At 56.2% G+C, this 57,671-nt stretch carries 16 protein-coding genes and 1 pseudogene (2 of these 17 running past the window's edge); 3 read left to right on the plus strand and 14 right to left on the minus strand.

Annotation, left to right across the window (positions count from 1 at the left end; translation table 11 throughout):
- The 14 genes and pseudogenes from AC53GJ_RS21050 to AC53GJ_RS21115 all read right to left on the minus strand — a co-directional run.
- A protein-coding gene (locus AC53GJ_RS21050) for an amino acid adenylation domain-containing protein (protein WP_496730367.1) crosses the window boundary here: on the minus strand, positions 1-200 show its start. It extends 6,370 nt beyond the left edge of the window; only the first 200 of its 6,570 coding nucleotides appear in the window; it begins with the start codon at positions 198-200; its stop codon lies off the left edge, out of view.
- A complete protein-coding gene (locus AC53GJ_RS21055) occupies positions 197-6,850 on the minus strand; it encodes an amino acid adenylation domain-containing protein (protein ID WP_496730368.1) in 6,654 nt (2,217 codons plus the stop codon). The genes AC53GJ_RS21050 and AC53GJ_RS21055 overlap by 4 nt, the downstream gene beginning before the upstream one ends.
- 12 nt (positions 6,851-6,862) lie before the next feature.
- A complete protein-coding gene (locus AC53GJ_RS21060; RefSeq protein WP_496730369.1) occupies positions 6,863-12,856 on the minus strand; it encodes an amino acid adenylation domain-containing protein in 5,994 nt (1,997 codons plus the stop codon).
- Between the two features lie 19 nt (positions 12,857-12,875).
- Positions 12,876-21,653, minus strand: a complete 8,778-nt coding sequence (locus AC53GJ_RS21065) for an SDR family NAD(P)-dependent oxidoreductase (protein ID WP_496730370.1) — start codon at positions 21,651-21,653, stop codon at positions 12,876-12,878.
- A 37-nt stretch (positions 21,654-21,690) separates the two neighbouring features.
- A complete protein-coding gene (locus AC53GJ_RS21070) occupies positions 21,691-24,738 on the minus strand; it encodes a type I polyketide synthase (RefSeq protein WP_496730371.1) in 3,048 nt (1,015 codons plus the stop codon).
- Positions 24,739-24,749: 11 nt separating this feature from the next.
- Positions 24,750-25,121, minus strand: a complete 372-nt coding sequence (locus AC53GJ_RS21075) for a phosphopantetheine-binding protein (RefSeq protein WP_496732832.1) — start codon at positions 25,119-25,121, stop codon at positions 24,750-24,752.
- 267 nt (positions 25,122-25,388) lie between these two features.
- Positions 25,389-31,709 (minus strand): annotated as a pseudogene (locus tag AC53GJ_RS21080) (amino acid adenylation domain-containing protein); the annotation flags it as partial.
- 34 nt (positions 31,710-31,743) lie between these two features.
- Entirely contained in the window at positions 31,744-36,207 is a 4,464-nt protein-coding gene (locus AC53GJ_RS21085; protein ID WP_496730372.1) for a MupA/Atu3671 family FMN-dependent luciferase-like monooxygenase, read from the minus strand.
- On the minus strand, positions 36,204-48,032 hold the full coding sequence (locus AC53GJ_RS21090; RefSeq protein ID WP_496730373.1) for an amino acid adenylation domain-containing protein: 11,829 nt from the start codon (positions 48,030-48,032) through the stop codon (positions 36,204-36,206). Before AC53GJ_RS21090 ends, AC53GJ_RS21085 begins: the two co-directional genes overlap by 4 nt.
- 434 nt (positions 48,033-48,466) lie before the next feature.
- A complete protein-coding gene (locus AC53GJ_RS21095) occupies positions 48,467-51,955 on the minus strand; it encodes an SbcC/MukB-like Walker B domain-containing protein (RefSeq protein ID WP_496730374.1) in 3,489 nt (1,162 codons plus the stop codon).
- Positions 51,952-53,232 carry an exonuclease subunit SbcD gene (gene sbcD, locus AC53GJ_RS21100; RefSeq protein WP_496730375.1) on the minus strand — a complete coding sequence of 427 codons (1,281 nt, stop codon included), beginning with the start codon at positions 53,230-53,232 and terminating at the stop codon, positions 51,952-51,954. The genes AC53GJ_RS21095 and sbcD overlap by 4 nt, the downstream gene beginning before the upstream one ends.
- Positions 53,233-53,332: 100 nt before the next feature.
- Positions 53,333-53,947 (minus strand): glutathione S-transferase family protein, encoded by a 615-nt coding sequence (locus AC53GJ_RS21105; protein ID WP_496730376.1) that lies wholly within the window; start codon positions 53,945-53,947, stop codon positions 53,333-53,335.
- Between the two features lie 105 nt (positions 53,948-54,052).
- On the minus strand, positions 54,053-54,427 hold the full coding sequence (locus tag AC53GJ_RS21110) for an MmcQ/YjbR family DNA-binding protein (RefSeq protein ID WP_496730377.1): 375 nt from the start codon (positions 54,425-54,427) through the stop codon (positions 54,053-54,055).
- A gap of 121 nt (positions 54,428-54,548) precedes the next feature.
- Positions 54,549-55,202, minus strand: a complete 654-nt coding sequence (locus AC53GJ_RS21115) for an NAD(P)-dependent oxidoreductase (RefSeq protein WP_496730378.1) — start codon at positions 55,200-55,202, stop codon at positions 54,549-54,551.
- A gap of 136 nt (positions 55,203-55,338) precedes the next feature.
- Here AC53GJ_RS21115 and AC53GJ_RS21120 point away from each other — a divergent pair, with 136 nt between their 5' ends.
- The 3 genes in view from AC53GJ_RS21120 to AC53GJ_RS21130 are tightly spaced (at most 57 nt apart) and all read left to right on the plus strand, a layout consistent with a single transcriptional unit that may run on beyond the window.
- Positions 55,339-56,295, plus strand: coding sequence for a LysR family transcriptional regulator (locus AC53GJ_RS21120; protein ID WP_496730379.1), 957 nt, complete (start codon positions 55,339-55,341; stop codon positions 56,293-56,295).
- A 57-nt stretch (positions 56,296-56,352) separates the two neighbouring features.
- Positions 56,353-57,033: a glutathione S-transferase family protein gene (locus AC53GJ_RS21125; protein WP_496730380.1), complete on the plus strand. Its 681-nt coding sequence runs from the start codon at positions 56,353-56,355 to the stop codon at positions 57,031-57,033.
- A gap of 16 nt (positions 57,034-57,049) precedes the next feature.
- Positions 57,050-57,671 carry the 5' portion of a GNAT family N-acetyltransferase gene (locus AC53GJ_RS21130; protein ID WP_496730381.1) on the plus strand. Its footprint extends 5 nt past the window's final position, so 622 of the gene's 627 nt are visible here — the first part of the coding sequence; the start codon lies at positions 57,050-57,052; its stop codon lies beyond the right edge, outside the window.

Genomic DNA, 57,671 nt, shown 5'->3' on the forward strand with positions numbered 1-57,671 from the left:
CTGAGTGGTGCAATCTGCTGGTTCGAACTGACAGACCAGTTGAGATAACTTTGGCAGATCTGCGTTTTTTCAGTTTTTAACCAGTCCAGCTCGTCCGCCGTTAACACCCCAGGCGCGGCATGCACTGTTAACTTGTCTGCCACCAGACTCACTGCAACGCCTTTCGCGGCGAGCTCATTTAACTTGCTCAGTAAACTCATAACTCAATGCCTTCTGCTGCCATCTCACTGAACCGCTGCCGCAGTGCCGGTTGCGAGTCCTGCCCGCTGCCAGCATCAATCACCCTGGCCAGCGCGCTGATGGTCTGATATTCAAATAAGTCGCGGATATTCAGGCTGACCCCAAGCTGCTGCTGGATCTGCGCCACCAGCCGGGTTGCCAAAATGGAATGGCCGCCTAAATCAAAGAAATTGCTGTGGATACTGATAGCATCGAGGCCAAACAAGGATTGCCAGAGCTGCGCCAGTTGCTGTTCAGTGGCGGTCACCGCCGGCTGAAAATCAGCTGTGACCGGCAGCAGTTCCGGCACTGGTAAGGCTTTGCGATCAATTTTGCCATTGGCATTCAGCGCTAGACGGGTCTGCACCAGATATTGCGAAGGTTGCATATAACCAGGTAACAGAGCGCCAAGCGTCGCTTTTGCCCTGCTGCACAACGCCTCCGCCGGTAACTGACTACCCAGCCAGGCCACCAGCCGGCGGTGCGGCTCTTCGCCACTGAGGGCAACCACCACCTGATCAACGCCATCCACCTGCAGCAAACACTGTTCAATTTCTGCCAGTTCAATCCGGAAGCCGCGCCACTTCACCTGATGATCGCGCCGGCCCAGATAACAAATATCCCCCTGACTGTTCAGCCGTACTAAATCGCCGGTTTTATATAACATCTGGTCCGGCGCAAACGGATGCGCAATAAAGGCTGCGGTCGTCAGTGCCGGCTGGTTCAGGTACCCCAGCGCCAGGCCGGCACCACCGACATACAATTCACCAATAGCGCCAGCGGGCACCAGTTGCAGATGCCGATCCAGCACATAGTGGGTACTGCCACTGATACTTTTCCCAATTGGATAGGGTTCGGCTTGGGCTGTGCTGATCGGGAAAAAGGTGCTGAAGGTGGTATTTTCGGTCGGTCCGTACATATGCAGCAACTGGGCTGGTTTGCCCTGTGTCAGCAAGACATCAACCGCCCTGTTATCCACCGCCTCGCCGCCAAACAACAAATAACTGAGCGGGGCAAATAGATCCGGGCTGGCATAAACCAGTTGATTAAATAAGGCCGTGGTGACAAACAACACACTGATGCGCTGCTGCCGGATACAGTCTCTAAGCTGATTCGGATCCAGCAGGCACTCTTTTGTCACAATCACCAGCGAAGCGCCGGCCAACAGCGGTGCCCAGATTTCAAATGTGGCCGCATCAAAACTGTGATTCGAACTCTGTGCCACCACATCGCTGGCCGTCAGCTGCACATAATTACAACCAGTGCAAAGCCGCCTGATGCCCTGATGACTGACCATCACACCTTTGGGCTGACCGGTCGAGCCTGAGGTATAAATCACATAGGCCAGCGCTGTTGCTGCAGACAATGGTGCTACCGGAGCCGTTACCGGCTGATTGCTGAGACTGGCACTCTGGTCCAGACAAATAGCCTGATAAGGCCCCAGTTCAGCCAGACTGCCTGCCAGTGCCTGCTCGGTCAGCACCAAACTGGCCGCGGTGTCCTGTAACATATAACTCAGACGGTGCGCCGGATAGCTGGTATCCAGCGGCACATAAGCGGCACCGGCTTTCAGGATCGCCAGCATCCCAACCACCATATCGGCAGAGCGCTGCACATACAGCGGCACCAGACTACCGGCCACAACGCCCGCCTGTCTGAGCAAATGCGCCAGTTGATTGGCCCGCTGCTCCAGTTGCAGATAACTGAGTTGCTCAGCGCCGGACACCACCGCCACGGCATCCGGTGTCAGCCGAGCCTGCGCACTGAATGCCTGATGGACCAGCTCAGGCTGCGGTGCCTGATACGCCGGGCCATGGCCCAGCGCCTGTGGCGTCAACTGGCTGCTGTCAGTCAGGGCCAGTGCTTTTAAGCTAGCAGTCGGAGTACGCAACAAACTCTGTAATAACTGCTGGAAACTGCTGGCCATACTGTGGATGGTTTGCGGCCGGAACAGGCTGCTGGCGTATTGCCAGATGCAATGCAGACCAGCAGCGCCCTGATCGATCACGGTCAGGTTCAAATCAAACTTACTGGTCTGTTCTGCCAGCGCCACTCCCTGGATCGTTAAGCCAGGTAACGTCAGTTCCGGCCGGCCTGCTGCCTGCACGGCAAACGACACCTGAAACAGCGGGCTGTAGCTTAAACTACGGGCTGGCTTCAGGATGTCGACCAATAAGTCAAACGGCAGATCCTGCTGACTCAGTGCCAGCAGTAACTGTTGTTTTTGCCGCTGCAGATAAGCGTCCGCCGTCCAATCCAGATCGACCTGCTGACGCAACACCAGCGTATTGACAAAAAAGCCAACCAGTCCCTGCACTTCCGGATAAGGCCGGGCCGCCACCGGTGTGCCAATCACGATATCGGTGTCGTCACTCCAGCGGGCCAGCAATAACGCAAACATGCTTTCAAGCAGCATAAACAACGTCATATCCTGACGGCTGGCAAATTGCCGCAACGCTGCACTCAATTCAGCCGGGAGTGTCAGCTCGACATTTTGCCCGGCGAAACTGCGCTGCGCCGGTCTGGCAAAATCCAGCGGCAGATGATGCACTGCGGGCAAGTCGGCTAACTGCTGTTGCCAGAAGCTGATTTGCTCTGCCAGCGCTGCCGATTCGGCGCTAGCAGCAACGGCTAATGCCGCCGCAAAGGTTTGCTGCTGCCAGTGGGCATAATCGGCATAACTGATGGCTAAATCGGCTGGCAATGCCGTCTGGTCTGCCTGCAGATACGCGGCATAATACTGCATAAATTCCTGGGTCAGGATGTCCAGCGACCAGCCGTCACAAGCAATATGATGCAGGTTGAACAACAGCACATGTTCATCCTGTTGCCATTGCCAGACCCAAACTTTCAGCATTAAATCTTTTTGCAGATCAAAAGGCTGACTGATTTTCTCTAACAATTGCTGCTGCAATTCTGCCGGTGCTGGCGCTGCGGACAGCCGGTACCACTGCACCGGCACAGGCCGCGCTGGCTGGCACTGTTGCACCGCCTGTTCACCCACCAGTTGATAACAGGTTCTGAGCATATTGTGACGGCTGACCAGTTGATCCACTGCATATTGCAAGGCATCGGCCTGTAATAGACCGGTCAGTCGCATGGCCACGGGCATATGATATTCGGTACTGACCCCCTGCAACTGGTCAATAAACCACAACCGTTGTTGCGGATAAGACAACGGCGCTGGCTCTGACTCAGGATACCGGCGGATAAACTGCCGCTGTTGCTGAGGCGCGGTCAGCTGCTGCGCCAGTTGCCGGATGGTCGGATAGTCAAAAAATGAGCGGATATTCAACCGGATATTCAGTTCACGGCTGATCCTGCTTTGCAGACGGGTCGCCAGTAAGGAATGGCCGCCCGCAGTGAAAAAGTTCCGATCAATCCCGAGTTCAGTCGCCGGCAACTGCAGTAATTCGCTCCACAGTTGTTGCAGCCACTGTTCAGTGGCGGTTTCAGGCGCCTGATAACTGTCGCTGGCAAAACTGGGTTCAGGCAAAGCCCGCAGATCCACTTTGCCATTCACATTGAGCGGTAATGCCGCCAGACACTGATAACTCAGCGGTTGCATATAGTCCGGTAACTGCTGACTGGCGGTGGCCTGACACAATGCAATCAATTGGGCATGGCTGCCCTGATACTGTCTGGCCGGACAAATATAAGCCGCCAGCCGTTTATGCACGCCCTGACCTGCCACCACAACCAGGGCTTCACTGACCTCTGGCAGTTGCTGCAGAGTGCTGACAATTTCCGCCAGCTCAACGCGGAAACCCCGGATTTTAACCTGCTTATCGACCCGTCCGACATAACACAACTGGCCATCAGCCCGCACCCGAACCAAATCACCGGTTTTGTATAAACGCTGCGGCAACTGGCCAGCCAGGCTGACACTGACAAAACTGGCTGCGGTCAGTTCCGGCCTTTGCCAGTAGCCATCTGCCAGCGCCGCTCCGGCGATATAAAGTTCGCCAATCACCCCGTCCGGCAGCAGTTGTTGCTGCGCATCCAGCACATAATGGCCATGCCCAGCCAGCGGCAAGCCAATAGGTGCTTCTTCCAGCTGTTGTTCAATCCGATAAAAACAACTGAAGGTGGTGGTTTCGGTGGGCCCGTAAATATTATAAAAATGCTCGGGTTTACCATGGCGTACCACCTGATTGATGGTGACGATTTCTGCGGCATCTCCACCAAAAGCAACCAGTTTCATCCGGGCAAAAATAGCGGGCTGATGCTGCACCAACTGATTAAAAATGCCGGATGACAGAAACAGCACATTCACCTGCTGTTGCGCCAGCGTCTGGCTGAACACCTCTGCATCCAGCAGTTGTTCACGGCTGATAATGCAGGTTGGCAGGCCATGCAGCAGCGCCGACCAGATTTCAAAGGTGGCGGCATCAAACGCATGATTGGCGCACTGTGCCAGCACATCCCCCGGCTGCGGCTGATAAAAATTAGTGGCCGCAATCAGTGTCAGAATATTCCGATGGCTAACCATGACCCCTTTAGGTTCACCGGTCGACCCCGAAGTGTAAATGATATAAGCCAGCTGTCCGGCCTGTAACTGCGGCCATGGCTGGCTGCTGTCACTTGCTGGCAGCGCATCCAGCCACAACACCGGGCAGGTCAACGCCAGCGCTGCTAAATCCGCCTGCAATGCCTGTCGGCTTAATAACACGGTCGGGGCACTGTCGGCCAGAATATAACGGGTCCGGCTTGGCGGATTGTCGATATCCAGCGGTACATAAGCGGCGCCAGCCCGCAAGATCCCCAGCATCGCCACGACCATAGCCACCGACCGGTCCAGATAAAGCCCGACCCGGTCACCGCTGCGCACGCCAGCCGCCAGCAACGCCTGCGCCAGCCTTTCACTCTGTGCCTGCAAATCGGCAAAACTGAGCTGCTGTCCCAGCGCGGCATCGCGCACAGCGACCTGCTGCGGTTGTTGGCTGGCCATCTGATCAAACCGACTGACCACATCGGTCTGGCTGATGACACAAGCCGGAGTTTTGCTGGCACAACGTTGTAATTGTTGCCGGTATTGCTCGTCCGATAACAGGGGTAAGGTTGCCATTGGCGCTGACGGCTGTGCCACTATGCCCTGTAATAACGCCAGAAAACTGTGCTGGAAGGCCGTGATACGGTCGGCACTGAATAAAGTTGTGGCATAGTTCCAGAAACAGCGGATCCCCGTCGGCTGCTCCAGACAGGCCAGGCTCAAATCAAACTTGGCACTTTGTAGTGTCAGCGGATAAGGTTGCAGCTGTAAACCAGCCAGACGAAGGCTTGGCGCCTGATTATCCAGCATGGTAAACACCAGCTGCACCAGCGGCGAATAACTGAGACTGCGCTGTGGCCGCAATTGCTCAACCAGCAGATCAAACGGATACTCCTGGTGCTGAAAACTTTGCTTTAACTGGTGCTGCTGCTGTTGTAAAAATTGCACAAAGGACTGCTGCCAGTCAGCGTGATGGCGCAGTACCAGGGTATTGACAAAAAAACCGATCAACGACTGCAGTTCAGGCTGATGGCGTCCGGCCACCGGAGTTCCAATCAGTAATTCCTGATCGCCACTGAGCCTGAGCATTAACAGCGCAAAGGCCGCTTCCAACAGCCCGAACAGGGTCACCTGCTGCTGTTGCGCCAGTTGTTGTAACTGCTGACTCAGCGCCAGCGGCAGACAGAACTCAGCCACGGCTCCGGCAAACTGTTGCTGCATCGGCCGCCGATAATCCGTAGGTAAATTATGCACTTCAGGCGCTTCGATTAACAACTGACGAAAATACGCCGCCGCCTGGCTGCCACTCTGGCTGTGCAGATAAGACTGTTGCCAACTGGCATAATCCAGATACTGCACTGACAACTGTGGTAAAGCGGCCGTCGTCAGCCCCTGCGCCTGCTGATAAGCCAGCATCAAATCCTGACTCGCCACGCTGAACGACCATTCATCGCAAGCAATATGGTGCAGGACAAACAACAACAGATATTCACCGTCGCCGGTTGCGCCCGGCGCTGCCAGCTCAAACAGGTGACACCTGAGGGGCAGTTCAGTACTGAGGATAAATGGCTGCTGACTCAGCGCCATCAGCTCGGCGTCCAGCCAGGCCCGCGGCGGCAGCCCCAAAGCTGCCGCTTGCTGTTGCACCTGAGCCGCCGCGACAAAGTTCAGCAGCGTCAGATCAGCCACTTCGGCGCTTGCTAACAGCCGCTGCCGTGGTTCTCCCTGCTCATCAAGATAAAGTGTGCGCAGGATTTCATGCCGCTGCACCAGGGTCTGTACTGCCTGTGCCAGCAGCGCCGGTTGCAACGTGCCCTTGATGGTAAAAGCGCTGAACATATTGTATTGCGGGTCCGGTCCGGTCATCGTATCAATAAACCATAACCGCTGCTGGGCATAAGATAATGGATAACTGGCAGCGCTCCGGTCGACCACAGGCACTGTGGCTGCTGTCGCCTGCTGCTGCGACAGCCAGGCAATGATCTCAGGCTTGAGCGCTTTGAGCTGAGCCAGCCGCTGGGCAGACAATAATTGTTTATCACCGCGCACTGCCAGTTCGTTCTGGCTGGTCAGATGCAGCCGGATATTGTCAGCAGCCAGTTGCTGCAAAAATTGCTGAATAAAGGTGATATCTGTCATCTGTCTGCCCTCCTAAAGTAATACTTCTGTTTCGTTGTCTGCCAGTGCATCCTGTGGCGTAAAGGTGGTGAGCCCACTCAGTTGCAGCAGATCGATATAAGCGGCCAGGGCAGATAACTGCTGGTGTTCGTATAACTGGGTAAAAGGCACCAGCACACCAAACGCCAGTCTGATTTCATTGAGCAACCGGATCGCCAGTAACGACTGACCACCGAGTTCAAAGAAGTTAGCGTCGGCGCTGACCGGCTGCGGTAAATCCAGCAACTGCTGCCAGAGGCTGGCCAGCTGTAGCCCGGTCGCTGTCGTCGGCAACTGATAGCTGTCCTGCTGTAACCGGATTGGTGGTAGGGCTTTTTTATTGACTTTACCGTTGTTCAGCAGCGGCAGCGCTGCAAGCAACTGCAACTGCGCCGGGATCATGTATAACGGCAGTTGCTGACGCAGCTCGGCTTTCAGTTGCCGGATAAACGCCAGCGGGCCGGACAAGGCTGCTGGGTCATTGGCCACCACATAAGCCACAATACGGCTGCTGGCCTGCTCACGCTGTGCCAGCACGACCACGTCCTTGACTTGCGGCAATTGCAGCAGTTTGGCTTTAATTTCCCCCAGTTCGATGCGGTGACCATTGATTTTGACCTGATCATCCAGTCGGCCCAGATACTGCATCTGACCATCGGGTAACCAGCGGGCCAGATCACCGGTTTTATACAGCCTGGCCTCGCCGTCTGCGGCAAAAGGCGACTGCATAAACTTTTGCCGGCTGGTTTCAGCCAGGTTCAGATAGCCCCTGGCCAGGCCTGCGCCGCCAATATGCAACTCACCTTCCACACCGGCCGGCAGCAGCTCTGCGTCGTCATTCAGCACATACAGCTGGGTATTGGCGATCGGCTTGCCAATTGGCACAAAAGCGAGCGTCGAATCAGCACTGCAGCGCCAGTAGCTGCTTTCAATGGCAGCTTCGGTCGGGCCATAAAGATTGTAATAAGCACTTTGCGTGCCACTGGCGAAGAACCTGTCATTCAGCTCCTTCGACATTTCTTCTCCCCCATTGATCACCAGTCGTAACTGCTGACACTGGGCGATATCCACTGTGGCTAAAAAGGTACTGAGCATGGTGGGCACAAAATGCGCTACGGTCACCTGCTGCGCTATCATCAGTTGTTGCAGGTAATGCGGGTCTTTGTGTCCATCTGGCTCAGGCAGCACAATACAGCCACCACAGAGCAACGGAGCGATAAATTCGCAGATCGAAATATCAAACATAAAAGGGGTTTTCTGCAGAAAACGATCGGTAGGGCCGAACTGAAAGAACGACTGTCCCCATAACATCCGATTGACCAGACCGCGTTGGGTACACATCACCCCTTTTGGCTGACCGGTTGAGCCTGAGGTATAAAAAATATACGCCAGTTGATCAGGCGAATTGTCGGTACTGACCGGATCCTGCGGCGAATAAGTCGCCAGTTCGGCGGCAAATGCGGCACTGTCCAGCGCGACGATCCGCACAGTATCAGCCAGCACTGTCAGCTGTGCCTGCTGCGTGATAATCAGCGACAAAGCGGCGTCCTTGATCATGTAATGCAGGCGATCGGTCGGTAACCCTGGCTCTAACGGCACATAAGCAGCACCCGCTTTCAGGATGCCAAGGATGGCGACCACCAGCGACAATGACCGCTGCATACATAAACCAACCGCCATATCCGGCCGGATGCCCTGCGCCCGCAACCAGTGCGCCAGCTGGTTCGCCTGCTGATTCAGTTGCTGATAACTCAGACTTTGTTGCTGATAAACCGCCGCTTCCGCCGTGGGAGCCCGCGCGACCTGCTGCTCAATATAAGCGGTAATACCAGACGCTGCCGGCCACTGCTGCGCTGTCGCATTCCAATGTTGCAGCAACAACTGGCGCTCTTCTGCGCCGATAAAATCAGCCAGCCTTAATACCCCTGGCTGTCCCTGCACCAGACTCTGCACTATCCGCTGATAATAGCCGGTGATCCGCTGTAAAAATTCTGCCGGAAAAATCTGCTGTTCCACATCAAAACGCACTTCATAGCCAGACTCAGCGCCAGCTGGCATTTTGTAAATCTCCAGGCTAAACAGATAATCCTTGTCATCAAAAGCGCGGCCGCTTTCCACTTTCAGTTGCGGATCCAGTTGTTCGTACTGATGTAATTCCACGTAGTTAAAAATCGAGGCGGAAAAATCCAGCCCGGCATCTTGTTGCACAGCCGCCAGCGGATAATGTTTCACCCGCTGGATATCCTGCGCCCTGGCATGCACGGCCTGCACAATTTGCAGCCAGCTTTGCTGGCGGATATTAAGCCGCAAAGGTAATGAATTCAGAAACAGCCCCAGTGTATGCTCGCTGCCGGCAAATTCAGGTCGGGCATTGACCACCACCGCAGTGGTGATATCTTTTTTGCCACTGAGCAACGCCATCAGCACCAGATAGGTGGCAAGCAGCACACTTTTTTCCGTGACTTGCCACTGCCTGGCAAGCTGCCTGATTTGCAGCGCAGTCTCTCCTTGCAGCAGACAAACGGCGCGGTGGGTGCTGTGTTTCGCCCGGCCACTCCACCAGGGCACCTGGGCATCTGCCAGTTGTTGCTGCCACCAATCGCGGCTGAACTGTTCCTGCAGGGCCTGCTGCTCCAGATAACTGAAATATTTATAAGGCAAGGCAGCCGGCACGGCTGGCGCTGGTTGCTGTTGTAACAGTGCTAAATAATGGTGCAGTAACTGACTGTTCAGGGCTGCCACGCTCCAGCCATCCAGTAAGGCATGGTGGAAATCCAAGGTGTACTGAAAACTCTGATCGGTACGCCGGTGAATAAACAATTGCCACAAACGCTGTTCCAGCGCAAAACTCTGGGTCTTTTCGCTGTCAATCCACTGATCCAGCCAGGCTTCCTGCGCCCTGGTATCCAGTGATCGCAGATCAAGCACGGTCAGGCCTGGCTCAAGTTCAGTCCGGACCACCTGCAGCGCATGATCCACGCCGAAAGAAAACACCGTTCTGAGGATGTCATGCCGGGCCACCAGCGCCTGCAAAGCATGGCGGAAACAAGTTTCATCCCACGGCAGATGTAAGTGATAACCCAGTAAGTCATGATAAGTTCCCTGCTGCTGGGCCAGCAGATTCTGCGCCACCATGCCTTGTTGCAACCGGGTCATCGGATAGGCGTCCTGCAGCTGTGTCAGGTCAAACTGCCGCGCCAGCGCCGCCAATTGCTCCGCCGACAGCAAGGCAAAAGCAGCCAGCTCAGGTAACGCGATGACTTCCTGCTGCGCAGTCAGTTGCAGCAGTTCGGCAATAGTCGGCGCCTGATATAACTGGCGGATCCCGGCATTCACCCCAACCGCTTTCATTTGCGCCACTAACGGAATAGCGCGCATCGAATCCCCACCCAGACTGAAGAAATTGTCGGTCAGCCCGACCTGTGGCACCGCCAGCACCTGGGCCCAGATTGCTGCCAACTGTTGCTCCTGCCCTGTCACCGCAGCCACATAGTCGGTCTGTGCTGCGCCAAACACCGGCGCTGGCAATTTTGCTTTATCGACTTTGCCGTTGACGGTCAGCGGAAACTCCGGCAGCAACACAAAAGCAGATGGCAGCATAAAATCAGGCAACTGGCTCTGCAAAGCCTGCCGTAATAAGCCAGGCAATGTGGCCGCAGTCACAGCTGGCTGGCTGGCTGCAGTCACATAAGCCACCAACCGTTGTTCGTCGGCCAGTTCGCCATGCACGAGGACACAGGCATTTTCGACCCAGACGGTGGCCGCCAGCAGCGCTTCGATTTCACCCAGTTCGATCCGGAAACCACGCAGCTTGACCTGATGGTCAATCCGGCCGACATAAACCAGCTCACCGCTGTCCAGACTGCGGACCAAATCGCCGGTGCGATATAACACTTCAGCCGGCTGCCAGGGCGATGGCAGAAAACGTTGCGCAGTCAGTTCTGGCCGGTTTAAATAACCACGCGCCACCCCGGCGCCACCGACATACAACTCACCAACCATGCCGGCAGGGACCGGCTGTTGCCGTGGGTCCAGCACATAAGCGGATAAATCCGCCAGTGGCTGTCCAATCAGGCTGCCGTTGCCAGCGCGGATATCCGCCTGCCGGATCCGGCGATAGGTCACATGCACTGTGGTTTCGGTGATCCCATACATATTGATCAGTGCAGGCTGCTCATCCTGATGCCGGTCAGTCCAGGACTGCAGACTGGGTAAATTCAGCGCTTCGCCGCCAAAAATAATGTAGCGCAGGGCCAGCGCCTGTGCGGCCGTGGCATCAGCGCGGGAAAAACGTTCGAAGGCAGATGGCGTCTGATTCAGCACTGTGATCTGCTGCTCAGCCACCCATTGATAAAACGCGGCCGGATCCATCGCCAGATGGCGTTCCACCACCAGGGCAGTGCCGCCATAAAATAACGCGCCCCATAACTCCCAGACCGAAAAGTCGAACGAGAACGAATGAAACACCGACCAGCGATCGGCCGGACCGAAACTGAAATGTTGTTCTGCCGCAGCCATCAGCCGCATCACATGCCGGTGTTCAATCAGCACGCCTTTTGGCTGGCCGGTCGAACCCGAGGTATAGATGACATAAGCCAGCTGGGTCGGCTGAAACAGCGCTGAGGACGGCTGCGCAGCCTCATCCGTCTGCGCTATCGCCTGACTGATCTCCAGTTGAGGGATACCGGCCAGAAAAGACGCTTGCGCGTGCACGCTGTCGGTCAGTACCAAGGCTGCCGCACTGTCTTGCAGCATAAAACTAAGCCGCTCAGCCGGATAAGCACTATCCAGCGGTAAATAAGCAGCGCCAGCGGTCAGAATGCCAAGAATGCCGACCACCGACCAGACCGAACGTTCGACACAAAGGCCAACCAGACTGTCTGGTTGCACACCGACAGCCTGTAGCCGGTACGCCAGCCGATTCACCTGCTGCATCAGTTGCTGGTAAGTCAGCTGCTGTTCACCACAACGGACCGCAATCTGCTGTGGATACATCAGCGCCAATCTAGCAACACGCTGATGGATGCCTTCTTCCACCACAAATTGCTGCCGGGCGGCATACTGCTCCAGCCGTTGCTGACTGGCGGTGCTGGTCAGCAGCGGGATGCTGCTGATCGCCTGCGCAGGGGCCTGTGCCAGACTGTCCAGCAGCGTCAGATAACTGTCGGCAAAATGCTGCAGTAACGGCAAATCAACACAGTGGCTTTGCGCCTGCCAGCTCAGCTGGACTGTGCTGCAGTCCAGCGGATGACTGATGGCTAACACCAGCTCCAGCTGCGATAACTGCTGCCAGCAAGCCGCAGGCGTCTGATAACAAAACAACAACTGACACAGCGACTGTGGCCTGGCCAGCTCGGCCGGGGTCAGCAACTGATCCAGCGCGGCAAACCCCAGCACCTGATACTGCTGTAATTCAGCCACTGCGGCGCTGAAGCTGGCCGCCAGGGTATCAAAGCTGTGCTCAGTGCTGACCGTACCACGCCAGGGTAACAGCTGATAAGCCAGCGGTTCGGTCGCGGCCAGCCCCGTCTCTGGCAGTGCAGTACTGACGACCAGTGTCAGATCATCCTGATAACTCCAGCGCGCCAGCCACACCAGATAAGCCGATCTTAACCACTGTTCCAGCGTCAGACCAAGCTGAGCTGCCGCTTGCTGCCACTGGCTGGCAACGGCCGCTTTGACTTGCTGCTGCAACTGTTGCCATGGTTCTGTACTGCCTGTCGTTGGCCTTTGGGGGAGCTGGTGGCGCTGCGGTGCCCCTTGCCATTTATCGCGATAATAGGCCAGTTCTGCATCCACCCGGGCCGTCGTCAGACCCGAAGGGAATAATTGGCCAAGTAAAGTCAGGCACTGATCTTTTTGCTGACTGATCTGGTGTGCCAGTTCAGCAGTCATCGCATGTTTTCTGGATTTGGTTTTCAGCCTGCCATCTTCAGGATAAATGCCAATGCCCAGATCCCTTAATTGTTGTAATAATTGCGAAGTCATACTCAGTCAATTCCGTTAGTTAAAACTCAAACATTTCAATATCAGCAACGCTGGCGGCAGCAGTTGCCCCGGCATTGCTGGCAGACGGCTGCCGCGCAGCGCGCAACTGCGCCAGCTCGCGGCTGCGGGGTGCTGCCAGCCAGTGCACCTGACTCAGCGGTTCACTGAGCGACTGACAAAGGACCTGCAACACCTGGGCGTAATCTGCGCATAGCTGTGCCACTTGGCTGGCACTGAATTGTGCCGTCAGGTAATACACCAGCAATTTGATCGCCTGATCCGGCACCATCGACATCGTCAGCGGGTATTCGGTACTGTCGATACTGCGCACTGAATCAATGTGCAAATCCGCCGCATGACTGGCCAGGGGCGCGGTCAGCGGAAAGTTTTCGAACACAAACAAGGTTTGCAGTAAGGCACTGAGATCGCGCCGTTGCTGGAGCTCAGCAATGTCAGCCATCGACACATAGCCATACTCACTGAGCTGCAATAGTTGCTGTTGCAGGCTGCTGAGCAGGTCCTGCACTGTCTGGTCCGGCGTCAGCTCTGCCAGTACCGGCAAGGTATTGATCAAAGGCCCGACAATGCTCTCCACGCCAGCTAAAGTGGCAGGCCGCCCCGAGTGAGTGGTGGCATAGACCACCGCAGAATCCGCGGTATAACAGTGCAGCAACAGCGCCCAGCCAGCCTGCGCCACGGCATTCAGTGTGACTTGTGCACTGCGGGCGGCCTGCTGCAACGCGGCGCTGAGCTGAAGCGGTAATTGATACTGATAACCAGCCGACGATGAACCAGTGGCTGACCGCGGTTGTTGTCCGGCCAACAGGCTGACGGTCTGCTGCTGCAAAGGTAATTGACGCCAGTAGCGGGCTGCCGCCTGACGATCGACCCGGTTCAGCCAGTAGACATAATCATGGTACTGCGCCGCCACCGGTAATGGGGTGGCAGCAGCGGTCTCTGCGGCATGCAGCCGGTACCGGGCCGCTACCTGCGACAACACCAGTCCGCGTGACCAGCCGTCACTGACGGTATGATGTTCTGTCATCAGCATCCGGTAGCGCTGATCTGCCAGCCGTAACAGCGTGATCCTGAGTAATGGCGGCGCCGACAGCGTAAAGCCCTGCGCGCGGTCCGCCTGTAGCAGTTGCTCAAACGCCTGATCCTGTGCCGCCGCCGATAAGTGGCGCCAGTCATCCTGCTGGAAAGGTAACCGGACAGTCCGCTCCACCCGTTGCAGGTACTGACCCTGTGCGGTGACGACAAAACCGGTGCGGTAGATACTGTGAACATTCACCACATCCTGCCAGGCCGCCTGTAAGGCTGATGGGTTGAGCTGACCACTCAGGTCGTTCACCAGTTGTGACACATAGACCCCCTGCTCACTGAGCAGGGTTTCAAAAATCACCCCCAGTTGCACCGGCGTGACCGCTAACAGATGCGACACCCGCTCGCTCAGGGCCGGATCAGCCTGACTGAGTTCGGTCAGCATACTGGCCGAAACCCCATCGCCACAGATCAGCGCTGGCTGGCTGCTGGCCAACTGCCAGTCCATCGAACTAAGGCCAGCAATGTCCGTCAGCGCCTGGCGGAAATAGCCGACAAAAGTCGCCATCTGCGCGGTGGAATAACGACAACTGCTGTAGATAAAAGCAAAAGCGGCTTTGCCAGCCAAAATGCGGCCCACAATATCGATTTCGTTTGGCCTGTGTTGCTCGGCAGCGATCTGACGACCGGTCGCCTCGGCGGCAAAACTGAAGCCCTGCGCAGCGCTCGCCTCGAAACGGCCCAGATAGTTGTAACTAATGGCCGGCAGCGCTGCCGCCAATTGCTGTTGCTGCCTCTCAGTGCCAAGCGTGCGTAGCCACTGATAGCTGACGCCCCCATCCGGCACTAACTGGCGTTGCCGGTGAGTGTCCAGCACCCGCTGGGCCAGCGTAGAGTGACCGGCCGTGGTCAGGTACAGCGGATACATCGCGGTAAACCAGCCCAGCGTGCGGGTCAGGTCCAGCGCTTCCATGCCAGCTGGCAATTCCCGGCCATGACCTTCCATCAGCACGGCAAAAGTGCGCTCACCGCTCCAGCGCTCGAACGCCACCGCCAGTGCCGTTAATAACAAATCATCCGCGCTGATGCCATGCGCCACCGGCAACTGACGGAACAGGGTGTCGGTCAGCGCACTGTCAAATTCAAGCTCCAGCTGAGTTTCATCGCGGCGTAAATTACTGCCGGCTAAGTCCGCCGGCGGCATGGCAGCAGGGGCCGCAGTGGCCAGTTGCCAGTAATTCGCCTGTTCGGCGGCCCGTGGACCGGTCAGATAGTGCTGCACGGCGCTATGCCATTGCCGGATGCTGTGGGATTTGGGCCCCAGCACTGTCGTCGCTGGCTGCCCGCTCTGGTCCGCCAGCAACCGGTTCAGGTCTTCCACCAGAATGCGCCAGGACACACCATCAATCACCAGATGATGCACGGCCAGGAATAACCGACGCTGTGCCGGATCTGCTGCATCAAGATAAAACGCTTTCAGCAAAGGTGCAGCCGACAGTTGTAACGACGCCTGCAGCCGCTCACAATGCTGCAGCAGTAGCTGATTAAATTCTGCCTCCGCCAGTTCCGGTACCGTCAGCCATTGCAAATCCAGTACTGCGGTTGCTGCATAGCTTTGCTGCCATTGCCCATCCTGCTGCTGGCTGAACTGAGCCCGTAACCCATCGTGATACTGCAGTAATTGCTGCAACGCCTGCTGCAGTTGCGGCTGAGTCAGCGCACTGGGAGCGCTGAGTAACACCGATTGATTCATCTGGGCGGCGTGACTGAAATTCTGGGCAAAAAACCAGCGCTGCATCGGCATCAGTGGCACTGTGCCCTGAATAGTCTCCTGCTCCCCGGTCACCTGCTGCGCGGTCATCACCTGCAACAAGCCGGCTAATGTTTGTTGCTCAAACAAAGCCCGTGGCTGGAAAAACAAGCCATGACTGGCGGCTCTGGCTGAACATTGGATCGCCAGAATTGAATCACCACCCAACGCAAAAAAGTTGGCGTCCGGCGTCAGATCTGACTGTTGTAACACCTCAGCCCAGACCGCCTGGAGCTGCAAATAACGCGGATCTGATGCCAGCGCCTGTGCCGAGGGTGCCGACTGCGCGGCCAGCAGATATGCAACTGCAGTCCCATACCGATCCGTCGCCGGCACAGCATCAAGCGCACAATCCTGTGGCAGACGTGGCCTGAACAGCGCTTCACAAGGCCGCAACGCCAGCCGCTGCATCGCCGGGGCATGCTGATCCAGACCAATCAGCAGCGCTGATCGGTCTGCCAGACTCAGCGCTGCCTGTAATGCCAGCCACCCCTGCTCAGCACTGAGCAGGTGATAACCGGCAGCGGCGACTGCAGCATCTTCAGCACCGGCTGACATGCCCAGTTGTTGCCACATGGACCACAACAAACAACGCACCGGCTTCCCTTGCTGCTGTAATGACTGACAAAAGGCCCATTGATAGGCATTGGCCACGCTGTAAGCATGATAATGCTGACCACCCAGTAAGGCCGTCGCCGAGCAAAAATGTACCTGTTCGGCCGCTGGCCAGTCTTGCAGCGCTTGCTGCAACGCCGATAAACCATCAACTTTGGCGGCCAGCACTGCAGCCACATCTGTGGCCTGTTGTTGTGGCAGCGCCGCCGGTCTGGCCTCACCTGCCAGGTAAAAAACCCGGCCGAGCGGTAACGCCATCTGCTGACAAGCCTGACGCAACGCCTGCTGCAAGGCCTCAGCATCCGTGGCATCTGCCGCCAGATAACACCATTGTTGCGGATAATTTTCCAACCCCTGCAGCAGCGGCTGCAGTTGCGGTTGTTGTGACAACTGCTGCCAGTGCCGCCGCCCGATAATCACCAGCCTTTGTCCTTGCGCCAGCAGTTGCTGACACAGCTGACTGCCGATCCCGCCCAATCCGCCAATCACCACCTGCAACGCTGGCAACACGGCTGGCATGGTCAGTTTTTGTGAACGGCTGAAGACCGGCTGCAGCCGCTGCACGAACCGCTCAGTCGGACTCAGTAGCACCGTCAGCGCTGCGGGTTGCAGCAATTCCAGTGTCAGCCTCTGTTGCCAGACAGGCTCAGGTACCACCCCGCAACCCTCCACTGTAGCGGCCGCCGCGCTGACCAGACAGATGTGGCGGGCCCGCAACTGACTGTATTCTGCCTGCAACGCCTGTAACGCCGCCGCCAGCCCGGCACTGACCGGTGCTATCGTCGCCGTCCCTGACTCACGCTGACCGGTCAGCAGGATATAGCCAAAGGGTTCGGTCAGTTGCTGCAACAGCACAGTGGCGGTTTGCCACAGCGCAGCCAGCCCTTGTTCCGCCGTTAACAAAGCGGGGCTGAGCGGCTGATGCTGATAAAAACGACAATCCAGGATCTGCAGTTGAGCTCCACCAGCGCGAGTTTGCAGTTGGGGTAACTGCTCAGGCAAAGTGCTGGCGGTAACCGCCAGCCAGTCTGAACTGAGCAGATGCCGCTGCGGCCATTGCGCTGCACTGAGCAATGCCACCACCTGTATCGGACGACTGCGCTGCCATAACTGTTGTTCTGGCCGCCAGATTGGCCGGTAGAAAAAGGCCGGTAGCTGGTCGGTGGCAGCACCATCCTGACCTGGCAGCGCCGCATCAAACTCACCGGCCATAAAAGCCTGCGCCAGCTCACTGCGCTGAATTTTGCCGATGGATGTGCGTGGAAAGTCCTGCGCCGCCAGTGGCACTATGTACGCAGGCACCACTCCCAGCTGTTTGCCGGTCAGTTGCCGGATCTGCTGGCAAATCCGCTGATGCTGATCGGCCACTTCCGGCTGCGGCGTATAAAACAGACACAGCCGGTCAGTGTCATCGGTAGGGCGTCTGACCGCACAAGCCGCGGTATGGGCTTTGAGAATGTCAGGTAAAGTTTCCACGCAGAGTTCAATATCCAGACCGTGGTAATTCACGCCATTGATAATGATCAAATCTTTTTCCCGGCCAACAATCGCCAGTTCACCCTGCGTGATCATGGCCAGATCGCCCGTGTTAAACCAGCCCTGCGCCGTAAAGGCGGTCTGATTGACCGCCGGATTTTGATAATAGCCCGGAGTGACGGTTGGACCCCGCACTTGCAGCCGGCCACTGCGACCTTCCGGTAACAGCCGTTCTTCAGCATCCACCACCCGGAACTGCACACCAGGAATGGCAGTGCCGACAGAGACATAATTCGACTCTGCCACTGCAAACGGCTGATAATGACGATTCAGTAACGTGGCAGAACAGGTTTCAGACATGCCCCAGGTTGGGTGCACGGCATTGGCCGGCAGACCAATAGCGGCCAGGGCGCTGACCAGTTGCTGCACGGTTTTCTGCACCACAGCTTCACCACCATTGAGCAACACCTGCATTGCACTGAGATCCCAGCCTTGTTGCCGCAGATCCGTGCCCTCAATCGCTTCATTAAGCAGCGTAAACGCAAAATTCGGACACCAGCACATCGAGGCGCGGTAATGGCTGAGGCAGGCCAGCAAATCCAGCGGTCTTTTGACAATAGTGGCTGTCGGGCAGTGGATCTGGGCAGCATTTAATAACATTGGCACTGTGTGACACATCACAATGCCACCGACATGCTGCAGCGGCATCCAGTTAAAACAGACAGTCTGCTGGTTCAGACCGGCGGCGGCGGCAAAACTGTGCGCGTGGTAGCAGACGGCACCATGGGTTTGCACCACAATTTTCGGTGTGCCGGTACTGCCGGATGTCAGCATCAGCAAGAGTGCATCATCCCTTTGTCGCTGCACGGGCTGCCAGGGTTGCCGGCAGGCCAGTAAAGGGGCCAGACTGGCCACGACCAGCGCCTGCTGCTGACCGAGCAACTGCGCTGCGCCGGCCGGAATTGTAGCAGGCAGGATCGCCAGCTTCACCGGCAACGCCGCCAGTGCGTGCTGTAATCTCAGCACATCTTTATCGGCCGGATCCTGATAATTGGCTGGCATTTCAATATCCAGCACCACAGCGCCAGCCAGCACCGCCCCCCAGAATGCCAGCAGTATGTCCTGCACTTCCACCAGTTGCAGGGCAACAATATCACCGGCAACCACCCCCAATTGCTGCAAGCCAGCGGCGATGTGCAGAGCCTGCTGATACAGAGTGTGGTAATCAAGATAACTGGCACTGCTGATCAGACTGTGGCCATCAGCGCTGTCGGACCATAAACTGGTGATACCGGCCGGTTCTGCCTGAGCTGCGGCCTGCCGGAGTAAGTCAGCCACCCAGACTTCGGAATAAGTTAATTCGGCCGATTGCAACAGTGCAGCGGCGGCCGGCGCTGCAGGTGAGCTGGTGGCTGCTGCAGTCGCGACCACTGCTGGCGGCTGCAAGGTCAGTTGCGGCAAGGGAGTGCGAACCGGTTCCAGCTGCCAGCCGGCAGCCTGTGCGGTCAGAGTCGCAGTCAGTGAACTATCCAGCACCGGTAATGCCAGCAACGGAGCCGTCAGCAACTGGCCCCGGCCATCGCGAGGCAACTCTGACACCACAGTCACCGTCAGCACCAGCCCGGCATAACCCAGGGTCGCCAGTTGCTGTTGCGCCAGGCTTTGTAGCAGGCGGGGATCAAGCGGACGTGCCGGTACCAGATAAGCCAGCAAGCTTTGTTGACCGTGCGGATCCTGCCGCACCAGCACCACGGCTTCGGCCACCTGCTCCAGCTGTTGCAACTGCAGGCTGATCGCCGCAACATCAACAGCCTGGCCACAACACCAACCCAACTGATGATCTTGCTCTAGTTGTCTGAGCCAGAAATCAGCCTGCTGCCGGACTGCCTGCAGCCCGAGCATGTGCCACTGACCGTCCAGCCACACCTGTAACTGACCAAATAAACCGGTAGCCAGGGGTTGCTGCCGGGCATTCACCAGCCGTAACGGCCAGGCACAACGGATCGGTGCCGCAGTCTGCGGCCGCCACAGTACCACAGCTGCAGCGCCAGACTCAGCACCAGCCACGGGCAACCAGAGCGCGGCACCATCCTGCTGCGGAGCCGGATTGACCAGGATCTGCTGCTCTGCTGCATAGTCCGGTTGTATCCCCGGCACAAAACGGCAGCAAATGCCGGCGGCATCGGCCGTCATCGCCAGCCGGTCACTGAACACCTGTCGTAGCCAGTGTGCCGCAGCAACGGGCAGCTTGTCGTCCAGCCACACCAGACCTGTCGCCGGTAAAGCACATTGTTGCCTGAACCAGTCGGTGCCCGCCAGCTCCGGGCTTGCTGGCACTGCAGCGGCAGCACCCGCCAGGTGCTGACCGGCTTCAGCAATCGTCAGCTCAGGGCGGGTCAACAGTAGTTGCAACATCTGCACCAGATGCTGAGCCAGCGCCTCAATCTGCTCAGGACTAAACCGCGTTTGCTGATAGGTCCAGTTCATGACACCTTGTTGCGAAGTTAAAAATAACTCAGCCACCAGCGGAAACTCCGCGGCATGCCGTGGCAGTGACAGTGGCTGGATCTGCAGACCGGCTAAATCCAGCGCACTGTCGGCAGAAGATTGCAACGCAAACAACACCTGAAACAACGGTGGCAAATCCTGCTGTCTGACCGGTGCAACTGCATCCACCACTTTTTCAAACGGTAATTCCTGATGTTCAAACGCCGCCAGGCACTGCCGACGCAGGTGCTGCAGATACTGAGCCAGTGACCAGTCACTGCTGGCTGTGGAGCGCAGCGCCACCGTATTGGACATCAGGCCGATTAAACCTTGTTGCCAGCTGTGACGCCGGGCCGCGACCGGCGTGCCAATCACCAGATCTTCATCACCGCTGTAATGACTCAGCACCAGTTTCAGCGCCGCCAGATACAGCATAAAACTACTGAGCTGACGCTCAGTGGCCACTTGTTCCACTTGCTGGCATAACGCCGCGGGTAATGACAGCAGATAAGAGGCGGCGCGCAGATCAAGCGGCGCTTGCTGCGGACTGAGTAACTCCGGCAATCTTAAACTGGTGGGTGCCTGTTGCAGTTGTTGCCGCCAGTAATCCAGTTGCTGGCTGGCCTGAGCCTGCTGCAGCCATTGCTGTTCCCAGGCAACGTAATGCTGATACTGCACGGCTAAAGCCGCAGCCGGCTGACGTTGTGCCAGTTGCCATTGCTGATAATACTGACTGAGTTCTTGTTCCAGCAGCCGTAATGACCAGCCGTCGGCCACGATGTGATGCATCAGCAGCACCAGCACTATGCTGTTGTCAGTCAGACTGAGGGTCCGCAGCTGTAACAGCGGCGTCTGACTGAGTTCAAAGGGGACTGCGGCCCACTGCAGGATCTGGGCTGTCACCGCAGCCTGATCCGCGGGCAATTGCCACTGCGTCAGCACCGCAGGCGGCAGGGTTAATTGCAGCTCAGGCTGGATCAGGGTTTTTAACACACCATGCTGTTCCACAAAGGCACTGCGTAAGATTTCGTGCCGGCGGACGACCTGATTAAAGGCCCACTCAATGCCGGCAACATCAATCGCCGCCGTCGTCACAGACTGCAGGTGCAACGCTGACACTATGGTGTAAGCCGCGCCGGAACCGTTGATTTTTTCAAATAACCACATCCGGGTCTGGGCATGCGAGACCGCCAGCGATCCCTGTGCTGGCGGCAGACTGCCACCGGTCTGTGCCGCCGCGACGGCCGTCACCGGCGCTTGCTGTTGTTGCAACCGGGCTAATAACGCCTGACGTTGTGCCGGATCCAGCGATGCTAACTTTGCTTTTAATTGCTCTTTGTTCATAGTGTTATCGGCAATATCCATGTTCAGTTGGTTAACTTCAGCGCAGCGCTGCCACTCGTTAGGCGGTTTCGTCCGTGGCCAGTTCGGCCAGCAGTGCCTGCAGCTCGTCAGCATCATGCATGTCCAGTAACTGGGCGGTCATGATCTGGTCTGTCAGTGCCGCCAGGGATGGCGCATCAAAAAACTGCTCCATACTGACGGTGACTCCCAGTTGCTCCTGGATCCGCGCCAGCATCCGGGTCGCCAGTAAAGACTGCCCGCCCAGTTCAAAAAAGTTGTCCGTGGGCGCAATCACTGTGCGCCCAAGCAACTCAGCCCAAATCTGCTGCAATTGCTGGCCGACAGTGCCGGGTTCTGCGCTGGATTGCGGCGTCGGACTGGCGGCACTCTGTGTTTGGGGTGTTTGGGGCGTCTGGGCTGGCAACTGTGGGCTGCCGACGGCTGTCGGCGCATCTATCCAGCAACGGACTTTGTCGTAGGCATAACCGGGCAGGCTGCTGCGATAACAGTCACGCTGCTGATACAACGGCTGCAAATCTGGTTCTGCTCCTAACGCCCATAACCGGCCCAGCCCTTGCAAGAAACACTGATCCGCCGGCAATTGTTGCCTGGCATGAGGTGACAGGCTGACCACCTGGCATTGTGATCCCAGATTGGCACTGACCAGCGCCGCCATATCGCCAGATGGCCCCAGATCAATCACCAACTGCGCCTGGCTTGCCAATAACTGGCAACCGGCGGCAAAATTTACTGGCCGGGTCAACTGTGAACTCCAGTAGTCCGGCTGGCACAACAACACATCGGTCAGTGCCTGCCCGGTGATACTGGAAATCAGCCTGGTGTGCGGCTGACTGAACCGGACCTGCTGCACCACTGCGGCAAAAGCTGGTTGCACCTGTTGCATCAGACGACTGTGGAAAGCATGGGAGGTTTTTAATTGATGATGTTTGATGCCAGCGGTCGTCAGCTCAGTGGCCAACTGCTGCAGTGCCGGTAACGGACCTGCCACCACCAGTTGGCTGGGAGTATTGATCGCCGCCAGATCAAGCTGCAGTTGCTGCAACCATGGCTGCACCTGCGCTACAGTGGCAGCTATCGCCAGCATACCACCAGCCGGCGCCTGTGCCATCAATTGAGCACGGCGGGTCACCAGCTCAGCTGCAGCTGGCAAACTCAGGGCACCGGACAGGCAGACGGCCAGATATTCCCCCAGACTATGACCGTATAGCAAATCAGCCCGTACGCCAAAAGAGGCTAATAATGCCGCCATGGCATAGCCATGACTGAAAATAGCGGCCTGGGCAATCTCAGTCTGCATCATCTGCTGCTGCTCGGCCGCTGTCGGCTGCCGGCAACACAACAAAGACCACAATGGCAGGTCTGGCTGCACCTGGGCAAAGGCCTGACAAGCCTGCTGCAAGGCAGTAGCAAATACACTGAAACGTTCGGCCAGCACGGCTGACATGCCCGGATACTGACTGCCTTGTCCTGGCATCACCAGCGCGATCTTGCCAGGCCGGCCGACTTGCTCCGCTGGCCCCATCACCGCGGCTTGCTGCCCGGACATGGCACTGCTGATCACCACGCTGCTGCGGTGGGCATAATGCCGTCGGGCCACTGTGCTGGTGTAGGCCATATCTTTCAGTTGTTCGGCGCTGACGCCAGTCGCCAGCATGTGCTGCAGACGGAGGAATGCCTGCTGTAATGCGCTGGCCGTTTTGGCCGACAGCAGCACTAACTCCGGCTGATCCACTGCGGTATCCTGCACCCGTGTTAACAGTGGAGGTTCTTCCAGCACCAGATGTGCATTGGTGCCGCCAAGACCAAAAGAACTGACACAGGCGCGGCGCGGTTGCGTGCTGCGCGGCCAGGCACTGAGTTCGGTCACCACCCGAAACGGATTCTGGCCAAACTGGATCGCCGGGTTGGGCTGCTGATAATGCAGGCTGGCTGGCAATTGCTGTTGTTCAAAAGCTTTCAGCACTTTGATCAGACTAGTGACTCCGGCCGCAGACTCCAGATGACCGACATTGGGTTTCACCGAACCGATCAGCACTGAGCCTGCCGCCACACCGGCAAAAGCTTCACTCAGGGCGCTCAGTTCGACCGGATCGCCCAGCCGCGTGCCGGTACCATGAGATTCAACGTAACTGACCGTCGCCGGATCGACCGCGGCAAAGGCCAGTGCCGATTTAATCACATCGGCCTGGTAACTGACGCTGGGCGCGGTAAAACCGACTTTCTCCGAACCATCGTTATTGATGGCAGCGCCCCGGATAATACCGAGGATCTGATCTTTATCAGCCCTGGCATCCTGCAACCGTTTCAGCACCACCATACCGGCACCACTGCCAAACACAGTGCCAGCGGCGGCGGCATCAAAAGTGCGGCAATAACCGTCCGGACTATTGATGCCACCCGCTTCATACAGATAACCGAGATCAGCCGCATTAACTTTGGCCGCACCGGCCAGCACCAAATCACAGTCATAAGCCAGCAGGCTTTTATACCCTGTGACAATGGCAACCAGGCTGGTCGAACAGGCGGTATCCACACTGATCGCCGGTCCATGCAAATTCAGTTTGTAACCAATCCGGCTGGTGGCATAACATTTATCATTGCCCAGCAGTAACTGATGCATCCCCATGCTTTGCAGCACCTGCGGATTGGTCATTAAGTTGCTGATGAGATAAGTGTTCATCCCGACACCGGCATACACCGACACCACACCGGGCACCTGCTCCAGCGCATAACCGGCATGCTCCAGTGCGTCATAAGCACATTCCAGCAACAACCGGTGTTGCGGATCGGTGATTTCAGCTTCGCGCTGGGTCATCTCAAAAAAAGCCGCATCAAAACCAGCCGGATCTTTTAACGCCGCCGCCGCCCGCACATAGTTCGGCTGTTGTAACAACGCCGCCGGAACCCCTTGCTGCATTAACTCTTCCAGGCTGAAATGCCGGATCCCGGCCTGCCCCTGCGCCAGCAGTTGCCAGAACTCCTCCACATTGTCGGCACCTGGGAAACGACCGGCCATGCCGATAATGGCAACAGCGTTATCATCCAGCTCAGCATCCTGAGCATAAGCCTCGGTATACAGTTCCATATTGATGATCCTCAATCCCTGGCCATGGCTTGTTGGCGACGCTTTTGCAACGCTGCTTTTTGTTTGTCGGTCGCGGCTTTATGATCACGTGCTGATGCAACAGGCTGCTGCTGCCCAAGGCTGTCAATGTGAGCGGCCAACTGCGCTATTTTCGGGAACTTAAACAAATCAACCACCGTCAGCTTGCCCTGAGATAACGCGGCAACTTGCTGGTGAATTTTCAGGATCAGCACCGAATCGCCACCAATTTCAAAGAAATTGTCTTCCACGCCGAAATCTGTACTGCCCAGTAACTGCTGCCAAATCTGCAGTAATTGCTGCTCCGTCGGATTGCGGGCAGCCACGACATCGCGCACCAGGTCCGCTTGCACTTCCATCGTCATCAGCGCTTTGCGATCCACTTTCCCGTTGGCGGTTAATGGCAACTGTGGCAGGAACACCAGGGCTGCCGGCACCATATAGTCAGGCAGGCGACTGGCCAGATAAGCCCGGATCTGCGCGTCACGGCTTTGCTGCTTATTGGCGGCAGCATCCGCATGATTAACGGTGCCCCAGCTGTGAATTTGTTCGACGCTGACAGAACCACCGACCATGGCGTGCAAGATGTGTTGTGAGTCTTTCAGCCCAAGCAAGGCATGAACATCAGGCGCCAGATAGCCAATCGGGCACAAACCGATCTGGTACTCTGGACTGTTTTCCATCAGCAACTGGCCGATATAACCCGCTTCGAGATACATCATGCCAGTGGCATCTTCCTGACCATACACCGGCTCAATCGCGGCAGATTCGCCAACCAGAAACAAGGCAAACGCCGCCCGGTCAAAAATTTCCGGGTTTTCGCCCAGGCCCCAACAGGCTTTCGTCAGCGGTTGTTGCTGCTGTAACTGGATCAACTGATGGTGCTCTGGCTGGTAGTAATAAAAACCACCTGCAAGACCTGCCACCTGCTGCGGTTTTACATGCAAATACAGCTGCACCGGATGTAACGAGCCAGCCGAGGCATAACGGTACTTCGGCATCGTCAGTTCCTGATTGCGGTATTCGGATAACACCGCCAGCAACTGGCTGAATGCAGCCATGTCCAGAGCGGCGCCCAAATATTCCCGGTAACTCTTGCGTCTCATATAATCCTGCGGATGCCGGGTCGCTGCCGGTAATGTCAGCACCTGCTCGCCGGCCTGCACTGGCCGGATCCCAGGTTTGCTGAGCTTAAACTCAACCAGTCTGGCCTGAGTTTCAGCATCTTTGGCTGGCAGACTGACGTCAGTCGGGCCGGCAGCGTCTTTGGCCACCAGATAAGCCACCAGCCGGTTTTTACCACGGCCTTTTTCTGCTCCTGTGGCCACCACCAGCGCCTGACTGACTTCACCACTGTCCCGCAGTGCGGCTTCGATTTCACCAAGCTCAACGCGTAAACCGTTAATTTTTACCTGGAAATCAGTTCTGCCAAGAATTTCGATCCCATCCGCAGCCACGCCGGTCAGCCGGCCCAGATCACCCGATTTATATAATCTTTTGCCAGTTTCCGGATGGGTCACAAACAGCGCCGCCGTTTTGGCCGGATCGGCCAGATAACCGTCTGCCAGACCAAATCCGCCAATGTACATCTCACCAGCCACACCGACCGGGCACTGCTGCAGGTGCTGATTCAGGATATAAATCTGCTGATTGAGCATCGGCTCACCATAAGGAATACTGTCTTTGTCGCAGTCATCCTCAGTCACCCAATGATGGGCTGACCAGATCGAACATTCCGTCGGCCCACCAGCCCCAAGCACGCTGGCTTGCTGGCAATATTGCCGGATCTGCCGTGGCAGCCGGACCGGGATCCAGTCACCACTGTGGATCACCACGCGCAGCGGATGCTGGGCAGCAGCAGACTCCTGCCCGGTTTCGGCCAGATAATCGGTATAGATCTGCATCAGTGCCGGCACTGTGTTCCAGATACTGATCTGATGCTGCAACACCAGTTGGTGCCAGGCGGCCGGATCCAGTAACTGCGGTGGCGATACCATCACCAGCGCCGCGCCACTGCTGAGCGTGCCAAACAAGTCATAGACCGACAGATCAAAATGCAGCGCAGACAAGCCAATCAGTCGGTCCTGTGGCTGGATCGCAATAGTGCGGTTGATATCAGCAATGGTATTGGCCGGGCCACGATGCGGCAGCATCACGCCCTTTGGCTGACCAGTTGAGCCTGAGGTGTACAGCACATAGGCTAAATCATCCAGCGTTTGTACATCTTCCCAGTCCAGCAGCGCGGCATCGACCGGCGCTATCTGCTCCACCAGATTCAGATGCAGATGGCGCAAGGCCATTGGCGCCTGCTCCAGCCAGAACTGACTACTGATCACTGCGCGCATGCCGCTGTTTTCGACAATAAAATCAATCCGATCAGCCGGCAATTTCACATCCAGCGGTAAATAAGCACCGCCAGCCATCAGCACCGCCAGCGCTGCAACCACCTGTTGCCAGCCTTTATCCAGATAAATCCCGACCAGCTTATTGGCACTGACCCCCTGTTCCCGCAGACAAATGGCGATGGCCTGCGCGTGATCCCACAACTGCCGGTAAGTCAGTTGCCGATCGGCAGCGATCACGGCCAGCCGATCTGGATGCAACATGGCCGCATCGATAAAACTGCGATGCAGCATCCGCAGCTCCAGCGTTTGCTGCGTCCGGTTCATGCGCTGGATCAGATCAGCGTCTTTGCCCGGTAACAGGCTGTCCAGCGGTTTGCTTTCCCAGGCCGCCGGATGATCCACCAGACGCTCCAGATAAGCGCAATACACCTGGAACATGCTTTCAATCATGTCTGCCGGGAACAGCGCTTCCACCACATCCCAGTTGAATTTCAGATCACCCTGCCATTCCATCACCTGGTGATCGAACCAGACCTGGGATGTCTGGCTGACGCCATAGACTTCTTCTCCCAGTTCACTGGCATCCTGCTCATGGTCCAGCGCCCGACCACCCAGGGTGCTGGTAAACACCACCGGCATACTGACCCTGCTGTTGGTTCTTTTGCCCATTTCGCGTAACAGCTGAATAGCGCTGATATAACGGTGATCCAGGTCATTCCATAGCTGCTGCTGTACTTGTTTGGCGTTCTCCAGCAACGACAGACGGGGCTGGATGGCAATTTCCAGCAGCGTGAGCGAGGTAAAATCGCCGACAATATATTCCGCATCCGGATGAAACGGATGGCGGCTGTAGTTGGTCAGGTTCAGCGTAAAATGCGACGACTGACACCACAAGGACAGCACTTCCGAAAAGGCGCTGATCAGCAAACCCGTTGGCGTCAGCCCCTGGCTGAGCGCTTTCTTTTTCAGCAGATCCCAGCGCGCTTTGGGCATCTGGTACACCCGTCTGGCAAATTTCACTGCGGTTAATTCAGACGGTGACATCGCCAGCGGTAAGGCTGGCGCCGGCGGAATCGTGTTGATCCGGTCAAACCAGTATTGTTCAGCCTGTTTAAACAACGCAGTGTCACGTAAGGCATGTTCGGCAATCACATAATCACGGAACGAAAACTGCAGCTGACGCAACTGGAAATTGCTGTCACGGTATAGTTTCAGCCACTGCTCGATCAGCATATTCATGCTCCAGGCATCGACGATCAGAATATCGATGCTGATACAGAGCCGGAATTGACGGGCTGAGCGGCTGACGGCTTTAATATCGAATAATGGCCAGGTATCGGCCGGCAGGATCTGGTGCGACATCTGTTCACGCAGCGCCAGTTGTTGCTGTTCAGCCGCTGCGGCTGAGGCCTGGCTCAGATCAAAAATGTCAAAGGCATAATAAGGCACTTCCGGCAGAATTTGTTGCTGACCTGAATCGAGGAAAATGGCCCGTAACATCGCATGGTGCCGGATCAACTGATTCCAGGCCGCTTCAAACCGCAGCACATCGCCGTCCCGGATATCCACTTCCAGATAAATGTGGGTGGCGACTTCACTCAGCTCAACAGCGCCGGTCCGGCCAGCCCAGTAGGCTTGCTGGATATCGGTCAGCGGGAATGGCTGGTGCAGATTTGCCAGATCAGGCTGCACCTGAGGTAAGGCTTGTTCCTGACTGATCAGCTGCAACAGATCTTCAGTACGGCTTTCCAGTAAGGTCACAAAGGCCGCAAAAGATTCAGCACCAAACAACTCACTCAGGCTGATATGGACTTTCAATCGTTCCCGCAACACTGCAATCAACTGGGTAGCTAGCAACGAATCACCGCCCAGTTCAAAGAAGTTATCACTGTCACTGATGCTGGTTACGCCAAATGCCTGTTGCCAGATACTGGCCGTCAGCTCAGCGACTGAATACACTTTTTTCGACTGCTGCGACTGCTGCTGCTCCGGTGGCAGCTTTTCCTGCCGGAGGGATTGCCCCTGCGGGGTGATCCAGTACACCTGACGTTGAAACGGATAGGTTGGCAGCGCGACCCGGACCCGTTTCGCCCCGGCATGTAAGCGTTGCCAATCCAACTGTACACCTTTGTTCCAGAGTTTACCTGCCGCCTGTAACCAGATGGCGGCATCATCTCGCACGTCTTTGGCATGACGCGCCGACGGGATCACGTGCTCAGCGGCAAAACTGCGTTTGGCCAGCGTGGTCAGGACCTGGCCCGGCCCGACTTCCAGCAGGATGGCCTGCGGATCCTCCAGCAGCCGTGCCAGACCGTCAGCAAACTGCACAGTGCCACGCAGATGACGCAACCAGTAATCGACCGTTGTCACCTGACTGCCATCTGCCCAGTCACCGCTGACATTGGAAATATAAGGCCGCACTGGCGCTGAAAAACGGATCTGGCTTAACACTGCGGCAAAATCCGGCAGGATCGGATCCAGCATCCAGGAATGGAAAGCATGGGAGGTATGCAGGATCCGGCTTTGGATTTGCTGCTGTTCAAACTGATGCTGCAGCGCACTGATACTGTCATTATCACCCGCCAGCACGCACATGGCCGGCCCGTTAATGGCGGCCAGTGAGCAGTGCGCTGACAAATAAGGCTGGATCTCAGCCACAGGCAACTGCACCATCAGCATATTCCCGGCAGCCACCGTTTGCATCAGTCGCGCCCTGGCACTCACCAGCTTGATCGCATCCGGCAGACTGAACACGCCAGCCAGACAAGCGGCGACATATTCACCAATACTGTGGCCTATCATACCGTGAGCCACAATGCCTTCCGATTGCCATAAATGGGCCAGCGCATATTCACAACTGAATAACAACGGTTGTGCATGCAGCGTGGCATTCACGGCCAGCTCATCGGCATTGCGTAATAGCTCAACGAGGTCAATTGCCAGTTGCTGACGGAAGCCAGCGGCACATTGGTCAAACACCCGCCGGAATTCAGCTTCACTGTCGTACAGGCCAACCAGCATTTGGGCATGCTGAGCGCCCTGACCCGGAAACATGAAATACACATTGGGTTTATCCAGTAACTGTGGTTCCACACTGAGGGCAGTCGCGCGTTCGGCTAACTGACGTGCCAGCGTCGGCAGATCACTGCCGGCCAGACTGGCTCTGTGCTGAAATGCCTCCCGGCCCAGTTGCAGGGTATAAGCGATATCGGCCAGCTCCAGTGCCGGTTGCGTGGCCAGAAACGCCGATAAGTCATCAATCCGCGCTTGCAAAGCCGAAGCAGTTTTGGCCGACAACACCAGCAGTTGCTGCTGCCGCCGCGCCGGTTCTGACACTGGACTGGCGACATGCTGTAACACCACATGGGCGTTGGTACCGCCGATGCCAAAAGAACTGACAGCGGCACAGAGCGGTCGCTCATTCAGTTGCAACTGTTCTGGCTGCTGCACCACATAAAAAGGCGTGCTGGCAAAGCCAATATTCGGATTGGCCGTGTTGAAATGAATGCTCGGTGGTAACTGCAATTGTTGCAGTGCTTTACAGGATTTAATCAGCCCGGCCACACCGGCGGCAATATCCAGATGGCCGATATTGGCTTTGACGGAGCCAACAGCGCAGTAACCCAGATCCTGGGTCTGTTGCCGGTATACTTCACTCAATGCCTTGATTTCCACCGGGTCCCCCAGAATAGTCCCGGTGCCATGGGCTTCGACAAACCGGACGTCTCTGGCGTCAACGTCACCCCGCAGCAAGGCTTCCTGAATCACTTCGGACTGACCTTCAATACTGGACGCAGTGAACCCCACTTTCATCGAGCCATCGTTATTGACAGCCGAACCCCGAATGATGGCGTAAATATGATCGCCATCATCCAGCGCATCCTGATACCGCTTCAGCACGACAATACCGGCACCATTGCCTTTAACTGTGCCTCTGGCCATAGCATCAAAAGGCCGGCAAATCCCGTCCGGTGCAATAATGCTGCCTTCTTTGTAAAGCATGCCCATCTTCTGCGGCACATCCAGGCTCACGCCACCAGCCAGCGCCATGTCACAGTCGTAACTGAGCAAACTCTGACAAGCCTGATGAATGGCCACCAGCGAAGTGGAACAGGCCGTATCAACGTTGACACTGGGGCCTGTCAAATCCAGCTTGTAAGACACCATAGTGCTGGCAAAACTTTTTTCATTGCCAATCGACATCCGCAGTGGACCTACTGCATCCAGCAGATCCTGATTTGGTGCCAGATTACGCATGTAATAACTCATCGATCCTGTACCGGCATACACACCGATCAGGCCGGGAAAGTTGGCCACTGTGTGTCCGGCATCTTCCAGCGCTTCATAACAACATTCGAGCAATAACCGCTGTTGTGGATCGGTGATTTCAGCTTCTCTGGGCGTGAACTGAAAAAACGCCGCGTCAAAACTGTCAATCTGGGCCAGCGGATAGGCTTTTTTGACAAAATACGGATCCTGGATCAATCGTTCCGGCACGCCGGACTCCCGCAAGTCCTGATCAGTTAACTCAGTGACCGCACATTGACCTGCCAGTAAGTTGTGCCAGTATTGCTCAACAGTTTCAGCACCGGGAAAACGTCCGGACATCCCGATCACTGCGATGTAGTTTAAGTTTTTGTTGTTATTTTCCACGGCTGCTTCTCTGTCTCATCTGATTACGAACCTGATCCACGACGGCACGGTCAACCTGCCGCCGTTCCCGTTTGGTCTGAGTGGTGTCAGTCCCGGCTTGCTCTGCATCAAGGCGGGCAGCCAGGCTCTGGATAGTGGGGTACTTAAACAGGTCGATGATATCGATCAGGACCTGGAACTGCTGTTGCAGCTGTTGCTGCAGTTTGCCAAGCAATAAAGAGTGGCCACCCAGTTCGAAGAAACTGTCCTGGGTACTGATCACATCCAGCGCTAATAATTGTTGCCAAATCTGGCTGAGACGTTGTTCGGTATCATTGACGGGCGGGGTTAACTGCCGTTGTTGCGTCTGACCTGCCATGCTGATCAGCGCTCTGGTATCCAGTTTGCCATTGGGGGTATAAGGTAGACTATCCAGCACCAGCAGCCGGGATGGCACCATATAATCCGGCAGTTGTTGCCTGAGACTGACCAATAATTCCGTGCTTAGTCCACTTGGATCGCTGCTGTCGGCAGCCACGACACAGGCGAATATAGTGCCGCCTTGCTGTTCATGCGGCACTATCACCACAGCGGCCTGCGTTACCTGCGGTTGTTGCTCCAGCGCCCGCTGGATTTCATCCAGCTCAACCCGGAAACCACGGACTTTCACCTGATTATCGCGCCGGTGTAAATATTGACAACGCCCATCGACGGTTTGCCGGACCATATCACCGGTCCGGTACATTCTGGCACCAGGCTCGCTGCAAAATGGATCAGGCCAGAAGGCTTCGGCGGTCAGATCATCGCGCAGCCAGTAACCAGCGCTAACACCATCACCCGCAATATACAGCTCCCCTTTAATGCCAAACGGCACCGGCTGCCGGTATTCATCCAGCACATAAAAACGGGTATTGGCCATCGGCAATCCAAGCCGGATATCGCCGTCCTGGACCTGACTGATCGCCGACCAAACTGTGGTTTCGGTGGGTCCGTACATATTGTACAACCGTCCGGCAATGCTGGCCTTAAGCTCAGTGGCCAGTTGTTCACTCAGCGCTTCCCCCCCGACAAAAAAGCCCTGCACCTGGCTGAGACTCTGCCGCATCTGGTCAGACTCCAGCATCAATCTGGCATAAGAAGGCGTGCACTGGATATGGGTTGCCACAGGCCCGCTCAGCACCAGTGGTTCGGCAGTCTCTTGCTGTACCCGCTGCCGCAGTTGGTTCAGTTGGTCGAAACTCTGCACCACCAACTCAGGATCCACCCCAAAATCGATCAGGCAGCCGATTTCATCAATATCAATTGCCGCCAGCTGATTCACCAGCGCCAGACAGGAAGTCGCAGTGCCGAATAACGCCGAACTACCGGCATAACGCTGGAAACCGGCTTCTACCACCAGTTCCAGATCTTCGGCCGCATCCAGTCCCTGCTCTCTGGCCACTGGCAAGAGCAGATTGATCGACGTGCGCAGATAGTCTTTAAATGGTTTTTCAATCCGCTGCATCGCCAGTTCATGATCATCGCAGAGGTAGGTATGCAGCATCAGCGTGACATTGCCACTGGCCGGGTCAAAACCGGCCTGCTGCCGGGCCTGGCGGTAAATGGCGATTTTTTCTTTCAGCTCCGCCAGGCTTTGCCCTAGCAGGTGAGTGAGGACATTGGCACCAATTTCCCCGGCGTAGCGGAAAGTTTCCGGATTGGCAGCCGCAGTGATCCAAAGGGGTAATTCCGGCCGCACCGGGCTGGGATAAATCCGGACCAGCGCCGGATCCCCATTGCCATCAACGGCCGCCACTTGCTGTCCGGCCCACAACTGCTTCAACTGACTGATGGAGGATTTCATAATGTCATGGCGCTGGCGGAAGTTTTCCGGTTTCAGCACAAAATCATTAAAATGCCAACCTGACGCAATCGACAGGCCAACCCGCCCCTGCGACAGGTTATCCACCATCGACCATTCCTCCGCGACCCGGATCGGATTGTGCAACGGCAACACCACACTACCGGACCGGATTTCGATCCGTTTGGTGATGGCCGCCACTGCCGCCGCGGCCACCACCGGGTTCGGGAACTGCCCGCCAAATGGGTGGAAATGCCGCTCCGGGATCCAGACCGCAGAGAAACCGTGCTGATCGGCAAAACTGGCACCTTCCCGCAGCAGAAAATATTTATCGGCGCTGGCACTTTCGTCTGAAGCAAAATGAAACAGACTGAATTGCAACTGACTGAGTTTCGGGTGGCGCTGCTGTCTGGCTTGTTGCCCCTGTGCCGCCAGCGCAGAAAAGTGGTCCTGTTCCAGCAACACCTGAAAGCCCCGGCTCAGGGTCCAGAACAATTCCAGCACTGAAATATCAAACGAAATACTGGTTAAAGCCCGGAACACCGGCACTGTTCCGGCGGCAGCCACACTGGGCTCAACCTGCTGATCCAGCCCGGCGAAAAAGTTCTGCACATTACGATGTGTCACCTTCACGCCTTTGGGTCGGCCCGTCGAACCTGAGGTAAAAATCAGGTAGGCCAGATCCTCGGGATCAGGAGTGACCGGCTGGAACTCTGGCGCTGTCGTCTGCTGTTCATCCACCAGCAACACTGTCGCGCCCAGCGCCACTGCAGGCGTCGCCAGCTGTGACCGCGTCAGCAGCAGGGTCAGGCTGGCATCCTGCACTATCATTTGCTGCCGAACGAGCGGAAAATGCAGATCCACCGGCACATAAGCCGCGCCACATTGCCAGACCGCCAGCATACTGGCCACCAGCACACAACGGCGATCCAGATAGATACCAACCCGATCGCCGCGTCCTATGCCATGCTGCTGTAATCTGGCGGCAATCGTAGAGCTCTGCTGCAGTAACTGCTGATAAGTCCAGCTGTCCGTGCCATCCGTCAGCGCCAGTTGCTGTGGTCTGATGCTGGCTTGCTGCAGGATCTGACGATAACAGGGCGCATGGCTGGCATAAGACAGTGCGGTCTGGTTAAAGCCATACAACACCTGCTGCCGTTCGCTGTCATCCATTAACGACAGGCTGGCCAGCGATATTTGATCATTGCTGACCAGTTGGCGTAAGACCTGCTGGTAATGCCGGCTCAGACGCTGGATAGTATCCGCCTCAAATAAAGCACAGCTGTATTCGATACCGGCCGTCAGACGGTTACCATGTTTTTTCAGGGTCAGCGTCAAATCAAACTTCGACAAGCCGACATCCACAATGCCTGGTTGCAATTGCAGATCTGCGACTTGTTCTGGCTGCTGCGACTGCTCGAAAATAAACATCACCTGAAATAACGGTGAGTAGCTCAGGCTGCGCTCAGGTTGCAGATGTTCCACCACCTGTTCAAAGGGGAAATCCTGATATTCAAAACAATCCAGCACCTGATCCCGCAACAGGCGCGTTAATTCAGCCAGCGTCCGCTGTGGATCCAGTTGCTGGCGTAAGGTCAGCACATTGGCAAAAAAGCCAACCACCTCTTCAAAGCATTGCTGCTGGCGGTTAGCGACCGGAGTCCCGATGCAGATATCCTGCTGACCGGCGTATTTATGCAAGGTATAAAACAACGCCGCCAGCCCGACCAGATATAAGGAACTGTGTTGCTGACTGGCATAACGTGTCAGTTGTGCTGTTAACGTGGCATCCAGCTCAAACAGGCAGACAGCGCCGCGATAATCCTGCTGCGCCGGTCTTGGTTTATCCAGCGGTAAATCAATCCGTGCCGGTGCGCCGGTTAAATGCGTTAACCAAAATTGTTTTTGTTGCTGATAAGCAGGGCTGTGCAGCCACTGCCGTTGCGATGCCACAAAATGACCATAATGGTACTGACTGAACTGCAGCGGTTCACCCCGGTACAGTTGCCATAACTGTTTCCACAGCAATTGATGTGACCAGCCATCGGCAATCAGGTGATGCAGATTCAGGATCAGCCGATGACTGTGTGGGTCCAGGCTGAACAAAAAAGCCCGGCACAGCGGAGCCTGCTGCGGACAAAACGGATAAGCCAGCGCCTGGGCCTCAGCGGCCGCCAGCTCTGCTGCGGTCACGAACTGGTGCTGCAACGGCCACTGGGTGACAGGCTGCAGCTCGGCCACATAGTCGCCGTGCTGCTGCACAAAAGCCGTGCGCAATGCCGGATGCCCTTGCAGCAATTGATCAAGACAATGCTGCAACCGCTGCGGCGACAGCGGGCCGTCAATCTGGTATACCGCCGGCATATTGTACAGGGCAGAATCGCCAAAGGCCTGCGCCATAAACAGCAGCCGTTGCTGGGCAAAGGACAGCAGTTGCACACTGGCCGCCGGGACTGCCTGCGGCTGCTGCCGCTTTGACAGCAATTCAATCAGTTCGGCTTTATGCGTCATCAGTTGCGCTTTTAATGCCTCCGTCATCGCACCTTTGGCCGCAGTAAACTTTAACTGACCGGCGTCCACCCAGATCCGGATTTGCTGGCGCTGCAAATCATCAAGTAATAGCTGTAAACTCATAGTGTCCCTGTTTCCATATCTGCCACGTCAGTGTCGCTGTGGATGACGGCAAGTTGCTGGCTGGTCAGCAATAACTCCAGTGCCGCAGCCTGTGCCTGTAATTCCGCATGCTGAAAAATTTTCCTGAGCGGTAATTCCACGCCATAGTGCTGGCGGATCCGCGTGACAAGCTGAGTGGCCAGCAATGAATGACCGCCCAGCTCAAAAAAGTGGTCATGCCGGCCAATCTGTGGCTGCTGTAACAACTGTTGCCAGATCGCAGCCAGCCACTGCTCTGTCGCAGTGACCGGCGCGACCAGCGCCCGTGGTTGTAAACTGACCAGCTCCGTCTGTTGCAGGGCGCTGCGATCAATCTTGCCATTGGGCAGGGTCGGAAATTGCTGACAGATTTCCAGTGCCGCTGGCTGCATATAGTCAGGCAGACTGTCAGCCAGACGCTGGCTGATGCCCTGCAGTAAAACAGCGGCGTCAGTCTGCTGTGCTGGTAACACAAACAGCACCAGATGTTCGCCTTGCGCCCGGTTCACCACGGCCACGGCTTCCCGCACTCCTGGCACCTGGGCTGCCACAGCTTCAATCTCACCGGGTTCGATCCGAAAGCCGCGTAATTTCAGCTGATGATCCAGTCGCCCCAGATAATCCAGCATGCCGGACGGCAACCGGCGTACTTTGTCACCGGTCCGGTACATTCTGCCGCCAGATGGATGGAATGGATCAGGCAAAAACACTTTCGCGCTCAGTTCAGGCTGGCCCAGATAACCATGCGCCACCCCTTCCCCGGCCAGATAAAGCTCACCGGCCACACCATCCGGCAGCAAATTCCCGCCCCGGTCCAGGATGTAGCCACGACTGTTGGCGATCACCTGACCAATCAATGGTTTGTCATGCCAGTTGTCCGCTTGTGGATCACGTGGCACCAGATAACAGGTGCTGTAAGTGGTATCTTCCGAAGGTCCGTACAGGTTATACACGGCGTCGACATGGCCACAGGCATAGATGCGGTCAACCAGAGCACGGCTCAGCGGTTCCCCCGCCAGATTGACGGTATTGACACTGAGCGGCAGCCGCTGTGCCGCCACCAGCACATCCATCGCAGAAGGCACAGTATTGATTAAGGTGACAGGCCCGCATAATGCCTGCGCTTGCGGATCCTGTAACTGCAGACAAGCCGGCTCAAGCAGGCTCAGTACATCCTGGACCAGCGTCAGACAACCACCAGTCACCAGTGGCAGAAACAGCTCAAACACCGACAAATCAAAACAGATCGAGGTGGCGGCCAGAATATGCCGGCGTTGCTGCCAGTCAAAGCTGGCTTCAGCCCAGCGTAACATCGACATCAGATTGCGCTGATGGATCAGGATCCCTTTCGGTTGCCCGGTCGAACCCGAGGTATAAATGGCATAAGCCGGTTGCAGATCGGGCACGCCCTGCGCAGGCACCAGCGCGGTTGCGATTGCGGTTGCCGTGGCAGGCTGTTGCCAGATGTGGTCCGTCAGCAGCAGTTGCGGACTGTCACTGAACTCTGCGACTACAGCGGCGAACTGCGGGCTGGTCAGGATCAGCACAGGTTTGGCACTGTGCATAATGTTGCGGCTGCGCTGGGCCGGATACTGTGGATCCAGCGGTACATAAAAGCCGCCCGCCAGTTGAATGGCCAGCAAACTCAGGACCAGTGCCGCCTGACGCGGCAGATAAACCGCCACCGCCTGGCCTGGCCGCACCCCGGCTTGCTGCAAGTGACAGGCAAGGTGGGTGGCCTGTTGCTGCAGTGTGCGATACCGCCAGTGTTGTCCGCCGCACACCAGCGCAATCGCCTCCGGTTGGCGTGCGGCCTGTTGCATAAACGCCTGCGGTAAGGTTTCATCGGCAAAGGTCAGCGTTGCAGGTTGCTGCGCCAGTTGCACCGCCAGCAACTGCTCTTGGGGCTCCAGGCTTAAACTGGCCAGGCTGCACTGTGGCTGCGCCAGCATCTGCTCCAGCAAATAATGATAATGCTGCCAGTAACGGCTGATACTGCGCGGACTGAACAACTGGCTGTTGTATTCGATATAACCACTCAGCTGATCGTCCTGACTGTGCAACATCAGCGATAAATCAAATTTTGCCAGTTGATGCGGAACTTCCAGCGTCCGCAGCGCCGGACTGCTCAGCTGCGGCCATGGCTCAGATTGCTGCAGCAGACTGAACATCACCTGGAACAGCGGGCTGTAAGCGGTACTGCGCGGTGGGTTCAGCGCTTCAACCACTTTCTCAAAAGGTACATCCTGATGTTCCTGTGCGGCCAGCACTGTAGTTTTAGCCTGTGCCAACAGACTGCTGACTTGCTGCGCCGGATCCAGCAAGCCCCGCAACACCAGAGTATTGGCAAAGAACCCCACCAGCTCAGCCAGGGCACTGTGCTGCCGGTTTGCGACCACTGAACCAACCGCAATATCCTGCTCACCGCTGTGTTTGGCCAGTAACACCCAGAAACCTGCCAGCAAGACCATGTAAGGGGTCAGCCCCTGTTGTCGGCAGAACTGCTGCAATTGTAGCTGCAGAGCAGGCGTCAACTGGACCGGCAGGCAATCACCTGCATACTGACGCCAGACCGGTCTGGGCTGATCGGTCGGTAATTCCAGTAATGGCGGCAAGCCTTGCAATTGCTGCCGCCAGTACGCCAGTTGCTGCAGATCACGGGCCTGCTGCTGGCGCTGCCAGTGCGCATAATGCTGATACTGCAGTGGCTGTGCGGCAAACTGCAACTGTTGCTGATAAGCACTAAGCAATTGCTTGACAAACAACTGCCGGGACCAGCCATCAACAGCAATATGATGGAAGCATAACAGTAGCAAACCTGCATCATCCGCCAGGCTGAGCCACTGCAGTCGGAACGGGATTTCGCGGGTCAGGACAAAAAGCCGGCTGGCAAACTGTTGCAGATAACGGCTCCAGTCGGCGGGCACCTCGGATGCACTGAGCAGTGCCGCCGGATCCAGTCCGGCTGGGAGCGCGGCCTGCTGCCACCAGTCTTCTGGTAATGGCACCAGCCGGGCAACCTGCTGATCCCCCAGCGCCGGATATAGCGTCCGCAACACCTGATGCCGTTCCAGCAACAATTGCAGTGCTTGTTGCAAGCGCAGAGGCTCAACCCCATGCTCAAACAGCAGGAACAGCGGCACATTATAAACTGCGGTTGGCTCAGCCGATTGCTCAATGAACAGCAGTCGCTGCTGGGCATAAGACAACTCCAGCGGTGCGCTGACTGGCAGGCACTCAATGCTGTCAGTGCTGATACTGGCCTGCTGCTCCAGTTGCGCAGCCAGTGCCGCCAGTTGTGGCGTGGCAAATACCGCCGCTAAACTGAGGGTTTTCTGCAAGTGCTGACTGACCCAATGACTGAGTCTGGCCACCAGTAACGAATGCCCACCCAGCGCAAAAAAGTCGGCCGACCGGCTGATGCTGCTGACGGGTAATTGAAAAAGCTGTGCCCAGCATTCGGCTAATTGCGCTTCAGTCTTGGTCTGTGGTGGCTGATACTCGCTGTTCAGCCACAGGCTCCAGTCCACCGCCGGTAAGGCCCGCACATCCAGTTTACCATTGGCCGTCAGCGGCAATGCCGCCAGTGGCTGAATTGCCGCCGGAATTTGGTAAGCCGGTAAATGTTGCTGCAACTGTTGTTGCAACTGCCGGCAATATTCAAGCGCGTCGGGTTGCGCGCAGCCCGCCTGTAACACCACATAAGCCAGCAACCGCTTATCCTGGGCGGCCCCCTCGACCACCACAGCGGCCTGCTGTACCTGAGGTTGTTGCAACAGCGCGGCGCTGATCTCCGCCAGTTCGATGCGGAAGCCGCGCAGTTTCACCTGTTGATCGGCCCGGCCGATAAAATGGATCACACCGTGCCGATCACGCCGGACTATATCGCCACTGCGATACACCTGCTGGCCGGCACGGAATGGATCGGCGATAAATTTCTCAGCCGTCAGCTCTGGCTGCGCCAGATACCCCAGCGCCAGTCCGGCCCCCCCAATCAACAGCTCACCGGCAGCGCCTTCCGGCACCAGCTGTAACTGTTCATCCACGATATAAAGTTGGGTGTGCTGAATTGGCAAACCAATCGGGACTGTCGCGCCTGCCAGTGTGGCAGTTCTTGGGATTGGGTAACAGGCAGCAAAGGTGGTCGTTTCGGTCGGACCGTAACCATTGATCAGTTGGATCTGTGCATTGGCCTGATACACTCTGGCCACATGGGCAGCTGAAACCTGATCACCACCGATCAGCAATTGCTGCAGACCACTGACACAATGCACATCCTGATCGGTCAGATGATTAAATAGCGAAGAGGTCAGCCAGGCAGCATTAATTTGTTGCGCCGCGATCAGTTGCTGTAACAGGGTTGCCGACAACAATGTTTCGGCACTGATCACCAGTCGGCCAGCATTGAGCAGTGGCCCCCAAATTTCCAGCGTGGAGGCATCAAAGGCCAGCGGGGCTGCATGCAAAAACACAGTGCTGGCATCCAGTTGCATAAAACTGGCAGCTGTCACCAGCCGCAACACGCCGCGCTGCGGGATTAAAGTGCCTTTGGGCTCACCGGTCGACCCCGACGTAAACATCAGATACACAGGCGCTGCCGCAGTCAGTTGCCAGCCCGGCAATTGTTGCCACTGTGCCGCCGTCAAGGCGGGCTGTGGCTGGCTGACAACTGCAGCACTTGGCAGCAACAGCACGGATAACTCAAGCTCAGCCAAGCCAGCTGGCAGCGCCGTATCAGCCGAGCATAGCAGGATACTGGCCTGACTTTGCCTGGCAATCCGCTGATTGCGGGCTGCCGGGCTGGCCGGGTCCAGTGGCACATAACAGGCACCGGCCATCAGGACCGCTAACAACGCGACAATCCGCGACACATCAGCACTGGTGGCTAGCAGGATCGGTTGCTGCGGCTGGATACCGGCCTGCAGTAACTGTGTTGCCACTCGGCTGGCCTGTGCCGCCAGTTGCTGATAACTGTAGTGACCAGCCTGATCAGAGACTGCTATGGCAGCGGGAGCCTGCTGATAACTCTGATAAAAAGCCTGCAGCAGATTGGCTGGCAGTTCGGCCTGCTCAGGCCCAAGTCCCAGCTGGCAGGCGCGGCTTTGTTCGGCAGTTGACAATAACGCCAGTTGCCGCCAGTTAACCTGCAACTGACTCTGCTGTGCCTGACAAATCGCCTGCAGCAATTGTTGAAAATGCCCCAGCCACTGTTGCATGGTCTGACGACTGAACAAACTGCTGGCAAATTCCAGATAACCGCCAATGTGCGGTGCACCGGCCTGGTCAGAGACTTCCATCATCAGCGACAGATCAAACTTCGCCAGTTGATGTTCTCTGGCCAGAATACGGGTCTGGCCGCCAAACAGTGTCGGCTGTGGATCACGATGTTCCAGCGCAAACATGACCTGGAATAACGGACTGAAACTGAGGCTGCGCTGCGGATTTAATTGTTCTACCAGCGACTCAAAGGGCAGCAACTGATGATCATACGCCGCCATCAGCCGGGTTTTGGTGCTTTCGATAACCTGCGCCACTGTCTCCAGTTCGCTCAGTTGCTGCCGGATCACCAGGGTATTGGCAAAATAGCCAACGACCTGCTCCAGCGCCGCAACAGGCCGGCCAAACACAGGAGTACCAATCGGCAGATCGGTCTGGCGGCTGTAGCGCGCCAGCAGCAGACTAAACGCGCTGAGCAGCAACATATATAAGGTTGCATCATGCGCCGCCGCCACAGCTGCCAGTTGCTGACTTAACGCCGGTTCCAACTGAAAACGGATACTGTCACCGCTCGTTTGTTGCCGGGCGGGCCGGGCCATATCATAAGGCAGATCCAGCAACAGCGGTAAATCAGCCAGCTCCTGTCGCCAGAACGCCAGTTCTGTGACAGCGGCCTGACTTTGCAGCCATTGCTGCTGCCACTCGACATAACTCTGATAACCCAGCGTTGCAGTCACTGGTGCGGGTTCGCCAGCCAGAGCCCGCAGATAACCGGCCGACAATGCCTGCAACACCAGTTCCAGCGTCTGACCATCAGCCACAATATGATGCAGGCAAAGTAACAGATAAGCATGACCTGCCAGTTCGAAGCTGTGCAGGCGAATGGGTAATTCCTGCTCCAGCACAAAAGGCTGTTCTGCCGCCTGGCTCAGCGCCAGCTCAAGCTCCGCCTGAGTGGCGACCTGCTGGTGCCGGACCAGGCACTGCAACGCGGGTTGCGGGATCATCACCCCAAGTCTGGCATCTGCCGGACACACAGCATACAGCGCCTGTAACAGCGGATATTGTTGCAACAACTGATCCACACTCTGTTGTAAGGCAGGCAGTTGCAGCGGCGCAGCCAGTTGCAGGATCAACGGAATGTTATACACCCCACTGGCGCCTTCCAGCCGGTGATGAAACCACAACCGTTGCTGGGAAGAAGATAACTGCCGTAGCGGCCCGGAGCTGGCCGGCAACACCGGTTCGCAGTCCGATGGCGGCTGCGGCAGCAGTAACTGCGCTATTGCCGCGACAGTCGGCGCCTGGAAAATATCGCGCAACCGTAAAGTACAACCGTACTGCTGGTTTAATGTCTGCACCAGCCGGGCTGCCAGCAAAGAATGGCCACCGGCGTTAAAGAAATGACTGTCACGACCCAGCTGTGTGGCCGGCAGTTGCAATAATGCCGCAAAACAGTCCAGTACAAACTGCTCATCGGCATTTTCCGCTGCGGCCTGAACCTCGTCCGCGCTGCTCAGGTGCACAGTCGGCAATAACTTGCGGTCTAATTTACCGTTGACATTCAACGGCATCGACTGCAGCGGTATCCACAGATCAGGCACCATATAAGCCGGTAACACGGCAGCCAGGGCCGTTTTCAGTTCGGCAGTACCGCAACGATCCTGCTGATGCAGCACCACATAACACAGCAGTCGTGCCGCCGCGCCCTGGCCCTGCACCAGACAAGCGGCTTCCCGCACAGCCGGCAGTTGTACTACCCGGGCTTCAACTTCGGCCAGCTCAATGCGGAAACCACGAATTTTAACCTGATTGTCAGTGCGTCCCAGATATTCAATCAACCCGGCGGGCTGGTAACGCACCAAATCACCGGTCTGATACATCCGCTGATATTCAGCGGCAGACTGCCGGGCAAATGGATTTGGCACAAAACGTGCTGCCGTCAGTGCAGGCTTATTGATATAACCTTGCGCCAGACCAATACCACTGATAAAGAGTTCTGCCGTCACTCCAGGGGGAACCGGCATGCCGTCTTGATCCAGCGCATATAACTCAATGCCACTGATACTGTGGCCGATCGGCACCGTCAGGAACCGATCCTGCGGCTGGCAATGCCATGCGGTTACATCAATCGCCGCTTCGGTCGGACCATATAAATTATGCAACTGGCAAGCCGGCAGCAACTGATGAAAACGCTGTTGCAGATGTTTGCTCAGGGCTTCACCACTGCAAAACACCTGCTGCAGGCTGCCGAGCTTCGCCAGCTGTGTCGTCTCATGGCTGAGATCATCAATAAAAATCTCCAGCATCGATGGCACAAAGTGCACTCTGTCCACTGCAGCCTCGGCAATCAGCGTGGCCAGATAAGCCACATCTTTATGACCATCGGGTTTTGCCATCACCAGACAACCCCCGGTCAGCAGCGGTAACAGCAATTCCCACACCGACACATCAAAGGTATAAGGGGTTTTTTGCAAGATGCGGCAGGAGGCCTGCACCTGATAATGCCGGGCCATCCAGCCTAATCTGTTGGCTAAACCGGCATGGCTGTTCACCACCCCCTTCGGCTGACCGGTGGAACCTGAGGTAAAAATCACATAAGCCGCACTGTCTGCAGTCACCGGGCGCGGCATCGCTGTATCAGCGCCGGGCGCTGGCCACTGCTGGATCGCCAGTTCTGGCCAGGGCGTGCTGGCCAGTTGATTGATTTGTGCCAGCACTGCTGCTGTCGCCGGCTGGGTCAGCACCAGTCTGGGTCTGGCCGTGTTCAGGCAATACTGCAACCGCTCTGCCGGCTGATCCGGGTCCAGTGGCAAGTAGGCGCAACCTGCTTGCAGGATGGCCAGGATCGCCACAATCATATCAACAGAGCGGTAGCTGGCGAGTGCCACCACATCACCGGCGGTGGTCTGTTGTAACAACAGCTGCAACAAGGGTTGCACCCGCTGCTGCAACTGGGCATAACTCAGGGTTTCCCCCTCACAGTGCACAGCGCTGTGCGCAGCAAATTGCTGCATGTTGTGCCAGATTTGCTGACTAACCGGCACCTGATCCAGCTCAGCGTCGCTTTGTTGCGGCGAAGGAATACGGGCTTGCTGTCGACTGTGTTTCATCGCCGCGATCAAGGCAATCTGCCGTACCCCAGTGATGGCTGGCTGCACAAATTGCTGAGCAATGTCTGTCAGCCAGAGGGCAAACTGCTGCACCTCAGACTCGGTAAACAAGGCGCTGTTATATTCGAAGCGACAGCACAATTGCTGCTGATATTCGGCACACAACAAGGATAAATCCAGTTGCGCACCCGGGCTTGGCAGATGATGGACCGCAAACTGCTGAAATGCCCGGATCGGCGTGCTGGCAGCACCGGGCCGAAATGGTGTCAAACCGAGCGCAGTGGCAGCATAAAAACTAAACAAGGTCTGAAAGACCGGCGGTACCCCGGCCGGAGTCTCGGCGGCCGGATAGTCCAGTAAGGCGGCCAGCGCGCCATGCTGATGGCTGGCGATTTGCAGCATTTGTTGCTGGGTGTTTTGCAACAGGACTGCGCTGGACACACCCGCTGGCAAACTGGCTCGGAACACTGCCGGTTGCACAAAATAGCCCAGCACCTGCTGGTATTCGGCAGCAGGGCGACCTGCATTGAGCACCCCAATGGCAAAATCACGCTGATAACAGAGTTTGCTGAGAAAAATCTGATAAATACTGAGCAACACTGTATGCAAAGTAACCTGCTGCTGGCTGGCAAACTGGCGCAATACCTGACTTTGTTGCAGTGTCATGGCAAAATCCAGACTGCTGCCGACAAACTGTTGCTGTGCCGGTCTGGCTTGCTGCAACGGCCACTGCAACACCGCAAACGGCTGACTGAACTGCTGTTGCCAGAACGCCACAGCTGCGGTGTTAACAGCACTGGCCTGGAGCCTGACAAAATCCTGATAATCCCGCAGCGGCGCCGGTAGCTGCTGTAATTGACCACTCAGCAGGCCCAGCAACTGTTCCACCAGCGTCAGCATCGACACCATATCAATGACGATATGATGAAAGTTGAGCAATAAAAAACCAGCCTGCTCGCGGTGAGCTGCGTCAGCAGCAGGCAGCCATAAGTCAAAACGGCACAGCGTACCGCCAGCCAGCTCAAAAGGCCGTCGGGATTCGGCCAGGATCACCGCATGCAGCGCTGTCACAGACAGATCCGCCGCCAGTTGGTGCACCTGCAGCACCGGGTCCGGAGCATTGAAGTGCTGGCTGAGTGCTGCCGCGCTGTCCGCTTGCAGCCGGCAGCGCAACGCCGGATGCTGCTGTGCTAACTGAGTTAAAGCGGCCTGGACCCTGGCGGCATCAAACTGACCGGTCAGACATAATGGGACATGGTAAGCACTGGCCGCCGGTGACTTCTCATACAACAGATAAAGCTGTTGCTGATTCAGACTCAGCGCACAGGGCGCTGCCGACTTTTTTACCACCGGCACCTCGGCTCCGGTCGTCTGCTGCTGTTGTCCTTGCTGGCGTAACTGAATCATCAACCTGGCGATGTCCAGTAAACTGCTGGCAGTCAGCAATTGTTCTGTGCTGAGCGCAACACCCGTCATGAATTGCAGGGTCTGCGTCACATTGACCAGCACCAGCGAATCCAGGCCAAGGCTGGTGATATGCTGGGTTGGCACTATGCTGGTCACATCCACTCTGGCCTGAGCCGCCAGCACCATGTTGATCATCTGACACAGCGCCTGTTCTTCTGCGGTCAGTTGGGGTGCGGCAGCAACGGGGAGCAGCGCCGGTGGCGGACTGCTGTGGTCAAATCGGGCGAACACGGCCAGTTGCTGTTGCAAGTACAGCGCTTTGACTTTACGCCGCTGAATTTTGCCACTGGACGTTTTAGCCAGCGTCGCCGGGTTAATTAACACCAAATCATACAGTTGCAGACCAAACTGCTCACTGATCACTTGCCGGGCCTTGGCAAACACCTCGGCAACATCCAGTTTTTTCACCCAGGTCCGTTCGACTTCCTGCACTATCACCAGTTTTTCTTCTGTGCTGAGTCCGGTCGTCACCTCAACACTGAAAGCGGCAGCACCATTGGCCTTACAGCCTGCAACAGCACTTTGCAGCGCTTCTTCCAGCGCCTGTGGATAATAATTGGCACCGCGAATGATGATGACATCTTTGATCCGGCCTGCAATATACAATTGTTGCTGCCATAGAAACCCATAATCACCGGTGCGCATAAAATGCTGGTCGGTTGGCGAGTCAGCGAGCCTGGCCTGGAATACCTCACGGGTCTGCTCGCTGTTTTGCCAATAGCCTTGCGCCACACTGGCACTGGACAGCCAGATTTCACCAATCTGCCCCTCTGCCAGCCGTTGATGACTGTCCGGGTCAACGATCAGCAACTGATGCAGATCGGATGGCTGGCCTGAACTGACCAGGCGAACACTACCCGCAGTTCCGGCCGCAACCGGCACCACCTGCTGTTGCTGGTAGCTCAGCGCATCCACATCCAGTAACACCGGACCTGTGCCTTTGGGCGAACCAGAGACAAATAAAGTCGCCTCCGCCAGACCATAACCTGGATACAGAGTCGTCGCGGCAAATCCTGCGGCGGCAAAAGTGGCGGCAAACCGTTCCAGCGTCTGGACGCGGATAGGCTCAGCACCATTGAGAGCCATCCGCCAGCTGGATAAATTCAGCGCCGCGATATCGGCTGCTGTGGCACGGTCGGCACAGAGATCAAACGCAAAATTAGGGGCAAAGGTTGAAGTACCGCCATATCTGGACACCGCGTATAACCAGCGCAGTGGTTTTTGTAAAAAAGCGGCCGGGATCATCACCACACAGGTCGCAGCAATACAAATAGCTTGCAACACCACCCCAATCAGCCCCATATCATGGAACATCGGTAACCAGGAAACGATCACATCCCGCTCGGTATGGCCGAAACGCTGCTGCATACAACGGATGTTGTGCAATAAATTCTGATGACTGACCATCACCCCTTTTGGGGCTGAAGTAGACCCTGAGGTATATTGCAAAAAGGCCAGATCGGTCGCCTGCAGCTGCGGCCAGGCCGACACAACAGACTGGCAGGGTTCAGCCATGGTGCTATCTACCGCGATGGCCTTCAGTTGGCTTAAGCACGGAAATTCGGCAAAGTGGCTGCTCACGTTGCTCAGATATTCATTCATACCGAGGATAAACTCGGCCTGACAATCTGCCGCAATCAGGTCCAGCCGCTGCAGATAAGTCTGCCGATGCTGCGGCGGGTAGACAGGCACAGCACAAACCCCTGCATACAGACAGGCATAAAATGCCACGATAAATTCAATACCGTTGTTAAACGCCAGCAAGGCTCTGGGTTTGTCTGCTGTGGCTGACACTTGGCTCTGCTGCAGCAACTGAGCAGCAACAGCCCGGGCCCGGACATCCAGTTGCCGGTAAGTCAGACGGCCACTTTCTTCTTCTCCGTCCGCCAGCACAATCACAATGTCCCGGTCCGGTTGCTGCTGTAAATGATACTGCAGCACTGCAATCAGGTGCTCAAACGCCAGTTCTTTGTCAAAAATCTGTAATGATATTGCTGTGTTGTTTTGCATATTTTTATTATTCTCCAACAACAAAAGCAGCCATCTTGGTGCTGCTAGACCATCAAGCGGTACAGTTCGCTTCTGAACAAATCTTGCGGCTAGGGTATAGGCAGATAAAAAAGGGGGTCTAAACGTTAAAGTGATAAAATCCAGACATAAAGCTTACAAAAGCAGAAAAAAAAACCTGATTTTTATGATAAAAAACTGATCAAAGTCAGTAACTATATGATTTTATTAAATACATACACAAAGTCACATAATTTACATAACTGTAAAATAAAAAATTAAATATATGTTAAAAAAGGAACAAACCAGCTAGGCAATAGCCACGCCAATCTGTTGTCTGGTCGGAGCTGTAAAGGATGCCCGGCTGGCTCAGGCACAGACGCATGTCAAGGGGACTGGTCTTCAGCTCTGCCACGGCAAAACGTCAGACCAGTGACTCAGCCGGTTGGCAACAACAGCTGACTCCAGCCGGAACCGGCCAGTTTCTGCACTTTAATTTGCAGTGGGATCCGTTCTTTTAACGCCTCAACATGGCTGATAATACCAATCATCTTACCGCTGCTTTGCAGGCTATCCAGCGCCACCAGCGCGGTTTCCAGCGTGTCCGGGTCCAGCGTGCCAAAGCCCTCATCCAGGAATAAGGATTCCAGTTGGGTTTTATGGCTGACCAGATCCGATAACGCCAGGGCCAGCGCCAGACTGACCAGAAAACTTTCGCCACCGGATAAAGTTTTGGTATCCCGTACTGCATCGGCCTGCCAGCTATCAAGCACCCAGAGCTCCAGCTCACTGTCGGCCTTGCGGGCCAGTTGATAACGACTGTGCAAGGTCGCCAGTTGCCGGTTGGCCAGCTGGATCAGTTGTTGCAATGTCAGGCCTTGCGCGAAGCGGCGATATTTATCACCATTGGCAGAGCCGATCAGGCTGTTCAGTTTTTGCCAGTCCTGATACCAGGCCTGCTGGTCCTGCAATTGCTGATACAGTTCAGCCTGAGTGCTGGCAAGCTGTTGTTGCTGGTGCAGTTGTTGTTTCAGTTGCCCCAGCGCTTCACTTTGCTGCTGCAACTGCTGTTGTAACTCTTGTTGTTGTTGCTGTAATTCAGCTTTGGCAGGCCAGGCGGCACCAGCGGCCAACAAGCTGTTTTTGGTTACCGCCAAGGCTGCCAACTGCTGCTCAGCTTGCTGCAACAAGGCTGCGGCCGCCGTTTGCGCATGCTGTAGCTGTTGTTTTTGCTGTTGTAACTGCAGTAATTGCTCGTCGGTCAGAATAGCGCTAATAAATGCCACATCTGAGGCAAAAGCACTGGCCGACAACGCCTGCTGCCATTGCTGCTGGTGCTGAGTCAGCTCTTCAAGCTGCTGTTGCTGGCGAAGCAACAAGCTTTGTTGTTCGCCGTGCAGGCTGGCCAGTTGTTGTTGCTGTTGTTGCCATAGCTGGGTGTGCTGCTGCAACTGCTGGCTCAGTGTTGCCGCGTTTTGCGCCGTGCTCGCAGCCGGATTGCCGTCTGTGGCGGCAAGGCCGGTTTGCTGCAGCCAATGCAGTCGTTCCTGCCCGGCCTGCTGGCATTGCGGCAGCAGTTGTAATAACTGCTGGCTGAGTGCTGTCAGTTGCTGTTCCTGCTGCTGCCACTGCAACAGCTGGTGTTGCCAATGCTGCAACCGCCCCTCCAGCGTTGCGAGATCCAGCACCTGATCAGAGACTGCCATCGCTTCCTGTCCATCCAGCACAGACAGCTGCTGCCACCACTGCTGCAATTGCTGCTGCAATTGCAGTTGCAGTTGTTGTTGCTGCTGTTGTAATTGCGTCTGCTCTTTTTGCGATTGTTGATACTGCAGCCGTTCCAGTGCCAACTCCTGCTCCAGTTGCTGTAACTGCTGTTGCGACTGTTGCAGTTGCTGCTGGGCGGTCAGCAGTGCCTGTTGCTGCTGCTGATAGTGCTGCAACTGGTGCTGGCACTGCGTCAGTTGCTGTGCCAGTTGTTGTTGCAACGCGGTCAGTGCCGGCAGATCCTGCAGCTGCGCTTGCTGTTGTGCAGTCGTCGCCAGTGCAGCAGACCAGTGAAGCGCCTGCAACTGGGCCGAGAGTTCCGCCTGCTGCGCAGCGACCTCTGGTAACTGCAGCTGCCAGCCGTGCAGTTCAGTTTGTAACCGGGTGAGTTGTTGTTGCAGTTGTTCACCCTGCAACCTGTATTCGTCTTGCTGTTGCCTGGCCTGTTGCAGCGCCAGTTCGGCCACTGAAGGGTCCAGCGTCTGATAATGCGTAATGGCCGGATGCTCGGCACTGCCGCACAGCGGACAAGCCTCACCGGGTTGCAAGCTGGACCGCAGTGTTGATAATTCGGTAATTTTCTGTTGCTGCCGGACAATCAGCTCTTTGTCTTTGACGCTGTCGCTTTGCTGTTTATAAGCCAGTCGCAACTGCTGCACTTGCTGCTGCAACTGCTGTTCATGTTGCTGATGTCGCTGGCAATCCTGCTGTAATTGCTGTTGCCGCTGCCGCAACTGCCACAGTTGCCGCTGGAGCCGGACAAAATCGGTCAGTGCCTGTTGGTCCTGTTGTCCCTGCTGCTGCTGTTGCTGCAACAGCGTGATATCCAGTTGTTGCTGGCTCTGTTGCAGCTGTGCCAGTTGTGCTGCAGCCTGTTGCTGCTTGCTCGCCAGTTGTTGCTGCAGCTGTTTTTTCTGCTGACCTTGCTGCCGCTGTTGCTGCAAGCTGGTCTCCAGTTGATGACACTGTTGCTGTAACTGCTGCAGCTGTTGCTGCTTTTGCTGTAATTGCTGCAACTCGGGCCGCCAGGCGGCCAGCTGTTCAGCCAGTTGACCCGCGCTGAGCCGGCCGCTGAGCTGCTGTTGTAACTGCTGCTGTTCTGCCTGCATCTGCTGCTGTTGTTGCTGTAACCAGTCATCACGCTGGCTGGCCAATTGCACTATACTCTGACCACAGTGCCGATGTGCCTCCGCCACAGGCGCAAATCGCAACTGCCATTGCTGTAACTGCTCCGCCAGCACATCGCGTTGTTGCCTGGCTGCCAATAACGCCTGATACAACGGCTGTAATTTCTGTACTTGCGGATAACTGTCCAGTTTAGCCAAACCCACTTTAGCTTGATCCAGCGCCTGCTCTGCCTGTGCCAGTTGGCTACTGGCCTGTTGTTGTTGCAGCGTGGCTGCTTCCAGTTGCAACCACCAGTCCAGCTGCGGCTGCAGCTGTTGCTGCGCACTCTGCAACTGTTGCTGCTGCGCCTGCACTTGCTCAGTCTGGTGCTGTAGCGCTGCCAATTGTTCCGCCGTCAGTAATGGCAAACCATCCAACCGCGCTTTGGTCAGTTGTTGTTGTTGTTCCAGTTCCCGACAGGTCTGAAACACCTGCATCGAAATCTGACTATAAATTTCAGTGCCGGTCAGTTCTTCCAGCAACTCGGCTCTGTCGTTGACACTGGCATTGAGAAAAGCGGCAAAATTGCCCTGCGATAACAACATGGATCGGGTAAAACGCTCAAAATTCAGCCCAGTTAATTGTTCGGTCAGTTTCAGCTTTTCATTGGCTTTGTCGGTCAGAATAGTGCCGTCGGCGGCGGCTAACTCCACCTTGGCGGCTTGCAGATTGCCCTCGACCGCCCCGCGGGAACGACGCTGACTCCAGAAGGCCCGGTAGCCCTGCCCCCGTACCGAAAACTCTACTTCGGCCAGACATTCCGCCGTGTGACGACTCATCAGTTCATTGCTGCTCGGACTGAGCTGTTTCAGCCTTGGCGTCTGGTGATATAACGCCAGACAAATGGCATCCAGCAGGGTACTTTTACCAGCGCCGGTCGGGCCTGTGATAGCAAATAAGTTACTGTCGGCAAAGGCTGGATCACGAAAATCAATCCGCCACTCGCCACGCAGTGAATTCAGATTCTGCAACCGGATCGATAATATTTTCATCCGCGCAGCTCCGTGCTGTCGGCGCCAGCTGCGTTTGGCTCCGTCGTTAATTGCGAAAGCGCCTGCTGATGCAACTGCAACAATCGTTGCTGCAGCTCATCTGGCAATTCTGCTTGCGCTAACCTGCTTTCGATCACTTGTTGTGGCGTCAGTTCCAGTAACGAAGGTTCAAAGGCTGCACTGGCTAAACTGCTGCTGCGCTGCCGCTCGCGCCGCAATTTCAGCAGTTGCACCGGCAAGTCTGCCAGTTGCTGCTGTAACTGCACTTGCAAATCGGATAACAAGGCGGTTTCGCCACTCAGCACCAATTCCAGCCATAACTGCTGGCCAGCAGCCAGTTGCGCCAGCGCCGGCGCCAGTTCATCAGCCAGACTGGCAACATCGGTGCGTAAACTCAACAACGGCTGAAAACACGGAATATCGACGGCGCTGACCACTGGCACCTGGCTACCGGCACTGAATTCAACCAGCAGCAGTTGTTTTTGCTGCCGGGCTTCGTCAAAACTGAGGGCAATAGGGGAACCGCTGTAGCGAATAAATTCAGAGCCACCGACTTGTTGCGCCTGATGAATATGGCCCAGTGCAATATAGGCAAAAGGCGGCAAACAGCTGGCTGGCAGGGCTTCCAGCGTGCCAATATAAATTTCCCGCACCGATTCAGAGCTACTGGCCCCAACCGTCGTCAAATGACCGGTCGCCAGCAGCGGTAGAGGGTCACCGCTCTGCAGTTCAATGGCCAGTTGTTGTGCCTGTTGATACAGTTCCTGATACACCGCACTGATTTGTTGTTGTAACTGGGCACTTTTGTCGGCAGCCGTCTGACCGGGCTGACTTTTGCCATCAGCGCGCTGGGATAAATCCCGTGGCCGTAAAAATGGCACCGCCGCCAGCACAGCGCCAACCTGGCCGTTTTTGTGCCGTAGTGGCACCAGATGCGCGGCCGGGATGGTCTGATAACCCGGGATCACTGTGGTATTGAGACATTGCAGCAGCGCGGCACTTTCCTGTAACACCGCCACTGAATCATGATTGCCGCCCAGCAGCACCAGTTGCACCCCGGTTGGTTGCAAATCAACAATCAGTTGATGGTACAGTTCGCGAGCATAACTAGGTGGGGTGGCAGTATCAAAAATATCACCGGCCACCAGCAAGACATCAACGTTCAGCGCGATAATTTGCTGCTTTAACCAGTGAAAAAACGCCTGGTGTTCAGCCGCGCGGCTCTGGCCGACAAAATACTGGCCGAGGTGCCAGTCCGAAGTGTGCAGGATCCGCATGAAAACTTAGGCCCGTCAGAAAAAGTCGGTTGCAGCATACCATAGCAGGGACACTGCCCCAAGCCAGTGCAGCACAGACTGGCTTGAGGCAGTGTTGGCATTAAGCTGTCGCGGCTAACAAAGCGGCATCTTTTTGCTGTGCCGCCGCCACTGCCGGTCTTTGCTGGAACCGCTGCAGATAAGCGGCAATTTCCGGCGTTTTTTCCAGCATACCAAACTGGGTGATCCAGCCTAATGACGATGCCCATAACACATCGACCGCAGTGAAACGCTCGCCCAATAACCAGGGACCTTGCGCCAGTTGGGTCCGGACCAAAGTTTCTACCTCAGCCACTGTGCCATAAGGGCTCATACTGCCGCTGTCGCGTTGCAATGCTTTGTCGATGATGGCAGGCTCAAAGCTGCTGCCGTACAACGCCAGCCAGCGCAGATAAGGCCCACGCAGCGCATCGCCCACCGCCGGATTTAACCCGGCCTCAGGCACCAGCTCGGCCAGAAACTGATAAATGGCCACTTGCTCGGTCACGGCCACACCATCGGCCAGCAAGGTCGGAACCTTGGCCAATGGATTGGCGGCCAATAACGCCGCAGGTTTGTTTTTAAAATCAACCAATTCAATTTGATAAGGCAATGCCAGTTCTTCTAGCAGGATGCGGACACCGGCCGAACGACTTTGTGGATGATGAAATAACACCAGAGCGGGTAACGCTGACATGTTGAGCTCCTTGCGGCAAAAATGGAACTGTTACCATAACGATAAAAAATCACGCTGGATAGAGTGCGGCGGGTTAAATCTTCGCCAGCCCTTTAGGTTTGCCGCTCAACCCCGACTCAGCAAAGGCCGCCTGGCTTTCGGTAAAGTCGCCACCACCAGTTGATAAGATTGGTCAATTTGTCGTTTCAGTTCATTTTCCGGCACTGTTCCATCTAACAACACCGTATTCCAGTGTTGTTTATTCATATGATAGCCAGGGCTAATGGCCGGAAAAATTTGCCGCAGCATCAGCGCTTCGGCCGGATCACATTTTAAATTCACACTAGCCAACCGCCCAGCCGAGTCAGCAAGTAAGGACTCCGATAAAATCGCAAACACTTTACCGGCCACTTTATACACATAGATATCAGGCCCAAACGGAAAGTCTTCGCTACTTTGTAATTGCATCAGACAATAATCGCGACAGCTGGTGAAGTTCATGCATAGTCCTGCAGCCAAGTTTCAAGGCTTTGACTGTAGCGCTTTTTGCACCACAAATAAACCTGAGCATCGCAGTCCGCCGCCCAGGTTTGCCGTTGTGGCTGGCAGTTGAAGCTGACAGTTAATACGCCACACTAAAGCGCTGTTGCGGATGCTGTGGCTGCTCAGCTTCATTCAGCAGCGCCACGGCATAATCAGCGGTGGAAATCCGGCTGCGGCCGTTGCTGTCAGTCAGTAATTGATTGCCGCCAAGGCGAAAAGTACCGGTTTTATCGCCCGGGAAAATCTCTGCCGCTGGCGATAAATAACTCCAGCGCAGCTCGTTTTCTGCGCGCAGCCTTTGCAGCGCGGCATAAGCACCTTCGGCCGAACCACGATAAGCGGCCGGAAAATCCGGACTGTGCAGCAACATACTGCCGTCAGGCAATTGCAATGAAGCCGCACCACCGACCAGCAACAGCCTAGGCGGCTGTGGCTGGGCTTTGACCGCCGCCAGAATCGAAGCAAAACCTTGTTGGTAATACCCGGCCACATCAGCCTGGGCATGACCGCTAAAGGCACTTAACACCAGCTCGACCCCAGCCAGCGCTTGAGTCAGCGCAGCGGTATCCAGCACATCGACGCCCACCACTGTGAGCTGGTCTGATGGCTGTAACCGCTCAGGCCGACTGACCAGCGCCCGCACCTGAAAACCACGGCTCAGCGCTTCTTGTGTCAGTGCCGAACCAATAAAACCTGAAGCGCCAATAATGGCGATTGTTTGCTGTTGTGACATGGGTCTCTCCAATCAGTTGAACAAGGCGGCAGCACCGCAATGCCGCTATTATCCGCTGCTGATTAACAGCAAAAAATAGCCTAATATTTAATTCACTGTTTAAAATAAACAAACAATCACCCACTGAGTGCCGCCGATGAAAACCAGCCTTGATCTGAATACCCTGTTATTGTTGCCAGCTCTGGCAGAAAGTGGCAGTTTTACCGCCGCCGCCGAACGACTGGGCAGCAATAAAACCAGCCTGAGCCTGCAAATTAAAGCGCTGGAACAACAACTGGGCGTAGCGCTGTTTCGCCGTACCACCCGGCAGGTCAGTTTAACGGCCGAAGGTCAGCAGGTATTGCAGCATTGCCTGCCGTTATTGCAACAGGTGCAGCAACAACTGGCGGCGTTAAGACCCCTTGATAGCCCACCGCAACTAACCGGCAAGCTGGTCGTCAGTGCGCCGGAAGATTTCAGCAACCGAGTTTTGATCCCGGCACTGCTGGCCTTTGCCAAATTACATCCGGCGCTGCAATTTGATTTACGCAGCAGTGATCAGGTGCAGGATTTAATTAAACAAGGCATAGATTTATCAATCCGGATTGGCTGGTTGCAGGATTCCAGCTATAAGGCGCACAAACTGGGCGAATTTCAGCAGTGGCTGCTGGCGGCACCGGCTTACCTGGCACAACATGTCAGCCCGCACAGTCCGGCCGATTTGACCGCGCTGCATTTTATCGCCTTTAGCCCGCTGGCCACGCCACTGAGCTGGCGTTTTCAGCAGGCTGCCAGCGCCACTGCAAAGGCCGCAGTGCAACAAGTGCGGCTGCGCAGCTTTTTTAGTACCAGCTCCACCCAAAGTGTGACCTCGTTATTGCTGGCTGGCGCAGGTCTTGCGGTATTGCCGGATTACACCGCCAGGCCCTTGATACAAAGCGGCCAGCTGCAGCATGTGCTCAGCGACTGGCAACTGCCGGGCGGCGGTATTTATGCCGTCTATCCGCCAGGTCCGCACCGCAGCCAGGCGGTCCGGCAGTTTATGCAGTTTTTTCAGCGCTGGTTGGCTGAACATGCATCAGAGAGCGCAATGGCTGGTGCTGCCATTCGATAACTGGCTTGCCAGAAACACCACAAGGTCTTAAGGTAAAACCTGCTCAGAGGAGGCTTTATGTACCAACTTTATCTCGCCAATAAAAACTACTCGTCCTGGTCGTTACGGCCCTGGTTACTGATGACTGAACTCGGCATTGTTTTTGAAGAGAAACTACAGCCATTTCAAGCCGATAAATTCGCCGACTTCCGCCGTTTTTCACCCACCGGCAAAGTGCCTTGCCTGCAAGATGGCGCAGTGGTGGTGTGGGAGTCGCTGGCCATTGTTGAATATCTGGCGGAGCGTCATCCCGGCGTCTGGCCACTGGATGCGCAAGCGCGCAATTTTGCCCGTTGTGCCGCCAGCGAAATGCATGCTGGTTTTAGCAACCTGCGCACTATGTGTGGCATGAACTGCGGGGTTCGGCTGCAACTCACCACACAGCCGGCAGCCTTGTTACAAGACCTGGCAAGGCTGGATGAATTGTGGCAACAAGGTTTGCTGCAATTTGGCGGCCCTTTCCTCGCTGGTGCCACTTTTACTGCGGTTGATGCCTTTTTTGCCCCGGTGGCGTTTCGGCTGCAAAGTTATGGTCTGCAGCTCAGTAGCGCCGCCATGGCTTACGCCGACCGCTTGCTGGCCTTACCCGGCATGCAAAGCTGGTATCAACAAGCATTGGCTGAAACTTGGCGTGATCCGGCGCATGAACAAGAAGTGCAACAAGCCGGGCGGATCACGGCAGATTTTCGCGCCAGCTAACTTGCAACAGCCCAGCATGATGTCGGCCCTGACCGCTCTGCCGTTATTATGCCAAGGCGCGCTGCAACTAGCGCCGCTTCATATTTCGCATGCGGTGCAGTTATGGCCGCTGATTGCAGAGAATAAAACTGATTTAGCACAGTATTTACCCTGGGCAGCAGCGGTGGTGGACGAGCAGAGCACGCTCAGTTATCTGCAAAGCCGGATCAATAGCGAGGAGCCAGGTGCGGCCTGGTGGTTGATCCTGCAGCAGGGAAAATATGCCGGAGTGTTGGGCTTAAAAGCCATTCGCCGTCTGGCAGTGGCTGAATTGCCTGCAGGGCCAGCACAGCTTGCCGATCAGCCTGAACGACCAGTGGCCGAAGTTGGCTACTGGCTGGGGGCGGCTTTTCGCGGGCAACAACTGATACCACAGCTACTGACCGCACTGGGGACTTATTTGCAACAACAACAACTGGCGGAACTACTGGAATTTCGTTGTCTGGCCGACAACCATGCCAGCATCCGGCTGGTAACAAGAGCAGGTGCCGTTTATAGCGGCACCTTGCCGCATCAATTGAGCGGGCATTTTGCCCGGCAGCAACTGCAACGTTATTTGCTGTGGTTAACAACAGCACCAGGTATAGGGACCGCCGGGA

It is taken from the genome of Rheinheimera sp. B2H12 (genome assembly GCF_059620065.1).

Bases quoted from the DNA above. Each gene is read 5' to 3' on its own strand.
- AC53GJ_RS21055 (WP_496730368.1), bottom strand. From the start codon at position 6,850: ATGACAGATATCACCTTTATTCAGCAATTTTTGCAGCAACTGGCTGCT.
- AC53GJ_RS21060 (WP_496730369.1), bottom strand. From the start codon at position 12,856: ATGACTTCGCAATTATTACAACAATTAAGGGATCTGGGCATTGGCATT.
- AC53GJ_RS21065 (WP_496730370.1), bottom strand. From the start codon at position 21,653: ATGGATATTGCCGATAACACTATGAACAAAGAGCAATTAAAAGCAAAG.
- AC53GJ_RS21070 (WP_496730371.1), bottom strand. From the start codon at position 24,738: ATGGAACTGTATACCGAGGCTTATGCTCAGGATGCTGAGCTGGATGAT.
- AC53GJ_RS21075 (WP_496732832.1), bottom strand. From the start codon at position 25,121: ATGACGATGGAAGTGCAAGCGGACCTGGTGCGCGATGTCGTGGCTGCC.
- AC53GJ_RS21085 (WP_496730372.1), bottom strand. From the start codon at position 36,207: ATGAGTTTACAGCTATTACTTGATGATTTGCAGCGCCAGCAAATCCGG.
- AC53GJ_RS21090 (WP_496730373.1), bottom strand. From the start codon at position 48,032: ATGCAAAACAACACAGCAATATCATTACAGATTTTTGACAAAGAACTG.
- AC53GJ_RS21095 (WP_496730374.1), bottom strand. From the start codon at position 51,955: ATGAAAATATTATCGATCCGGTTGCAGAATCTGAATTCACTGCGTGGC.
- sbcD (WP_496730375.1), bottom strand. From the start codon at position 53,232: ATGCGGATCCTGCACACTTCGGACTGGCACCTCGGCCAGTATTTTGTC.
- AC53GJ_RS21105 (WP_496730376.1), bottom strand. From the start codon at position 53,947: ATGTCAGCGTTACCCGCTCTGGTGTTATTTCATCATCCACAAAGTCGT.
- AC53GJ_RS21110 (WP_496730377.1), bottom strand. From the start codon at position 54,427: ATGAACTTCACCAGCTGTCGCGATTATTGTCTGATGCAATTACAAAGT.
- AC53GJ_RS21115 (WP_496730378.1), bottom strand. From the start codon at position 55,202: ATGTCACAACAGCAAACAATCGCCATTATTGGCGCTTCAGGTTTTATT.
- AC53GJ_RS21120 (WP_496730379.1), top strand. From the start codon at position 55,339: ATGAAAACCAGCCTTGATCTGAATACCCTGTTATTGTTGCCAGCTCTG.
- AC53GJ_RS21125 (WP_496730380.1), top strand. From the start codon at position 56,353: ATGTACCAACTTTATCTCGCCAATAAAAACTACTCGTCCTGGTCGTTA.